Source organism: Franzmannia qiaohouensis (assembly GCF_031451695.1).
In the GTDB taxonomy this organism is placed as follows: Bacteria; Pseudomonadota; Gammaproteobacteria; order Pseudomonadales; family Halomonadaceae; genus Franzmannia; species Franzmannia qiaohouensis.
Genome location: NZ_JARWAM010000003.1, coordinates 55,344 through 113,014 on the forward strand (window position 1 = coordinate 55,344; position 57,671 = coordinate 113,014).

At 65.1% G+C, this 57,671-nt stretch carries 48 protein-coding genes (2 of these 48 cut by a window edge); 23 read left to right on the top strand and 25 right to left on the bottom strand.

Going from position 1 to position 57,671, the window contains the following annotated elements; genetic code table 11:
• The 6 genes from QC821_RS04460 to QC821_RS04485 form a co-directional block, all read right to left on the bottom strand.
• Positions 1 to 844, bottom strand: the start of a protein-coding gene (locus QC821_RS04460; protein WP_309717561.1) for an ABC transporter ATP-binding protein. Its footprint begins 974 nt before the window's first position; the window shows 844 of its 1,818 coding nt (coding positions 1-844); it begins with the start codon at positions 842 to 844; its stop codon lies off the left edge, out of view.
• Between the two features lie 57 nt (positions 845 to 901).
• Entirely contained in the window at positions 902 to 1,894 is a 993-nt protein-coding gene (gene nrdF, locus QC821_RS04465) for a class 1b ribonucleoside-diphosphate reductase subunit beta (protein WP_309717564.1), read from the bottom strand.
• Between the two features lie 98 nt (positions 1,895 to 1,992).
• Positions 1,993 to 4,146: a class 1b ribonucleoside-diphosphate reductase subunit alpha gene (nrdE, locus tag QC821_RS04470; RefSeq protein WP_309717567.1), complete on the bottom strand. Its 2,154-nt coding sequence runs from the start codon at positions 4,144 to 4,146 to the stop codon at positions 1,993 to 1,995.
• Entirely contained in the window at positions 4,143 to 4,592 is a 450-nt protein-coding gene (gene nrdI / locus QC821_RS04475) for a class Ib ribonucleoside-diphosphate reductase assembly flavoprotein NrdI (protein WP_309717570.1), read from the bottom strand. Before nrdI ends, nrdE begins: the two co-directional genes overlap by 4 nt.
• A 31-nt stretch (positions 4,593 to 4,623) precedes the next feature.
• Positions 4,624 to 4,845, bottom strand: a complete 222-nt coding sequence (gene nrdH, locus QC821_RS04480) for a glutaredoxin-like protein NrdH (RefSeq protein ID WP_076746613.1) — start codon at positions 4,843 to 4,845, stop codon at positions 4,624 to 4,626.
• Positions 4,846 to 5,153: 308 nt separating this feature from the next.
• Positions 5,154 to 5,765, bottom strand: a complete 612-nt coding sequence (locus QC821_RS04485) for a superoxide dismutase (RefSeq protein ID WP_309717575.1) — start codon at positions 5,763 to 5,765, stop codon at positions 5,154 to 5,156.
• Positions 5,766 to 6,262: 497 nt separating this feature from the next.
• Between QC821_RS04485 and QC821_RS04490 the strand changes: the two genes are divergently transcribed.
• Positions 6,263 to 8,386 carry a TonB-dependent receptor gene (locus tag QC821_RS04490; RefSeq protein ID WP_309717578.1) on the top strand — a complete coding sequence of 708 codons (2,124 nt, stop codon included), beginning with the start codon at positions 6,263 to 6,265 and terminating at the stop codon, positions 8,384 to 8,386.
• A gap of 76 nt (positions 8,387 to 8,462) precedes the next feature.
• Here the strand turns inward: QC821_RS04490 and QC821_RS04495 are convergent, their stop codons facing one another.
• The 3 genes from QC821_RS04495 to QC821_RS04505 are packed head-to-tail and all read right to left on the bottom strand — an operon-like array spanning position 8,463 to position 11,415.
• Positions 8,463 to 9,494, bottom strand: a complete 1,032-nt coding sequence (locus tag QC821_RS04495; RefSeq protein ID WP_309717581.1) for a FecCD family ABC transporter permease — start codon at positions 9,492 to 9,494, stop codon at positions 8,463 to 8,465.
• A complete protein-coding gene (locus QC821_RS04500; protein WP_309717583.1) occupies positions 9,491 to 10,495 on the bottom strand; it encodes a FecCD family ABC transporter permease in 1,005 nt (334 codons plus the stop codon). The genes QC821_RS04495 and QC821_RS04500 overlap by 4 nt, the downstream gene beginning before the upstream one ends.
• Complete coding sequence (locus QC821_RS04505) at positions 10,489 to 11,415, bottom strand: ABC transporter substrate-binding protein (RefSeq protein WP_309717586.1); 927 nt, start codon at positions 11,413 to 11,415, stop codon at positions 10,489 to 10,491. Before QC821_RS04505 ends, QC821_RS04500 begins: the two co-directional genes overlap by 7 nt.
• Positions 11,416 to 11,512: 97 nt before the next feature.
• Between QC821_RS04505 and QC821_RS04510 the strand changes: the two genes are divergently transcribed.
• From QC821_RS04510 to QC821_RS04560, 11 genes are all read left to right on the top strand, one after another.
• A complete protein-coding gene (locus QC821_RS04510) occupies positions 11,513 to 12,340 on the top strand; it encodes an ABC transporter ATP-binding protein (protein WP_309717589.1) in 828 nt (275 codons plus the stop codon).
• Positions 12,337 to 13,275, top strand: a complete 939-nt coding sequence (locus QC821_RS04515; RefSeq protein ID WP_309717594.1) for a sucrase ferredoxin — start codon at positions 12,337 to 12,339, stop codon at positions 13,273 to 13,275. Before QC821_RS04510 ends, QC821_RS04515 begins: the two co-directional genes overlap by 4 nt.
• 19 nt (positions 13,276 to 13,294) lie before the next feature.
• A complete protein-coding gene (locus QC821_RS04520) occupies positions 13,295 to 14,191 on the top strand; it encodes an ABC transporter substrate-binding protein (RefSeq protein ID WP_309717597.1) in 897 nt (298 codons plus the stop codon).
• Positions 14,192 to 14,396: 205 nt separating this feature from the next.
• Positions 14,397 to 16,493, top strand: coding sequence for a TonB-dependent receptor (locus QC821_RS04525; RefSeq protein WP_309717600.1), 2,097 nt, complete (start codon positions 14,397 to 14,399; stop codon positions 16,491 to 16,493).
• A gap of 167 nt (positions 16,494 to 16,660) precedes the next feature.
• A complete protein-coding gene (locus QC821_RS04530; protein WP_309717602.1) occupies positions 16,661 to 17,587 on the top strand; it encodes an MFS transporter in 927 nt (308 codons plus the stop codon).
• Complete coding sequence (locus QC821_RS04535) at positions 17,524 to 17,853, top strand: hypothetical protein (RefSeq protein ID WP_309717605.1); 330 nt, start codon at positions 17,524 to 17,526, stop codon at positions 17,851 to 17,853. The genes QC821_RS04530 and QC821_RS04535 overlap by 64 nt, the downstream gene beginning before the upstream one ends.
• A 95-nt stretch (positions 17,854 to 17,948) precedes the next feature.
• Positions 17,949 to 19,700 carry an IucA/IucC family protein gene (locus tag QC821_RS04540; RefSeq protein ID WP_309717608.1) on the top strand — a complete coding sequence of 584 codons (1,752 nt, stop codon included), beginning with the start codon at positions 17,949 to 17,951 and terminating at the stop codon, positions 19,698 to 19,700.
• Positions 19,697 to 20,602: a GNAT family N-acetyltransferase gene (locus QC821_RS04545; protein ID WP_309717611.1), complete on the top strand. Its 906-nt coding sequence runs from the start codon at positions 19,697 to 19,699 to the stop codon at positions 20,600 to 20,602. Before QC821_RS04540 ends, QC821_RS04545 begins: the two co-directional genes overlap by 4 nt.
• Entirely contained in the window at positions 20,602 to 20,796 is a 195-nt protein-coding gene (locus QC821_RS04550; protein WP_309717612.1) for a hypothetical protein, read from the top strand. The genes QC821_RS04545 and QC821_RS04550 overlap by 1 nt, the downstream gene beginning before the upstream one ends.
• Before the next feature lie 18 nt (positions 20,797 to 20,814).
• Complete coding sequence (locus QC821_RS04555) at positions 20,815 to 22,413, top strand: IucA/IucC family protein (RefSeq protein ID WP_309717615.1); 1,599 nt, start codon at positions 20,815 to 20,817, stop codon at positions 22,411 to 22,413.
• The gene (locus QC821_RS04560) at positions 22,406 to 23,713 is read left to right on the top strand and encodes a lysine N(6)-hydroxylase/L-ornithine N(5)-oxygenase family protein (RefSeq protein WP_309717619.1); all 1,308 of its coding nucleotides are present in this window, start codon (positions 22,406 to 22,408) and stop codon (positions 23,711 to 23,713) included. Before QC821_RS04555 ends, QC821_RS04560 begins: the two co-directional genes overlap by 8 nt.
• 91 nt (positions 23,714 to 23,804) lie before the next feature.
• On the opposite strand, the gene fhuB is transcribed toward QC821_RS04560, so the two are convergent.
• Positions 23,805 to 25,805 (bottom strand): Fe(3+)-hydroxamate ABC transporter permease FhuB, encoded by a 2,001-nt coding sequence (gene fhuB / locus QC821_RS04565; protein ID WP_309717621.1) that lies wholly within the window; start codon positions 25,803 to 25,805, stop codon positions 23,805 to 23,807.
• 190 nt (positions 25,806 to 25,995) lie between these two features.
• Between fhuB and QC821_RS04570 the strand changes: the two genes are divergently transcribed.
• The 3 genes from QC821_RS04570 to QC821_RS04580 all read left to right on the top strand — a co-directional run bounded on the left by QC821_RS04570 (position 25,996) and on the right by QC821_RS04580 (position 28,344).
• The gene (locus QC821_RS04570; protein WP_309717624.1) at positions 25,996 to 26,922 is read left to right on the top strand and encodes a siderophore-interacting protein; all 927 of its coding nucleotides are present in this window, start codon (positions 25,996 to 25,998) and stop codon (positions 26,920 to 26,922) included.
• Positions 26,923 to 27,059: 137 nt separating this feature from the next.
• Entirely contained in the window at positions 27,060 to 27,464 is a 405-nt protein-coding gene (locus tag QC821_RS04575) for a hypothetical protein (RefSeq protein WP_309717627.1), read from the top strand.
• Between the two features lie 112 nt (positions 27,465 to 27,576).
• Entirely contained in the window at positions 27,577 to 28,344 is a 768-nt protein-coding gene (locus QC821_RS04580) for an ABC transporter ATP-binding protein (protein ID WP_309717630.1), read from the top strand.
• A gap of 46 nt (positions 28,345 to 28,390) precedes the next feature.
• Here QC821_RS04580 and QC821_RS04585 read toward each other — a convergent pair whose 3' ends face one another.
• The 9 genes from QC821_RS04585 to dctP all read right to left on the bottom strand — a co-directional run bounded on the left by QC821_RS04585 (position 28,391) and on the right by dctP (position 40,330).
• Positions 28,391 to 30,421: a TonB-dependent siderophore receptor gene (locus QC821_RS04585; RefSeq protein ID WP_309717633.1), complete on the bottom strand. Its 2,031-nt coding sequence runs from the start codon at positions 30,419 to 30,421 to the stop codon at positions 28,391 to 28,393.
• A gap of 164 nt (positions 30,422 to 30,585) precedes the next feature.
• Complete coding sequence (gene purU, locus QC821_RS04590; protein WP_309717636.1) at positions 30,586 to 31,452, bottom strand: formyltetrahydrofolate deformylase; 867 nt, start codon at positions 31,450 to 31,452, stop codon at positions 30,586 to 30,588.
• Positions 31,453 to 31,669: 217 nt separating this feature from the next.
• On the bottom strand, positions 31,670 to 32,323 hold the full coding sequence (locus QC821_RS04595) for a sarcosine oxidase subunit gamma (protein ID WP_309717638.1): 654 nt from the start codon (positions 32,321 to 32,323) through the stop codon (positions 31,670 to 31,672).
• A complete protein-coding gene (locus tag QC821_RS04600) occupies positions 32,316 to 35,360 on the bottom strand; it encodes a sarcosine oxidase subunit alpha family protein (protein WP_309717642.1) in 3,045 nt (1,014 codons plus the stop codon). Before QC821_RS04600 ends, QC821_RS04595 begins: the two co-directional genes overlap by 8 nt.
• A complete protein-coding gene (locus QC821_RS04605) occupies positions 35,357 to 35,698 on the bottom strand; it encodes a sarcosine oxidase subunit delta (protein WP_076746608.1) in 342 nt (113 codons plus the stop codon). The genes QC821_RS04600 and QC821_RS04605 overlap by 4 nt, the downstream gene beginning before the upstream one ends.
• A 299-nt stretch (positions 35,699 to 35,997) precedes the next feature.
• Entirely contained in the window at positions 35,998 to 37,248 is a 1,251-nt protein-coding gene (locus QC821_RS04610; RefSeq protein ID WP_076746607.1) for a sarcosine oxidase subunit beta family protein, read from the bottom strand.
• Between the two features lie 207 nt (positions 37,249 to 37,455).
• Positions 37,456 to 38,739 (bottom strand): TRAP transporter large permease, encoded by a 1,284-nt coding sequence (locus QC821_RS04615; protein ID WP_309717649.1) that lies wholly within the window; start codon positions 38,737 to 38,739, stop codon positions 37,456 to 37,458.
• Positions 38,736 to 39,245: a TRAP transporter small permease gene (locus QC821_RS04620; protein WP_309717652.1), complete on the bottom strand. Its 510-nt coding sequence runs from the start codon at positions 39,243 to 39,245 to the stop codon at positions 38,736 to 38,738. The genes QC821_RS04615 and QC821_RS04620 overlap by 4 nt, the downstream gene beginning before the upstream one ends.
• Before the next feature lie 62 nt (positions 39,246 to 39,307).
• Positions 39,308 to 40,330 carry a TRAP transporter substrate-binding protein DctP gene (gene dctP / locus QC821_RS04625; protein WP_309717655.1) on the bottom strand — a complete coding sequence of 341 codons (1,023 nt, stop codon included), beginning with the start codon at positions 40,328 to 40,330 and terminating at the stop codon, positions 39,308 to 39,310.
• A 190-nt stretch (positions 40,331 to 40,520) separates the two neighbouring features.
• Here dctP and QC821_RS04630 point away from each other — a divergent pair, with 190 nt between their 5' ends.
• Positions 40,521 to 41,573, top strand: a complete 1,053-nt coding sequence (locus tag QC821_RS04630; protein WP_309717657.1) for a GlxA family transcriptional regulator — start codon at positions 40,521 to 40,523, stop codon at positions 41,571 to 41,573.
• 65 nt (positions 41,574 to 41,638) lie between these two features.
• Here QC821_RS04630 and glyA read toward each other — a convergent pair whose 3' ends face one another.
• Positions 41,639 to 42,964 (bottom strand): serine hydroxymethyltransferase, encoded by a 1,326-nt coding sequence (glyA, locus tag QC821_RS04635; RefSeq protein ID WP_309717660.1) that lies wholly within the window; start codon positions 42,962 to 42,964, stop codon positions 41,639 to 41,641.
• 244 nt (positions 42,965 to 43,208) lie between these two features.
• Here glyA and QC821_RS04640 point away from each other — a divergent pair, with 244 nt between their 5' ends.
• From QC821_RS04640 to QC821_RS04655, 4 genes are all read left to right on the top strand, one after another.
• Positions 43,209 to 44,087, top strand: coding sequence for an AEC family transporter (locus tag QC821_RS04640; RefSeq protein WP_309717663.1), 879 nt, complete (start codon positions 43,209 to 43,211; stop codon positions 44,085 to 44,087).
• A gap of 84 nt (positions 44,088 to 44,171) precedes the next feature.
• Positions 44,172 to 45,326, top strand: coding sequence for a PQQ-dependent sugar dehydrogenase (locus QC821_RS04645; RefSeq protein WP_309717666.1), 1,155 nt, complete (start codon positions 44,172 to 44,174; stop codon positions 45,324 to 45,326).
• An 88-nt stretch (positions 45,327 to 45,414) separates the two neighbouring features.
• The gene (locus QC821_RS04650; protein WP_309717668.1) at positions 45,415 to 46,050 is read left to right on the top strand and encodes a TetR/AcrR family transcriptional regulator; all 636 of its coding nucleotides are present in this window, start codon (positions 45,415 to 45,417) and stop codon (positions 46,048 to 46,050) included.
• Between the two features lie 191 nt (positions 46,051 to 46,241).
• Positions 46,242 to 48,293: an oxidoreductase gene (locus QC821_RS04655; RefSeq protein ID WP_309717671.1), complete on the top strand. Its 2,052-nt coding sequence runs from the start codon at positions 46,242 to 46,244 to the stop codon at positions 48,291 to 48,293.
• Between the two features lie 54 nt (positions 48,294 to 48,347).
• Here the strand turns inward: QC821_RS04655 and QC821_RS04660 are convergent, their stop codons facing one another.
• Positions 48,348 to 49,454 carry an FAD-binding oxidoreductase gene (locus QC821_RS04660; RefSeq protein WP_309717674.1) on the bottom strand — a complete coding sequence of 369 codons (1,107 nt, stop codon included), beginning with the start codon at positions 49,452 to 49,454 and terminating at the stop codon, positions 48,348 to 48,350.
• A 314-nt stretch (positions 49,455 to 49,768) separates the two neighbouring features.
• On the opposite strand from QC821_RS04660, the gene QC821_RS04665 reads away from it, so the two are divergent.
• From QC821_RS04665 to QC821_RS04675, 3 genes are all read left to right on the top strand, one after another.
• The gene (locus QC821_RS04665) at positions 49,769 to 51,055 is read left to right on the top strand and encodes an aromatic ring-hydroxylating oxygenase subunit alpha (RefSeq protein ID WP_309717676.1); all 1,287 of its coding nucleotides are present in this window, start codon (positions 49,769 to 49,771) and stop codon (positions 51,053 to 51,055) included.
• 355 nt (positions 51,056 to 51,410) lie between these two features.
• Positions 51,411 to 52,874, top strand: coding sequence for a sensor histidine kinase (locus tag QC821_RS04670; protein ID WP_309717680.1), 1,464 nt, complete (start codon positions 51,411 to 51,413; stop codon positions 52,872 to 52,874).
• Between the two features lie 13 nt (positions 52,875 to 52,887).
• A complete protein-coding gene (locus tag QC821_RS04675) occupies positions 52,888 to 54,261 on the top strand; it encodes a sigma-54-dependent transcriptional regulator (RefSeq protein WP_309717682.1) in 1,374 nt (457 codons plus the stop codon).
• 106 nt (positions 54,262 to 54,367) lie between these two features.
• Here the strand turns inward: QC821_RS04675 and QC821_RS04680 are convergent, their stop codons facing one another.
• The 4 genes from QC821_RS04680 to fdhF all read right to left on the bottom strand — a co-directional run.
• A complete protein-coding gene (locus tag QC821_RS04680) occupies positions 54,368 to 54,730 on the bottom strand; it encodes a hypothetical protein (protein WP_309717685.1) in 363 nt (120 codons plus the stop codon).
• Between the two features lie 134 nt (positions 54,731 to 54,864).
• Complete coding sequence (locus QC821_RS04685) at positions 54,865 to 55,140, bottom strand: hypothetical protein (RefSeq protein WP_309717686.1); 276 nt, start codon at positions 55,138 to 55,140, stop codon at positions 54,865 to 54,867.
• 192 nt (positions 55,141 to 55,332) lie between these two features.
• Positions 55,333 to 55,566, bottom strand: coding sequence for a hypothetical protein (locus tag QC821_RS04690; RefSeq protein WP_309717689.1), 234 nt, complete (start codon positions 55,564 to 55,566; stop codon positions 55,333 to 55,335).
• A 31-nt stretch (positions 55,567 to 55,597) separates the two neighbouring features.
• Positions 55,598 to 57,671, bottom strand: partial view of a formate dehydrogenase subunit alpha gene (gene fdhF / locus QC821_RS04695; protein ID WP_309717692.1) — the 3' portion only. The gene runs 767 nt beyond the window's last position; the window shows 2,074 of its 2,841 coding nt (coding positions 768-2,841); the start codon falls outside the window, past its right edge; it ends in the stop codon at positions 55,598 to 55,600.

Sequence of the window (57,671 nt, forward strand, 5' to 3'; positions counted from 1 at the left end):
TGAAGGTGGCAAGGAAGCCGGCCAGGATCGCCATGCGGATCACCGGAATAAAGGCCGAGCTGACCCGAATCGCACGGCGGTTGGCCTGCACGTAGGCCTCGCTGGCCACGCGCAGGCGTTCGGCCTCACGGGCCTCGCTGGTGAAGCTCTTGATGGTGGCGATGCCGGCGAGGTTGTTGGAGAGCCGGCTGGAAAGGTCGCCGACCTTCTCGCGCACATCGCTGTAGAGCGGCCCAGCCTTGCGCTGGAAGTAGAACGCCCCCCACACGATCAGCGGAATCGGGGTGAAGGCCAGCAGCGCGATCAGCGGTGATATGACGAAGAACACCGCCCCCACTGCCACCACCGTGACCCCGACCTGCACCAGGGCGTTGGCGCCGCCGTCGAGGAAGCGCTCGAGCTGGTTGACGTCGTCGTTCATGGTCGCCACCAGTTGCCCCGAACTGCGTGCCTCGAAGAACGCCATATCCAATCGCTGGGCGTGCTCGTAGGTGTCCTGACGAAGGTCGGCCTGCAGCCGCTGGGCCAGGTTGCGCCACAGGATCTGGTAGAGGTATTCGAAGATCGACTCGCCGGCCCAGATGAAGAAGGTCAGCACCGCCAGGATCATGATCTGCTCCTGGGGCGTGGTGAAGCCGAGCCGGGCGACGAAGCTGCGCTCCTGGTTGACCACCACGTCGATGGCCACGCCGATCAGGATCTCGGGAGCGATATCGAAGATCTTGTTGATGATCGAGCAGCTGGTGGCGGCGATGATCCGCCGCCGGTAGCCGCGGGCATAGCGCAGCAGACGCACCAGGGCATGGAAGCTACTGCTGCTGCGGGAAGGCTGTGCAGGACTCACAGGGGTTCTCTTGGCGGATTGGAGGGAAGGCCGCCGTGCGGCGGCCTGGGGGCGCGGTCAGAACGCCCAGTCTTCGTCCTCGGTGGCCACCGCCTTGCCGATCACGTAGGAGGAGCCGGAGCCGGAGAAGAAGTCGTGGTTCTCGTCGGCGTTGGGCGAGAGCGCGGCGAGGATGGTCGGGTCGACGTCGGTGACGCTACTCGGGAACAGCGCCTCGAAGCCGAGGTTCATCAGCGCCTTGTTGGCGTTGTAGTGGAGGAACTTCTTGACGTCCTCGCTCAGCCCCACCTCGTCGTAGAGCGACTCGGTGTACTTGACCTCGTTGTCGTAGAGCTCCAGCAGCAGCTCGTAGGCATACTCCTTGACCGCCGCCTGGCGCTCCGGCGTGGCCTCGGCCAGGGCCTGCTGGAACTTGTAGCCGATGTAGTAGCCGTGCACCGCCTCGTCGCGAATGATCAGGCGGATCAGGTCGGCGGTGTTGGTCAGCTTGGCGTGGCTCGACCAGTACATCGGCAGGTAGAAGCCCGAGTAGAACAGGAACGACTCGAGGAACACGCTGGCGACCTTGCGCATCAGCGGGTCATCGGCGCGGTAGCGCTCGAGGATCAGGTCCGACTTGGCCTGCAGGGTCGGGTTCTCTTCGCTCCAGCGGAAGGCGTCGTCCACGTCCCGCGTGGTGCACAGCGTCGAGAAGATCGAGCTGTAGGAGCGCGCGTGCACCGCTTCCATGAAGGCGATGTTGGCGTAGACCGCTTCTTCGTGGGGCGTGCGCGCATCCGGCATCAGCGTCGGGGCGCCGACGCTGCTCTGGATGGTGTCGAGCAGCGTCAGGCCGGTGAAGACGCGGATGGTCAGCTGCTGTTCCTGGTGCGTGAGGGTGTTCCACGACTGGATGTCGTTGGATAGCGGCACCTTCTCCGGCAGCCAGAAGTTGCTGGTCAGCCGGTTCCATACCTCCAGGTCCTTGTCGTCCTGGAGGCGGTTCCAGTTGATGGCATCGACCCGCGATAGGCGCGGCGCCGTGCCCTGTGCTGCATGTGCGTTAGTCATATCTCAATCTCGTGTTAAACAAGCAAGGCTAGGAAGTATGGACGCCGGTAGACGATGAGCTGTCCCGGCGCTCATCTCGCCGCAGGCTAGCCATGCCGCTAGAGGCTGCAGGAGACGCAGCCCTCGACTTCCGTTCCTTCCAAGGCGCTCTGGCGCAGGCGCACGTAGTAGAGCGTCTTGATGCCCTTGCGCCAGGCGTAGATCTGCGCCTTGTTGATGTCCCGCGTGGTGGCCGTATCGGGGAAGAACAGCGTCAGCGACAGGCCCTGGTCGACGTGCTGCGACGCCTCGGCGTAGGTGTCGATGATCTTCTCCGGGCCGATCTCGTAGGCATCCTGGTAGTAGGCCAGGTTGTCATCATTTAGGTAGGGCGCCGGGTAGTAGACACGGCCCAGCTTGCCCTCCTTGCGAATCTCGATCTTGGCTGCCACCGGGTGAATGCTCGAGGTGGAGTGGTTGATATAGGAGATCGAGCCGGTCGGCGGCACCGCCTGCAGGTTGCGGTTATAGAGGCCGTGCTCCATCACCGAGGCCTTGAGCGACTGCCACTCTGCCTGGCTAGGAATGGCGATGCCGGCACGCTCGAACAGTCCACGGACCTTCTCGGTACGTGGCTGCCACTCACGCTCGGTGTACTTGTCGAAGAACACGCCGCTGGCGTAGTCGGAGTCGGCGAAGCCGGCGAAGGCCGTGCCGTGCTCGATGGCCAGGCGGTTGGAGGCGCGCAGGGCGTGGTAGGCCACGCAGCAGAAGTAGAGGTTGGTGAAATCCAGCCCCTCTTCCGAGCCGTAGTAGATGTGCTCGCGAGCCAGGAAGCCGTGCAGGTTCATCTGCCCCAGGCCGATGGCGCGGGAGTGGGCGTTGCCTTCGGCGATCGACGGCACCGAGGAGAGGTGGCTCATCTCCGATACCGCGGTGAGGCCGCGCACGGCGATCTCGACGCTGGTGCCGATATCGCCGGCATCCATCACCTTGGCGATGTTCATCGAGCCCAGGTTGCAGGAAATATCCTCGCCGGTATGGCGATAGCCGAGGTCGTCGTCGTAGAGGCTCGGCGTATTGACCTGGAGGATCTCCGAGCAGAGGTTGCTCATGTTGATGCGCCCGGCGATGGGGTTGGCGCGGTTGACGTTGTCCTCGAACATCACATAGGGATAGCCCGACTCGAACTGCACCTCAGCCAGTATCTGGAAGAACTCCCGGGCGTTGATCTTGGACTTGCGGATGCGCGAGTCGTCGACCATCTCGTGGTACTTCTCGGTGACGCTGATATCGCCGAACGGCACGCCGTAGACGCGCTCGACATCGTAGGGCGAGAACAGGTACATCGCCTCGTTGCGCTTGGCCAGCTCGAAGGTGATGTCGGGGATGGTCACGCCCAGCGACAGCGTCTTGATGCGGATCTTCTCGTCGGCGTTCTCGCGCTTGGTGTCGAGGAAACGCAGGATATCCGGGTGGTGGGCGTTGAGATAGACCGCCCCGGCGCCCTGTCGCGCGCCCAGCTGGTTGGCGTAGGAGAAGGCGTCCTCGAGCAGTTTCATGATCGGGATGATGCCCGACGACTGGTTCTCGATGCGCTTGATCGGCGCGCCGAACTCGCGGATGTTGCTGAGCAGGAAGGCCACCCCGCCGCCGCGCTTGGAGAGCTGCAGCGCCGAGTTGATGGCGCGGCCGATGGACTCCATGTTGTCCTCGATGCGCAGCAGGAAGCACGACACCAGTTCGCCGCGCTGACGCTTGCCGCAGTTGAGGAAGGTCGGCGTGGCGGGCTGGAAACGGCCGCTGATGATCTCGTCGACCAGCGCCCGGGCCAGGGTCTCGTCGCCGCGGGCCAGGCTCAGCGCCACCATGCACACGCGATCCTCGTAGCGCTCCAGGTAGCGCTTGCCGTCGAAGGTCTTCAGCGTATAGCTGGTGTAGTACTTGAAGGCGCCGAGGAAGCTCGGGAAGCGAAACTTGTAGGCGTAGGCCTGCTCGAACAGCGACTTGATGAAGGCGCGCTCGTACTGCTCGAGCACCTGGGGCTCGTAGTAGCTCTCCTCGATGAGGTAGTCGAGCTTCTCTTCCAGCGAGTGGAAGAACACGGTGTTCTGGTTGACGTGCTGCAGGAAGTACTGGCGCGCCGCTTCACGGTCGCGGTCCAGCTGCAGCTCGCCCGACGGCCCATACAGATTGAGCATGGCGTTGAGGGCGTGGTAGTCGAGCGTGCGTCCACCCTCGCTTTGGCCGGCGGGCCGGTGAATCTCGCTCATGGCTGTCGTTTCCAAAACGCATCTACTCCCTGTTGAACCCTGGCCACGTCGTCCGGCGTGCCCAGCAGTTCGAATCGATATAGCAGCGGCACGCCGCATTTGTCGGCAACGATGCGCCCGGCCAGGCCGAAGGCGGCGCCGAAGTTGGTGTTGCCGGCCGCAATCACGCCGCGAATCAGGCCGCGGTTGTGCGCATCGTTGAGAAAGTGGATCACCTGCTTGGGCACCGCGCCGTCGGCGCTGCCGCCACCGTAGGTGGGGGTGATCAGGATGTAGGGCTGGGTCACGCGCAGCGGCGGCTCATCGCGGCTCAGCGGGATGCGCCGCGCCGGCAGACCGAGCTTCTCGACGAAGCGCTGGGTATTACCCGACTTGGTCGAGAAATAGACCAGCTCGCCTCGAGCGTGCTCAGCGCTCGGCTGTTGGTGCCTCTGCTCAGCCAGCATGATGATCTCCTGCCGTGACCTCGAGCCCGATTTACGCCAGCGCCTGAATGCGATCCGGACGGAAACCCGACCAGTGGTCGTCACCGGCCACAACAACCGGCAGCTGACGGTAGCCAAGGCCTTCCACGGTTTCGCGGGCACTGGGGTCCTGGCTCAGATCGATGACCTCATAGTCGAGCCCCTGCTTGTCCATCGCGCGGTAGGTGGCGGTGCACTGAACGCAGGCGGGCTTGCTGTAAATCTCAATCTTCATGGTTATCGTTCCCTTACAAATCAAGGCAAGTATGGCTTGGCCGACGACCCATAGGATACACCATATCTGGTGAATCCTGCCATGAGGAAATCAATATATAGTGCCTATTGGCCAAACACACCCCCGCATGCGGTAGCCAGGCGACGAGGCGCGAGGCGCCCTGATAGCGGGCGGTACGCGGGCAAGGCCAGTCTAGCCGGCTGCGCCGACGAGACCTTAACGGAGATCAAGAAAGGTGGCGAGAAACACACAACAGAACGCCGCGGCCAGATGGCCGCGGCGCTCAGTATTACGCTGTCAGTCGAGAATCAGGCGATTGCCGCTTGGTAGCGACGCTCGACCTCATCCCAGTTGACCACGTTGAAGAACGCCTCGATGTAGTCCGGGCGCTTGTTCTGGAACTTCAGGTAGTACGCATGCTCCCAGACGTCCAGACCGAGCACCGGCGTGTTGCCGTGCATCAGCGGGCTGTCCTGGTTAAGCGTGTTCTCAACCACCAGCTTTTTCTCCGGGGTCACGCTGAGCCAGGCCCAGCCGCTACCGAAGCGGCCCAAGGCAGCCTTCTTGAAGGCATCCTTGAAGTCATCGAAGCCGCCCAGCTGCTCGTCGATGGCGGCTGCCACCTGGCCCTTGGGCTGGCCACCGCCCTGGGGAGACATCATTTCCCAGAACTTGGAGTGGTTGGAGTGGCCGCCGCCGTTGTTGATCACCGGCTGGCGCTTGTCGTCGGGAAGCTTGTCGAGATTGGAGATCAGCTCATCGACCGGCGTCTCCTCGAAGCCAGTGCCCTCCAGGGCGGCATTGAGGTTGTTGACGTAGGTCTGGTGGTGACGCGAATGGTGAATTTCCATGGTCATCGCGTCGATGTGCGGTTCCAGCGCGTCGTAAGCGTAAGGCAAATCGGGCAGTGAATGAGGCATGACTCTAGCTCCTCCCTTTGCTGAAAGATAAGACACGGCGCTTGGCCGCAACCTCCTATGTTAGCTCAGAATGGCAGAGCAACGCGAACAGCGCGAATGAATTGCATCGCCAACGCGCGAATGCGAATAAACGTCAGTGACGACCTCTCCGCCTACCGGCAATGCTTCGGGATCGCCTATCGCTTCGCCCACCAGGGCCGCCTACCGGTGGCGCAGGGCCAGGCGCCCGTGATTGAAAACGCCAGGCCAGATCCCCGTCGACGCTCGAACCCACATGGCATATGCCAGCGCCCAACTACCAGGGTGTTCCCCTCCAGGCCTCCTCGGCGCCATTCTTATGATAATGAATGTCGAAAGGCACAGAAACGCATGCGCATTTGCTTATCGTTTGAAAAGTCAAATGATAAACATTATTATTAACAAGCTTAAGCATGGCTCTGCATGATCTTCGCCAAGACGACTCGACAACCCAATACCAAGCAAGGGAAAGACCTTCCATGCCCCACAAGACGCATGCTGCCTGGCTGGCCCCAGTGATTTTTGGCTCTGCCCTGCCGGGATTTGCCTTCGCCCAGGCCAATGACGAGACCACCGCCTCGCCCGATCTATCGCCGGTAGTGGTCACCGCAACCCGTAACCGTAGCCAAGCCGGTGAAACGCCTCAGAAGGTCACTGTCATCACTCGCGAGCAGATCGAGCAGCAGTTGGCCATTACCCAGGACCCGGGCCAGGTGCTCAGCAACCTGATACCTTCCTACTCGCCCAGCCGTCAGAAACTCTCCAATGCCGGCGAAACCTTCCGTGGCCGCTCACCGCTATTCCTGGTCGACGGTGTCCCGCAGTCCAACCCGCTGCGCGATAGTGCGCGGGACAGCTACACCATCGACCTGTCGATGGTCGAACGTATCGAGGTGATTCACGGCGCCAGCGCTGAGCACGGCCTGGGCGCCACGGGCGGCCTGATCAACTTCGTCACACGGCGCGGCAGCGGCGCAGGGATCAACCAGCACGCCGGGGTCAGCCTGACCAGCGATGACGACTTCGAGTCCGAGGGTTTCGGCTACAAGCTGGACTACCGTCTCAGCGGTCAGAGCGGCGACTGGGATTACCTGGGTGCCATCAGCCGTCAGCAGCGCGGCGTCTTTTTCGATGGCAACGACGAGATCGTGGGTATTGCCTACCCGGGGGAACTGCAGAACTCCATCAGCCATGACCTGTTCGGCAAGCTCGGCTACTGGATCGACGACGATCAGAATATCGAAGTATCTCTCAAGCATTTCGACCTTGAGGAAGGCGATGATTACGTGCCGGTGATCGGAGACCGCGCCGCGGGAATCCCCACCTCGGCACGCCGGGGCAATCCCGATGGCGATCCCGGCTTCAACCAGGTCAGCATGGCACGCCTCTCCTACTCGCATGCGGACTGGCTTGGCAATGCGCTGGATGCGCAGATCTATCGGCAACGTTTTCGCGCCCAGTTCGCCACTACGCCCTTCTTCCCCTACCTGGATGCATCGGGCGATACCCGCTACGACCAGACCCGTAACGAGTCGGACAAGCTGGGTGGCAAGTTCACCATCAGCCGTGACGGCCTGCTGGACGACCGCCTGAAACTGACCACCGGTATTGATGTACTACAGGACGAGACGCGGCAAGTGCTGGCCCACACCGACCGCACCTATGTACCGGAAACCCAGTTCCGTAACTACGCCGCCTTTGTGCAGGGCGACGTCAGCCTGACCGAATCGCTGAGCCTGCACTCCGGGGTGCGCTACGAGTACGCCGAACTGGACGTCGATACCTTCTCGACCATCGATCGCAGCAATGTCACCCAGGACAACGTTAGCGTTGAGGGCGGCACCCCCACCTTCAATGAAACCCTCTACAACCTGGGTCTGGTCTACCAGGCCACCGACTGGGCGCAGCTGTATGCCAATTACTCCCAGGGTTTCGGCATGCCCGATGTGGGCCGGGTACTGCGCGGCATCGACACGCCCGGGCAGGATATCGACTCGCTGCTGCAGCTCCAGCCTATCGTCACCGATAATCGCGAGATCGGAGCACGCTTCAACTGGGAGCGTTACGGTCTCGAAATTAGCTACTACGAGTCCAACTCCGACTACGGCGAACGCCTCACGGAACAGAACGGCACCTTCGCTGGCAGCCGCGAGCGGACCGAAATCCAGGGGGTAGAGGTCACCGGCGAGATGCAACTCGGCGACGCTCACGACCTGCGCCTCTCTTATGCCCATGCCCAGGGCAAGTCGGATACCACCGGCGATGGCCGCGTCGATACCAAACTGACCGGGATCAATATCGCACCGGACACGCTGCGTCTTGGCTGGAGCGCGGCATGGAGCGACCGACTCTCTTCGCACCTGCAGGCCAGCTACTACTTCGACCGCAGCGTCGATAATCCAGAACTCGAGTTCGACGGCTACGGCCTGATCGATGCCTCGCTGGGATACCGCCTACCCGCGGGTAAGCTCTCCTTCGGTATCGAGAACCTGACCGACAAGGAGTACATAACCTACTACTCCCAGTCGGCGCGGGTCAGCGACGAATACTATTTCACCGGTCGTGGACGCACCCTGACTCTCGGCTATCAGCTGGATTTCTGACGCCTCGCCCGTGTCCGGGGCTTGGCTTACTGCTTGACGGCGCCTTCGGGCGCCGCTTTTTTTGCGGACAAGACCTTCAGCGCCAGCGATACAGCAGGTAGACGAAGAACGGCGCGCCGATGCCGGCGACGAAGATACCCGCTGGCAGGTCTCGGGGCAGGAAAGCGACCCGACCGAGCAGATCGGCATGCAGCACGATCAGCGCACCGATAAGGGCTGACACCGGCACCAGCCCGGTATGCCCGCGTACGCCCAGCCTTCGAGCGATATGCGGCGCGAGCAGGCCGACGAAGCTCAGCCCGCCGGCAAACGCCACCGCGGCACCGGCCAGCGCCACGGCCAGCAACAGCAGGGCCAGGCGACTGCCCTGCAGCGCCGCGCCCAGCCCAACCGCCAGTTCATCACCGAGCGCCATGACATCCAGGCGTCGCGCCAATACCAGCGCCAGGGGCAAGCCCACCAGCGCCCAGGGGGCAAGCCCTGCCACCTCTCGCCACTGGGCGGCGTAGAGGCTGCCGGTTAGCCATACGTAGGCGCGCATGGCCGTGGTATCGGTGCTGAGCACCAACAGCAGCGTGGTGCCCGCACCGAGTGCTGCGGCGATGCCAACGCCGATCAACACCAAGCGTGCCGGGGTCACACCGCGCCCGGTGAGGGCGACGATGGCCAGTGCCACCAGCAGTGCACCGCACAGTGCCGCCAGGGGCAGCCAGGCTTCGCCCAGTGCCGTACCGCCCAGCGCCAGGAAGCTGACCGCCGCCAGCGAAGCGCCGCCGGTAATGCCGATCACATCCGGCGAGGCCAGGGGGTTGCGCACCAGCCCCTGTAGCAGCAGCCCGGCCACCCCCAGGCAGGCACCGATGAGGATCGCCAGTACCACCCGGGGCAGGCGGATCTCGTGAATAATCAGGGCGATATCGCTGCGCCGGGGAACCACCAGCGCCTCCAGCACCGCGCCAGGCGATGTCGCCTGACTACCCAGACTCAGCGAAGCCAGGGCACTGGCAGCGAGCGCCAGGGTCAGCAGCAGCGTCACCACCAGGGTGCGGCGCTCCAGGCGCAGGGAGACTCTTCCATCGGCAGTGCGCACGAGCACGGGGTGGCTCATGGGACCAGGCTCCGGCGGCGGGCGAGATAGAGGAAGAACGGCGTGCCGAGCAGTGCCGTCATCACCCCGACCGGTACCTCCTGGGGCGGCATGACAAAGCGCGCCAGGGTATCGGCTCCCAGCAGCAGGCCGGCACCGAGCAAGGCACAGCCGGGCAGCACCCAGCGATGGTCGCGGCCGAACAGCGCACGCACCATGTGCGGCACGATCAGCCCGACGAAGCCGATCATGCCGGCCAGCGCCACCGAGCTTCCCGCCAACACGATGACCACCGCCCCCGCCAGTAGCCTGACCCGGCCGGTGCGCTGGCCAAGCCCCTTGACCACCTCGTCGTCCAGCACCAGCAGGTTGAGCTGGCGGACCAGCAGCAGGCAGATAGCGGCGGCGACCAGGAAGAACGGCAGCAGCGGCAGCAGCATGTCCAGGCCGCGCCCCGCCACCGAGCCCGCCAGCCACAGCAGCAGGCTCTCGAAGCCCTCCTGGTCGACGATCAAGAGTCCCTGGGCCAGCGAAACGAACAAGGCCGTGACCGCCACACCGCCCAGCACCACCCGCACCGGCGAAAAGCCGCCATCGCGGCCACGCCCCAACAGCGTGACCAGCAGTGCCGCTACCAGGGCGCCGAGGAAGGCTACCCAGGCCAGCGCCATGGGCGAACGCAGGGCGAAGACACTGCTTGCCACCACCACGAAGCACATGGCGCCAGCATTGATGCCGAGAATGCTCGGTGCCGCCAGAGCGTTGCGCGTCAGGGTCTGCATCAGTGCGCCAGCCACCGCCAGGCTGGCCCCCACCAAGGCGGCGATCAGCGCGCGGGGCAGGCGTTCGGTACGCAGGATCAGGTGGTGCACCGACCCCGGGTCGGGCGCAAGAAAGGCCTCCACCAGGGTGGCCGGCGCAATCGCAGTGGCACCCAGTGCCAGGCTGGCAAGGCCGGCGGCAAGCGCCAACAGCGCCCCTGCCATCAATCCCAGCAGCCTGGCCGAGGAAGTGGTCAGCATTGTCCACTCTCCCCTTGGCGCACGGCATCGTGCAGCTCGTAGTGGTCGTAGAGCTCGTCCAGCAGCCGATGGGCGGCCAGGATGCCGGCGCCCATGCTCCAGATCACCGGGTCGACGTAATAGACCCGCTCCCGCTCGACCGCCTCCAGGCGTCGCCACAGAGGATGCGCCGTCCACTCGCGATGCAGCTCGGCCACCGCCGCATCGTCGCGCATGAAGACGAAGATCGCATCGGCATCCAGGGCCGGCAGGGTTTCACGGCTGACCAACTTGATGCCCCAACCGCTGCCCTGCTGCCCTGACGGTCGCTGGAACCCCAGTTGATCAAGAACATGGCGAGCGAAGCCGTCGTAGTAGAGACGCACATGGTCGCCGCGAAAGCTCACCACCGAGACCCGCTGAGGCCAGGCATCGCCCAATCGGGCCTCGGCGCGGCAGCGAAAGTCGGCCACCCGTGACCGCCAGTCGGCGAGCCATTCACGGGCCTCGGTCTCGCGCCCGGATGCCTCGCCCATCAGCTCGAGCATGGCCTCGAAGTCATGGGCGCTGTCGGCCAGTAGCGTGGGCGCGATACGCGACAGCAGCGGGTAGACCCCGGCATGGCGATATCGGGCACCTACGATCAGATCGGGCGCGAGCCCCGCCACCGCCTCCAGGTCCGGCTGGGTCTCAAGCCCCAGGTAACGCACATCGGCAGGCAGCTCGTCGCGCAGGTAACGATACATGGGGCGCTCAAGCCACGACTCGACCACCCCGACCGGTTCGAGTCCCAGCGCCAGCGCGCTGTCCGTGGCGCCCTGGTAGAGCGTCACGATGCGCTGGGGCCGCTCATCAGGCAGCGGCACCTGGGCACTGGCACCCGCAACAGGCTGAAGGCTCAATGCAGCAAGCAGCAGCAAGGCATTGGCAGATGGCCGCATGGGATAGCACTCGACACTGGATGGACACAAAGGCGGCGAAGGTGACACACTTACGCCAATTAATGCAAACCATTATCATAAGGGATGCGATTCCTTCATGCCCACCCACCGCCTGTGCAGCGAAGGCCTAACCGCCGGCTACGAGGACCGCCGCGTCCTCGAGAACGTCGATTTCCGTGTTGCCGAAGGGCGTCTCACGGTGCTGCTGGGCCCCAACGGCAGCGGCAAGTCCACGCTGCTCAAGACCCTGGCCCGTACGCTGACGCCCCACAGAGGCCGTGTGTTGCTCGACGGCCAGGAGATACACCGTTACCGCACCCGCGATGTCGCCCACCGCCTGGGCATCCTGCCCCAGAGCCCCACGGCACCGGAGGGCATGACGGTACGCGAGCTGGTCGGCATGGGACGTTTTCCCCATCAGCGGCTGTGGCGGCAATGGTCGAGGCAGGACGAAGCGGCGGTAGCGGAAGCCATGGCGGTGGCACGGGTCGCAGACCTTGCCGAGCGCTCGGTGGACGCCCTTTCCGGCGGCCAGCGCCAACGCTGCTGGATCGCCATGGTGCTGGCCCAGAACACCGATCTCATCCTGCTCGACGAGCCGACCACCTTTCTCGACCTCAAGGTTCAGGTCGATCTGCTGGAGCTGCTGGTACGGCTGGCCCACGAACGTGGCCGTACCCTGCTGGTGGTGCTGCACGATCTCAACCTGGCCGCCGCCCATGCCGACGTGCTGGTGATGATGCGCAACGGTCGCATCGAACATAGCGGCCCCCCGGAGTCGGTCTTTACCGCGGCAAACCTGAAGCGTGTCTTCGACCTCGAGGCCGAGGTGATCAATGCCCCCAGTACCGGCCGACCGGTCTGCATCCCAGCCTTGGGCAGTGCCGTCTCTCCCGTCAAACGCAAGGAGGAGCTTTCTGCATGAGCACCACCCAGCATTTCTGTGCGCGGGAGAGCCTTGCGCTAGGGGACCCACTGGCGGGCAGTGCCGCACACGCCGAGCGCAACCTGCTGCTCAGCTGGCCGCGCCCTAAATGGCAGCGCAGCCTGCGCCAGGCCAGCGACATGTGTGGCGAAGTGTCGGCAAAACTCGAGGCCATTGCCGAGGCGGGGCGGCGGGTCAACCTGATTCATCGGCGTGACCAACCCAGTGCACGTCACTGCCTCTACCTGATGCCGGAGAATCGCCGTTTCGAAGTGACACGCGACGAACTGTCGGCTTTCCTGGCCGCGCTGGAGCGGAACGAGCCGCTCGCGCACTGGGAGGTCTCCCCGCCCGACGGGGCGCTGCTGCTGTGCTGCACCCATGGCAAGAAGGACAAGTGTTGCGCCAAGTTTGGCTATGCCGCCTACAAGGCCCTGAACACAGCAGTAGCGGAGAGTGGCCTGCCGTTCGAGGTATGGGAGAGCACCCACCTGGGCGGCTGCCGCTTGGCAGCCAGTGCCGTGGTTTTTCCCGCCCTGCGCAAGTACGGCCGCATCGGCAACGAAGACGCACTGCTGCTACTCGAAAGCGAGATGGCGGACCGCCCCTACCTGCCCTGCTACCGCGGCGATTCCCGGCTCAGCCCGGTGCAGCAGTGCGCCCAGGTCGCGGCACTGGAGTGGCTGGCCTCACGAAGCATTCATGCTGACGTGTCGGTGGCCCAACCAAGCAATGAGCAGGCATCGAACCAAGGATGGATAACGATAGATTGGCGTTGCGCAAGCGACACGGGGCGACTCACAGTGCGCTGCGAGTCCAGGACGATCCAGCGCTACGACACCTGTGCCGACCTTGCCGCGGGCTCGTCCTCAGCGAGCCAAGTGTGGATGGCCACCCAGGTCATGGTCACCGGAAGTGGCGTACTGCACTCTTGACCCCTATCCGAGTCACTTCATGCCCGTAATGCTTCCTGGATCTCGCTACTCGTCCCCCTCTCGGCGCCTGGCCGGGATACTCGGCTGGCTATGGCTGGCAGCCACCCCGGCCGTGGCCAGTAGTGGTGCAGGCCTGGCCACGCTCGACTGGACCCTGGCCGAGACCCTGGTGGCCCTTGAGGCGCCGCCCCGCGGCGTGGCCCAGGTCGGCGCCTATCACGAGTGGGTCGGCGCGCCCCGCCTAACCAACCAGGTAATCGACCTGGGCCTGCGCTCCCAGCCCAATACCGAGCTGCTGGCGCATCTAGCCCCCGCGCATATCGCCATCTCGCCGATGTTCGCCAACCTGACCCCGCGCTTGAGCAAAATCGGGCAGGTCGCCACCTTCAGCCTCTACACAGGGAAACAGGAGGCCTGGGATGAGGCGGTGGCCCTGACACACGCACTTGGAGAGGTAACCGGGCGCCCCGCTGCTGCCGAATCGCTGGTCGAGGAGACCGCAGCGCATATTGAGTCGCTGCGCCAAGGGTTGCCCCAGGGCATCCCCCCACTATTGATCATCCAGTTCATGGACGACCGGCACGTGCGCGTCTTTGGCGAGCACTCGCTATACCAGGCGGTACTGGAACGGCTTGAACTGGAGAATGCTTGGCAGGAGCAGACCAACGCCTGGGGCTTCAGTCTCGTCGGCCTCGAGCGCCTGATCACCCTCGATGCTCAGCTGGTGGTGATAGAGCCCTACCCGACCGGCATCGCAGAGAAGCTCCCCCGTAGTGCGCTATGGCAGCACCTGCCCAGCGTCCGCGACGGCACCTGGCTTACCCTGCCGCCGGCGTGGAGCTTCGGCGCCCTGCCCTCGGCCCGCCGTTTCGCCGAGCTTCTGGCAGCCGCCCTGGCTGTCGCCCCCGAGGCCTGAGGCTATGCTGATTCTCTTGTAACGCCGACCGACCGTCGCATCGAGCCTATGCCGGCACTGGCACCCCACCGCATCACGATCGGCGGAATGTAATCCTTCCCGCTCCCATTAATACGAATGAGTATCATTGATATTATATTTAGCAATGCTATGCTTGCCTACTCCCAGCAATAACCATTCACATCTTCCAGGCAAGGGAACCCCCATGAAGAAGCGAGTGACCCTCGGTATTGCCATGGTCGCCGGCTCGGCGACCATGATCCTTCACGCTCAGGAACCGCAGGACACCATGGTCGTGGTGGGGTCACGCACCCCCACCCAGATCAGCCAGATACCCGGTGCGGCATGGATGCTCGAGAAGGAGGAGCTGCAGCAGCAGATTGAAGCCGGCGCCGATCTCAAGACCGCTCTGGGCAGGCTCGTCCCTGGGCTCGACATGGCGCCCGAGGGGCGCACCAACTATGGCCAGAACCTGCGCGGACGCAGCGTGCAGGTGCTGATCGACGGCGTGTCGATGAACAGCTCCCGGGGCCTGTCCCGCCAGTTCGACGCCATCGATCCCTTCAACATCGAGCGCATCGAGGTGCTCTCGGGTGCCAGCAGCCTCTATGGCGGCGGCGCCACCGGCGGCATCATCAACATCATCACCCGCAAGGGCCGGGCCGGCGGCCCGGACTGGCGCACCGAGGCCGGCATCACCACTGGCTTCAATGACAGCGACGACCTCGACAAGCGCATCGCGCAGTCGGTCAGCGGCGGCAACGAGCGGGTTCAGGCTTACCTGGGCACCGCCTTCCAGGACAACGGCCGCCAGTTCGACGGCCGCGGCGACGAGATCTTCCCCGATATCGCCCAGACCGACCTGCAGGACAACCGCAGCATCGACCTGCTCGGCAACCTGACCTTCAGCCTGGATGACAATCAGACCCTGGAACTTAGCGCCCAGCTCTACCGGTCGGGCTACGAGGGCGACCGTGGTGTCTACTTCCCGCACCTCGCCGCCGACAGTCCCAGCCTGGAGGATGCCCAGATCCGCGACGGCTATCGCTCCGACCGCGACCCGGCCACCGACCGCAAGATGCTCAACCTGCAGTACCATCACAGCGACCTGCTGGGCCAGAACTTCTACCTGCAGGCCTTCCATCGCCAGGAAGAGGCCAGCTTCCAGGCCTTCCCCTACCCCGTCAGCGGAGGCTCCGAATTCCGCGCCTCCCAACAAAATACCGACCTCAGTGGCCTCAAGGCGCTGTTCGACGCTCGCTTGACCGACCGAGTCGACCTTACCTATGGCCTGGATCTCGACCGCGAGAGCTTCGATGCCAGCCAGATGACCTTCGACAAGGCCGTGTCCGACGCGACCGGCGGCCTGGTACAGGAGCAGGCCAGCATCGCACCGCGCTATCCCGGTTACCGAGTCGATAGCCTCGCCGCCTTCGCCCAGGCGAACTGGCAGGCGACCGACGCCCTCAAGCTCTCGGCCGGCGTCCGTCGCCAGCACTCCGACGTCGAGGTCGACGACTTCAACGGCATCCCCGGCGGCGAGAACGACTACGACGCCACCCTGCTCAACGCCAGCGTGCTCTACGACTACGGTAACGGCCATCAGAACTGGCTGCGCTACAGCCAGGGGTTCGAGCTCCCCGACCCGGCCAAGTACTATGGTCGGCCGGGCATCAGCGTCGACGAGAACCCGCTCTCTGCCATCGAGACCGACCAGGTCGAGCTCGGCTGGCGCTACCGGGGCGGGGACTGGGTGGCCCAGGCAGCGGCCTACTACTCCTGGTCCGACAAGGCGCTGGAGGTTAACAGCGGAGACCTCAGCGTCGACGTGATCGACGACAGGAAGCGCGACTACGGCCTCGAGGGCGCCCTGACCCGCTACTTCGACAGTGGCTTCGAAGCCGGCGGCACCCTGCACCTGGTGCGCTCCGAGCAGGAGAACGACGCGGGCAAGTGGGAGAAGCGCGACGCCCGCGACTCTTCGCTCTCCTCGGCCACCGCCTTCATCGGCTGGTCGGATCGGGTTCATTCAGCGCGCCTGCAGGCCAACCACACCTTCGATCTAAAGGATGACGCCGATCGCGAGATCGACGGCAATACCACCCTGGACCTGGCGCTCAGCCGGCAGACCGACGTCGGCAGGTTCAGCCTCGGCGTGCAGAACCTGCTCGACGAGAGCTACTCCACCGTCTGGGGCCAGCGCGCGGCGATGTTCTATTCGCCCTACTACGGCCCGGAGTACCTCTACGACTACCAGGGCCGCGGGCGTACCTACAGCCTGACCTGGTCGATGGACTACTGATCCCCGCCTTCATCGCGATGCCACGCGTTCGCCTAACGCCCACCCTCGTGGTGGGCGTTTTTTGTGCCCGCCCCCCCTCTCTCTTTCACATGCCGAAACATTTCCCACCTTGACGGCAGCCTCTTAAATACTAACAATTCTCAATTGTATTTACTAAGGAGCCGGCCATGCCTCTTCCTCCCCTGTGGCGAATCAGCGCCTGCGCGGCGCTGCTCGGCCTCGGCCAGAACGGCCTGCTGGTCGCACTGCCGGTGCTGGTGGAAGGCTTCGGCCTGTCACTCTCGCAGTGGGCCGGATTGATCTTGCTGGGATCGATGCTGTTCCTGCTGGGCAGCCCCTTCTGGGGGCGGGTCGCCGACCGCCACGGCGCACGAGGCGTGGTGATCCAGGCCCTGCTGGGCTACGTGATCAGTTTCGCCCTGATCGGCCTTGCCCTGTGGGGAGCGGCTCGTGGCTGGCTGAGCGACGGTGCCCTGCTGGTCGTGGTGGCCCTGGCACGGGTGCTATATGGCCTGACTGTCTCGGGCATGGTGCCGGCCTGCCAGCAGTGGTCGCTGGCCCTGCATGGCGGAGAAGAGCGGGTCAAGGCGCTGGCCGCCATCAGCGCCGGGCTCAGCAGCGGTCGGCTGCTGGGGCCACTAGTCGCTGCCGCCAGCCTGAGCCTCTCCGCCCATGCTCCCTTCATGGTGATGCTGCTGTGCGGCGCGCTGGCCCTGCTGCTGCTCCAGGGGGTACCGGCCCCCCGCGTCCCGCCATCCGCCGGCCGGACCGTTCAACGGTCACCACGGGCCCTCGAGCTGCTGCCCTGCCTGGCCATCGCGCTGCTGCTGGCGATGTCAGTATCGCTGATGCAGCTGGGCCTGCCCGGGGCCCTCCAGGGCCGGCTCGCCATCGATGCCACCCGGGCCGGCCACCTGATGGGGATCCTGCTGTCGCTCGGCGCCCTGGGCGCACTGGCCACGCAACTGGGGATCACGCGCCACTACCGGCTGTCGGGTTACGCCCTGCTGGCCCTGGGGCGCTGGGGCTGGTGGCCGGCTACGGCCTGCTGGCGACGACCGCCGGCCTGGCCGGGTTCGGCCTGGGCGTGGTGATCGCCAGCGTCGGCGCCGCCCTGGCCGTACCCGGCTATACCGACGCCGCCACGCGTCACCAGGCCCCAGGCGCCAGTGCCGGCCTGCTGGCCATGGCCCATACCCTGGGCTACGGCGCCGCGACGCTGGCGGTGAGCCTGGTCGCCGCCTCCCGGTTGCTGCCGCTGTCCCTCGCCGCCGCTTGCATCCTGTTGCTGCTCGTCCCCATGACCCGGGGCCGCTTCCAGGCCACGCCAGCAACCTCAAGCGTCACCACCCACGACTGAATCAGGCCCGCATGCCGGGCCAGGAGGAACCCAACCGACTCACAAAGTTAAGAATTCTCATTAGCTTTATTATTACCAACAAGGAGGTTGCCGCCATGGCAATAGCTAGCGATGCTCCCCACCTGCCCGAGGTCGACCCGGCCGCGTGCTGCTTCTTCAATGCCCTGCTGCGCGAGACTCGCGGTTGGCGGCTCGACAATACGGCTCATGGAGAGATAGCCCGCCTGCCCGTCGACGACGGCGAACTGCAGCTGCGACTGCGCCACCGCAGCGCCAGCGGTGAATGCCGCTTCCAGTGGCCCATCCTGTGGCACAAGGAGGGCGCTCCCAGAGCGGTCGACTTCGCCACCGCCTTGGAACGCATCCTGGCGACGCCGGCCCTGGTGGGCACACTCGATGCCGACACCCGTGACGCCTTCCGCGAGCGTGTGCTGGAGAGCCGGGCCAATACCCAGGCCAGCCTCGACGACCGGGAGGATCTCGCCCACCTGCAATGCGGCCCGCTGACCTTCGCCGAGGCGGAGCAGGGCCTGCTGGCCGGCCACGCCTTCCATCCGGCCCCCAAGTCCCGCGCCCCGTTCAGCGAAGCCGAGGCCCGCGCCTACTGCCCCGAGCACCGCGCCCGCTTCGGACTCGCCTGGTGGGCGGTGGCTCCGGAGCTCGCGGCCGGCGACTCCAGTCGCGGCACCAGCGCCACCGGCCTCGCCCTGGACCTGCTGCCTGCGAACCTCGCTGCACGTCTGCCGGCCGGCTTCACCGCCCTGCCCATGCACCCCTGGCAGGCACGGCAGCTGCGCCGCCTGCCCTGGGTCCAGGCCCAGGAGCGGCGCGGCGGGCTGCAGTGGCTGGGCAGCAGCGCCGCGAAGTGGTGGCCGACCTCATCGCACCGCTCGCTCTACACGCCCCGGGCCCCCTGGATGGTCAAGGGCTCGCTGTCGGCACGCCTGACCAACTCGCTGCGCCTGCTCAGCGTCAAGGAGGTCCGGCGCGGCCTGCACCTGGACCGCTGGATGCGGGAACTCGACGTCACCCGGCGATTTCCCGGCTTCGCCGTGATGCAGGAGCCGGCCTGGCTGGGCTGGCGCGATGCCGCCGGCGACATCGATCCCGCCAGCCTGGTGGTGCTGCGCGAGAACCTGCTGCTCGGTGCGGAAGATGCCGAGGCGGTGGTACTGGCCACCCTGACACAGCAGCCTCTCGGCCCCGGCCACCAGACCCTGCTCGCGTCGCGCCTACGTGCCAGGGCCCAGGGCCTGGGCGAGCCGCTGCCCCGGGTGGCGCGTGTCTGGTTCGCCGCCTTCTGCGAGCGCGTGCTGACGCCCCTGTTCGGCCTGGCCGTGGAGGACGGCATCGTGCTGCTGGCCCATCAGCAGAACATCGTGCTGCGGCTCGACGATGGCTGGCCGGTGGGCATGTTCTACCGCGACTGCCAGGGCAGCGGCGTGGGTGACCGCTTCCTCGAACGGCATCCGCAGCTCGAGCGTCCGCCGGAGAACCACTGGCCGCGAGCCACCCTGCATCGCTATTTCCTCTACTACCTGCTGATCAACTCCACCTTCGCCGTCACCAGCGCCCTGGCGGCCGACGGCCTGATCGACGAAGCCACCCTGCTGTTCGACCTGCGCGCTCACCTCGAGGGATTGCGCGAACGACTCGACGGTGACCTCGACTGCCTGGACCACGCCCTGCTTGCCACCCGGCTGGAGGCCAAAGGCAACTTCTTCTGCTACCTGAGCGGCATCAACGAAGCCACCCTCGCCGAGCCGGCGCGCCTCTACCTGCCGCTGGACAACCCCCTGACGGCCGCTGCCGCCACCACCAACCGCCACCAAGGAGTCCCGGCATGAGCATCACCCTGGACGCCCGGCCGCGTGCCGATATCGCCCTCGCCCCGCTGCAGGACGAAGCGGCCCGACTGGACCGCGACGAGACGACGGGCTCGCTGATCGAGCGCATCGATGCCGTCTTCGCCCACCATCCCGGCCTGGCACTGCTGGCCCTGGAGCCGGCCGACTGGCAGGACCATGCTGATTGGCCTCGACTGATCGAGGCGCTCGGCGGCGGCCGCATCCTGCGCGGCGACTTCTACCAGCAACCCTGGCACTGGCTGCGGCATCCGCCCGCCCGACCTGAGCAGACCCCCTTCGAGGTCGCGAGCGGGCACCCCAGGCGTCCCGCCAAGCCGAGCGGTCTCGTCTATCGGCGCGCCGATCCACGCCTCGGGCGCACCTTCTCGCTGCGCCTGATCGAGCCCGAACGCGACCTCGAGCGCTTCGTGCACTGGATGCACCTGCCGCGGGTCGCCGAGTTCTGGGAACAGGCCTGGCCCGCGGACGAGCTCGCCGACTTCGTCGCGCAGCGCCTTGCCGATCCGCACACCCTGCCGCTGATCGGTGAGTTCGACGGCCGCCCCTTCGGCTACTTCGAGCTCTACTGGGCCGCCGAGGACCGCCTCGCCCCCTACTACCCCTGGGCCTCCTTCGACCGCGGCCTGCACCTGCTGGTGGGCGAAGAGGACGTCCGCGGGGCGCATTTCGTTGATGCCTGGCTGGGCGGGCTGTCCCACTATGCCTATCTCGCCGAGTCGCGCACCCGTCGCCTGGTGCTGGAGCCGCGCCACGACAACCGCCGCCTGTTCCGCCACCTCGAGCGGCTGGGCCTGTCGCGGCTGCGCGACTTCGACTTCCCCCACAAGCGCGCCAGCCTGGTGATGGGGCAGCGCGAGCGCTTCTTCCGGGAGGTGCTGTGATGGAACCGCTCGACACCTGCCTGGCGCCCTACTGGGAGGCGTCCAATCGCGACCTGATCGCCAAGATGATCGGCGAGCTGGCCTATGAACAGGTCATCGCCCTGACGCGCGACGGCGACGGCCATCGGCTCGACCTGGGCGAGGCCGGGGCCTGGCGCTTCCGGGCCAGCGTCAACCTCTGGCGGCAACCCTAGGTCGACCCCGCGAGCCTGTTGCCCCCCGCCGACGCCTCCCTCGAGGCCGCCGATTTCCTCCTCGCCCTGGCGCCGGCGCTCGGCATGAACGACACCCAGGTCGCCGAACACCTGGAAGACCTGTTCGCCACCCTGCGCGCCGACTGCCGGCTGCGCGAGGCCCGCCGAGGACTGGGCGCCGATGCGGCCATCCGGCTGCCCGAACCGCAGCGCCAGCGTCTGCTCGACGGCCATCCCAAGTTCCTGTTCAACAAGGGACGCCGCGGCTGGGGGCTGGAGGCCCTGGCGCGCTTCGCCCCGGAACACGGCAACGCCTTCCGCCTCGGCTGGGTGGCCATCGCCGCCGATGCCCTGGCATGCGGCGGCGGCCCCATCGACGCCGCTCCCCTGCTCGACTCGGCGCTGGACGAGAACGAGAAGGCCCGCCTGCACCGGGCGCTGGCCGAGCGGGTGGTGGACCCCGGCGCCTATCGGCTGCTGCCGGTCCACCCCTGGCAGTGGCAGCAGTGGCTCGGCCCCCTGCACGTCGCCGACATCGCCCATCGTCGCCTGGTCCATCTCGGCGAATTCGGCGATGCCTACGTGCCGCAGCAGTCGCTGCGCACCCTGACCAACGTCAGCCGGCCGTCGGCCTACGACATCAAGCTGCCGTTGACCATCATGAACACCTCCTGCTACCGCGGCATTCCCGGGCGCTTCCTGCTCGCCGGCCCCGCCGCCTCGGCCTGGCTGAAGGCCCGGGCAGGCGACGACGAGGAGTTCGCCCGCGTGCACCTGGAGGTCCTCGCCGAACCCGCGGGGGCCGTACTGCCCCATGCCCAGTATGGCCGCCTGCCGCAGTCGCCCTATCGCTACCGCGAGCTGTTCGGGGTGATCTGGCGCGAGGCCCTGGCACCGCGCCTGGCGGCCAACGAGCAGGCATTGCTGATGGCCGAGCTGATGCAGGTCGACGAGGATGGGCGGCCCTGGCTCGCCGCCTACCTCGCGGCCGCCGGCGCCCACGACACCCACAGGGCGCAGGCCTGGCTCACGCGGATGTTCGAGGTCACCCTGGTGCCTCTCTGGCACCTGATGTGCCGCTACGGCGTGTCACTGATCGCCCACGGCCAGAATCTGACCCTGATCCTGCGCGACGGCTTGCCCCATCGCCTGGCCCTCAAGGACTTCCAGGGCGACCTGAGGCTGGTCGACGAGGACTTCCCGGAGGCCCACGGCCTGCCCGCCGAGCTCAAGGACGTCACGGTGCGCCTGCCGCCGGAAAAGCTGATTCATGACCTGCAGACCGGCCACTTCGTCACCACCCTGCGCTTCATCGCCCCCCTGGCCGAGGCCTGCGGGATCTCGGAGGCGCGCTTCTATCGCCTGTGTGGCGACGTGCTCGCGGCCTACCGTGCTCGGCATCCCGAGCTGGCCGGGCGCTTCGCCCGCTTCGAGCTGTTCGCCCCGCGCATCCTGCGCCTGACCCTCAACCGCGCCAAGTTCCTGCACGCCACCGATGCCGCTGCCGAGCGCATGCTCGCGGAGATGGAACTGCGCGTCGACAACCCGCTGCACTTCGTCCGACAGCCGGCCGTCACCGCCGGCACAGCCACGACACAGGAGGTGTCCGATGTCTGATGCAGATATTCTCGACCTGGCCGGCCTTGGGGCCGGGCCCTTCAACCTGAGCATCGCCGCGCTGGCCGACTCGCACATGCCACGGCTCGCCACGCGCTTCTTCGAGCGCCGACACGACCCGGTCTGGCACCCGGGGCTGATGCTCCCCGACACCCACCTGCAGACCGGTTTCCTCAAGGACCTGGTTACCGCCGTGGCCCCGGACAGCCGCCACTCCTTCCTCAGCTACCTGGTCGAGCACCATCGTTTCTACCGCTTCCTCAACGCCGAGCTGGGCACCGTCAGCCGTGCCGAATTCTCCGACTATCTGGGCTGGGCCGCCCGGCGCCTGGACAACGTCGCCCTCGGCGAGGCGGTGCGGGAGGTCCAGCTCGACGGCCGCGGCTTCCGGCTGCGCACCGACGACGGCGACTACCGCGCCCGCCACCTCAGCCTGGGCACCGGCAAGCGCCCCTGGCTGCCGGACTTCGCCGAGGCGCTGCGTGGCCCCCACTGCCTGCACGCCGCTGAGATCGCCAGGACCCGGCGTGACTTCGGCGGGCGACGGGTGGTGGTGGTCGGCGGCGGCCAGAGCGGCGCCGACATCTTCCTCAATGCCCTGCGCGGGCACTGGGGCCAGCCGCGGGAGCTGCACTGGGTCTCGCGGCGGCGCAACTTCGAACCCCTCGACGAGACCGCCTTCACCAACGAGTACTTCACGCCCGACTACACCCGCCGCTTCCACGGCCTGCCCCGTGAGGTCCGCGAGCGTGAAGTGGCGGCCCAGAAGCTGGCCAGCGACGGCATCACTCCCGCCGCCCTGCAGTCGCTCTACCGCGAGCTCTACCACCGGTTCGACGTGCTCGGCGAGCCCCGCTGGGCACGGCTCTTTCCACACCGCGAGGCCACCGCCCTGGACCGCAACGGCCTCGGCTTCACCCTGACCACCGAACATGGGCTCACCGGCGGCCGGGAACGCTTCAACGCCGACGTCGTGGTCTTCGCCACCGGCTTCTGTTCGCACCTTCCTGACTGCCTGGGAGACCTGACGCCGCGCCTGGAACGCAATGCTCATGGCGAGCTGGTGCTGGGCCCCCACTTCGAAGCGAGCTGGGACGGGCCCTCGGCACACCGCATCTATGCGGTCAACGCCGGCCGCCACAGCCACGGCATCGCCGAGCCGCAGCTGTCGCTGATGGCCTGGCGCTCGGCGACCATCCTCAATCATGTCGCCGGCCACCAGGCCTTCGACCTGCGCGAAGACGATGGCCCCATCGACTGGCAGCCCACAGCCGAGCAGCGCTGGGTCCAGGCCATCTGACCCCTGCCCCCGCTGGGCGATACGCCCTCGTGGCCCCTTGTCGCGGCCTGCTGCTCCTTGAGCAGGCAGGTCGCGACGCTGGAGCGGCCTCTCACAGCCTCCGCAGCCCCCACATGAAATAGGCGCCGCCGATCAGCGAGGCGACCAGCCCAGCCGGCATGTCATAGGGAAAGATCACCTGGCGACCCAGCCAGTCGGCCAGCACCATCAGCAGCATGCCCACTAGCGCCGCACCCAACAGGTGATGGTGGGCGCGCGACAGCCCCAGCAGCCTAGCCATATGCGGCGCCAGCAGCCCGACGAAGGAGAACGGCCCCACCACCAAGGTGGCGCAGGCCGTGAGCAGGGCCACCAGCAGCAGCAGCACCAGGCGCGCACGACTGAGGGCAATGCCCAGCGCCAGCGTGGTGGGCGAGCCTAGCGGCAGGATGTCCAACCAGCGGGTCAGCGGTAGCGTGCACAGCGTCAGCAGTGCGGCCAGCGTTCCCACCACCAGGGCACTGGTGAGATCGACGTAATAGGTGGAGCCCGCCAGCCAGGCGATCACCTGCTGCCCGCGCGGATCGCCACCCGCCAGCATCACGCTGCGCACCGCATCGAATAGTGCCGTGACCGCCACCCCGGTGAGCAGCAGCCGCTCGGGCACGAAACCGCTGCGGCGATTGAGCACAACCAGTATCAGCAAGGTGGCAAGGGCGCCCAGGGTACCGACGCCCACCAGCATGCCGCTGGTCGGCGCCGGCAGCAGGAAGATCCCCAGGATTAAGGCGATGGCACAGCCGCCGCTAATCCCCAACACCTCGGGGCTGGCCATGGGATTGGCGGAGAGGCGCTGCAGCAGCGTGCCGGCCACGGCCAGCATCAAGCCACTGGCTGCCGCCGCCACCACCCGTGGCAGCCGCCACTGCATGACGTTCCAGTTGTCCGGTGACAGCCAGTACCAGCCATTCACCCCCTGCCCCAACAGCAACCCCAGCCCCGCCGCCAACAGCAGCCCAATGGCCAGGCGAGTGGCCAGGCACCCCGGGGCGGGATGACGGTTGGCCAGCACGGCAGCCGGCTGGGGGGCACGGTTACCCTGCAGCTTCAGGCGCGGGATCAGCCACATCAATAGCGGCGCCCCCAGGGCACCGGTCACCGCGCCGGTAGGAATCAGCATCGGCACCAGGCCGGTGAAGTTCTGTAGCAGCAGATCCGTGGTGGCCAGCAGCACGGCGCCCAGCAGGGTGCCCCACAGCAGGCGCTCGCCGAGGCGACGCGCCCCGGCCATGCGCACGATATTGGGCGCCGCCAGGCCGATGAAGCCGATGATCCCCACCACGCTGACAATGCTGCCGGTGATGAACACCGCCAGCCCCATACCGGCAAAGCGCAGATAGGTGAGCGATACGCCCAGGCTCTTGGCGCTGGCGTCGTCCAGTTCCAGTACCGCCAGCGGACGCAGCAGGAACCAGGCCGCCACGCAGCTGATGGCCATCCGTGGCCAGAGGATCGCCACGCCATCCCAGCCGTTTTGGGCCAGCGATCCGGCCCCCCAGATCAGCAGCCCCGACAGTGCCTCGTGGTTGAACAGCAGCAGCGCCGTGGCCAGTGCCCCCAGGTAGAGGTTGACCACCAGTCCCGCAAGCACCACCACGATCGGCGCCAACCCCCGCCGCCAGGCCAACAAGAACACCAGCCCCACCGCCAGACCACCGCCAGCCAGCGCCACCCACTCGCGGCCAACGGCCAACAGTCCCGGCGCCAGCAGGGTCGCCGTCATCAGCACCAGGTTGGCCCCCGAGGCCACACCCAGCGTAGTAGGCGACGCCAGCGGGTTGCGCAGTACCTGCTGCATCAGCACCCCGGCCAGCGCCAGGCCCCCGCCGGCCAGCAGGGCGATGGAGAGCCTCGGCCACCACGCATAGTGCAGCAGCAGTTGATCGACATCCTCGAACGAGGGTGACAACAGCGCCTGCATACCCAGCGCCATGCCGCCCTGGGCCTCCAAGCCAAGCCAGAAAAGCACCACCAGCGGCAGGCTCAGCAGCCAGCAGGTCAGCGCTGGCGTGCCTCCGCGCTTTTTCTGCCCCATTGCCGTCGCACCTAGCATGCCAAGTTGTCCTGTCTAACCGCCGCGCACGGGGCAGTGCGCAGTGCCGTCATCCACGGGGTTACTCGCAAAGCCATCTTCAAAGGCATTTTCTTAGCCTTTCCTGAACGTTAGGGTTGAATGACAGGAAGTAATTCTAAATGATATACATTTGCACTACAATTGGCGTTTTCCCCTGGAGTCACACACCATGGCGGCACAGCAGCGTTACCGACTCTTCGACATCACGCTTGCCCGGCGCACCCAAATCAGTCCGTCTTTGGTCAGATTCACTTTCTGCGGTCCGCAGGTCGCGCGGATGGCGACCTATGCACCAGATCAGCGCATCAAGCTGTTCTTCACCCAAGGAGAAGGCAGCCTCGAGGCCTTGTTCGATATCGCCAAGCGGGAAGAGCAAGACTGGTACAGCGCCTACCGCGCCCTGCCGGATGCACAGCGCCCCGCAATGCGCACCTACACCATCCGCGCTTTACGTCCTGAGCGTTCCGAGGTCGATGTGGAGTTCGTGCTTCACGGCGACAATGGCCCCGCCTCGCGCTGGGCGATGCACGCCCGCCCAGGTGACCGACTGGCGATGACGGCCCCGGCAGCCAACGCAGAGGGCCCAACGCTTGGCTATGAGTGGAAGCCGCCGCGGGGTGTGCGCCGCATTCTTATCATCGCCGACGAAACCGCGCTGCCCGCGGCGGCGGGTATTCTGGAAACCCTCGATGTCCTGCCATTTACCCCCGAGGTCGAAGCGCTAATCGAAGTCCCATGCAGCGACGATGTTCAGCCGCTCCCCCAGGCAGCCAAGCTGCGCTGGCTGACCCGCGATACCGAGCCGGCCTGCCACCATGGCGAGCTGCTGTTACAGGCGGTACGTGACGTTGACTTGCGCCACGAGGTTCTCGCGCTGGGGGGTGGCCCATCGCCTGCCAGCGATGACAGGGATGACGATGACGCGCCGCTATGGGAGCCTGCCACCCTTGATGACAACGCGCCCTTCTACGCCTGGATCGCCGCTGAAACCAAGGTCGCCATGCAGCTGCGGCGCTACTTGCTCAACGAGTGCGGCCTGCCCAAACAGTACGTGACCAGCATGGGCTACTGGCGGCTGGGCAAGGCCAACGGCTAAGGGAACATCGACACAACAGATAGCCCCCTCCATGGGTTTTTCTACTGTGGCTGACTGCCTTCTGCCAGGTATTTGACATACCCGCCCACGCCATACAAAATGCAAATCAATCTCATTGGGATTATTCATGGTGCCCTATGAACACGGAACGCTCCCAGCTTTACTACACATGCGTTTTTCTGCACGTCTCCTTCCAGGCGATCCAGAACTCGGTGGCTACCTCCCCCAGAAGAGACGACACACCCTGCTGGCTGGATGCGCAAACGCTGCGCATGCTCCTCAATGAGCTGCAGCGTTGCCGCCAGGAGGCTGCGCCCTTCAAGGCGGTCAGCCAGCCGCTGGACACCGCGATCTACCACTGCGGCCTGCTGATGGCGCAATGCCCCGCCGCCCTCAACCGCCAGCTCTGCCAACACCATCTCGCAGCCGTTATGGCGCCGCTCAAGGAAGCCACGGCGCAGCTCTCGGGCAGCGCCAGCCGCACTTCTGACAGTCATGTGCCATCACCCAGCCAGCGCTTGCGCAGCTGGCTGGGAGGCTAGAGGCCGCTAGAACGCGGTCTTGGCAAGCTCTTCGGCGACGCACTCACGGCAAATAAAAGCAACGATCCTTGTCTGCCCCATGAGGATCGACTTCCCGCTCGAGGAAACCAGCATGTTCGAGATCAAGGGCGCTACCTTCGAGGTCAACGGTACCTGTCTGCTCCATCCCGTGGAGCACCGTTTCGAGGAGGGCAAGATCTACGCGTTGATCGGCCATAACGGTTCGGGAAAATCGACGTTGATCAAGCTGCTCGCCCAGCAGCAGACCGTCAGTCGCGGCGAAATCCGGCTCGACAAACGCCCCCTGAACGACTGGGGCCAGCGCGAGTTCGCCCGCCGGGTGGCCTATCTGCCCCAGCACCTGCCCAGCGCCGAGAATCTTATCGGGCGCGAGCTGATCAGCTTCGGGCGCTATCCCTGGCATGGGCTGCTGGGCCGCCACACCCAAGAGGACAAGGCCGCCGTCGAGCGCGCCATCGAGCTCAGCCATACCGAGGACTTCGCCGACCGACTGGTGGACACCCTCTCAGGCGGCGAGCGCCAGCGCGTGTGGCTGGCCATGCTGCTGGCCCAGGAGAGCCGCTTCCTGCTGCTCGACGAACCGCTGGCCGCGCTGGATATCTCCCATCAGATGGAAGTGCTGGCACTGATCCGCAAGCTGTGCGACGAGCTGAAGCTGTGCGTGATCATCGTGCTGCACGACATCAACATGGCCTCACGCTACTGCGACGAACTGCTCGCCCTGCACAGCGGCCGAGTACTGGCCCACGGCTCCCCCGAGGAGATGATGACCGACGCCACCCTGGAAGCGATCTACGGCCTGCCGATGCAGGTGATGCCACATCCCAACGGGGAGCATCGCATCGCCGTGGCCTGCTAGGCAGGATGCTTGGCCAGGGACGGCCAAGATCCTGTCTTTTTCGTGCCTACCAGCGATAGCGCAGGCTGCCGATGACGCTGCGCGACTCGCCGTAGTAGCACCAGAAATCGCAACTGGCGACATACGTTTCGTCAGTGATGTTGTTGACGTTGAGTTGGGCGGTCCAGTTGCGGTTGAAGTCGTAACTCGCCATGGCATCTCCCACCGTGTAGTCGGCCACGGTGATATCGCCATCCACTGTCTCACCTGCATGACGAACCCCCACCCCGACACTCAAGCCATCCAGCGCCGTCCCCTGGAAGTCATAGTTCAGCCAGGCAGAGGCCATATGACGCGGGATGAGTGCCGCCCGATTGTCGTCGGCATCACGCGCATCGGTGTAGGTATAGGCCGCTGTCAGCCTGAGAGCGTCCGTGAGATAGCCCACCCCCTCGAGTTCGAATCCACGTGAGGTTCGCTCGCCCTCCTGCGTCTGATAACCACCGGGAGCCGAGGCAAAGGAGTTCGACTCCTTGATATCGAAGATCGCCGCTGTCACATAGCCGTCCCAATTGAACGGCGCGTACTTGACGCCCAGCTCCCACTGTTCACCTTCGATTTCCTCGAAGATGGCACCGTCGGGGGTGGTCTGCGCTGCCGGGCGGAAGGATTCCGTATAGCTGATATAGGGATTCAGGCCGTTATCGCCAAGGTACATGACGCCACCGGACCAGGAGGTCGCGGACTGGGTTTCATCCACCGTGTTGTTATCGAGTTCGGACTCGTTGCGTACATCGGCACTGTCGTGGCGAACGGCGCCAAGCAGTACCCAGCGATCGTCGATACGCAACTGGTTCTGTGCATATAGCCCCAGCTGCTCCTTGTCGATCTTGCGGCGGGCCAGCTGATCGCTGGGTACTGGGGCAATGCCACCCTGAGGGTTGAAGATATCGACACTGTCGTAGAAGTAGTTGTCGAATTCCCTGCCATCCAGTGTCAGGTCCTGGTAGTCCACCCCGAGTAATAGCGTGTTTTCCGTGCGGTCGCTATACCATTTGCCGACCATGCGGTTGTCGACGGTGATGCTATCGATCTCGCCATCGCGCTGCAGATGACCGCGAAATGCCGTCTGGCCATCACCGGTTCCCATCATCATATAGGTACTGCGCAGATCCAGATCGAGATGGCTGTAGCGGAAATTCTGCTCGAATCTCCACGTGTCGTTGAAGGCATGCTCGAACTCGTATCCAACCGCCGTCTGGGTACGCTCGTCCTTGTCGTAACCGGGGGCTCCATAGTTGGTCTGAGGATCCACCCTGCCAAACGGCGTATCCTGAACCGTGCCATAGGCCAGCTTGAAGGGATTGACGGGAATCCCGTCATCCTTCTGGACGCTGGCAAGCACGGTCAATCGCGTGTCATCGGTGATATCCCATTCAAGACTGGGCGCAAAGTAGTAGCGCTCATTCTCGGTATCATTCAGGTCTCCGTCACGTTCCTTGTATAGACCGACGAAGCGATAGCGCACATCGCCGCCTGCGGTAAGTGGGCCCGAGGTATCGATACCCACCTGACGATGATGCCTGTTGCCTGCCTGGATGTTGATCTCGCCTCGCGGCTCGTCGGTTGGCCGCTTGCTGACCGCATTGATCAGGCCACCGGACGGCGCCTCGCCGTAGAGAATCGACGAGGGCCCTTTGAAGAGTTCGACACGATCTAGCCCATAGGGCTCTGGCAACCATTGATAAAATCCCTCGCGGTAAATCCGCAGGCCGTCCTGATAGGTTGCTTGATCGAAGCCGCGGACCTTGAACCAGTCGGTATTGTTATCCGAGCCGTAGTGGCCTGCCAAAACGCCGGAGCGGTAGCGGAAGGTCTCGTCGAGCTGCTGCACGTTGCGCTCTTCGAGCTCATCACGCTCGACAATGGAGACCGGACGCGGCGTCTCGACCAGCGGTGTCGCCACCTTCAAGGCGGTTCCCGTCACCACCATGGTGTCTTGGGTCTCGATATCGTCTTGCGCCTGGAGGCCCAGAGAAGTGGCGGCGAAGAGGCCGGAAAGCGACAACGTAGCGGCGCGCCGAATCGCCACGCTCATGGGCGCTGGCGTAGGGCAAGCAGGGCTATGGGACATGGGAGCGTCTCGATCAGGGAGCGGGATGTCGCCGGCGGGGACACCGGCCAAGCTAAATTATAAGAATTATCATTTAGCTTATCAATAACATCCGGCGCCCACGTACGCGGCCGCCCCCTGCAGAGCCACTATCGCGCGAATACCACCGTACGCTTGTCGTTCAGAAACACCCGGCGCTCGAGGTGGTAGGCCACCGCCCGGGCCAGGGTCAGGCACTCGATGTCGCGGCCCTTGGCGACCAGGTCCTCAGGGGTGTCGGCGTGGGTCACCGGCTCCACCCCCTGAGTGATGATCGGCCCCTCGTCGAGGTCGTCGTTGATGTAGTGGGCGGTGGCACCGACCAGCTTGACGCCCTTGGCATGGGCCTGGTGGTATGGCTTGGCGCCCTTGAAGCCGGGCAGTAGCGAGTGGTGGATATTGATCGCCTTGCCCGCCAGTTTCTCGCTCATCTCGCTGGAGAGCACCTGCATGTAGCGCGCCAGGATCACCAGCTCGGCGCCGCTCTCCTCGATCACCTGCCACACCTGGGCTTCCTGCTCGGGCTTGGTCTCCGGGGTGATCGGGAAGTGGTGGTAGGGCAGCCCGTGCCAGGCGGCCAGCGGCTCGAGGTCCGGGTGGTTGGAGACCACCGCGCGGATCTCGATCGGCAGCTGGCCGGTGCGATAGCGATAGAGCAGGTCGTTGAGGCAGTGGTCGGCCTTGGAGACCATGATAACCACCGGGGTAAGCTGGCCCGGCGCGGTCAGCTCGAAGGTCATGCCGAACTCGGCGGCGCGGGCGGCGAAAGCCGCCTGGAAGGCGTCGGCGTCGAGCGCCCCGCCCTCGGGGTGAAAGGCGGTGCGAATGAAGAAGCGCTGGCTGAGGCGATCATCGAAGGACTGCTGCTCGGTGATGTAGCAGCGCCACTCCTTGAGCAGGCGGGTGACCACGTCCACGGTGCCCAGCCGGCTGGGGCACTGGGCGGCGAGAATCCAGGTATCTGAAGAGTGATTCATTGAGGCTCCTAATGGCATCCCTGCCGTCGACGGTTTGTAAATAGCAACGCTCAGGTCTGATCCGTCGACAGGCCTGCGAGGAGGCGCTGTAAATCGTCCCTGAGCGCTACCTACGCCATCCATGGCGTAGAACCTCCTCTTCGGCCTGTCCCCGGCGTCCTTCGCTTAGAGACAACTGTGATCACCCTGGACCATCCAGGCGTTGGCGTTGTGTAACCTACCGCTCCACACCTATTGCATACTCCTCGCCGGCATCCAGCAACCAGCGGTAGCAGTAGTCGGCGAAGCTTCTACGCACCACCAGCTCCCAGCGGGTCTCGCCGCTGCGGCGCACGATGACGGTGGCCTTGGCGAACACCGTGTTGACCCCCTTGCCCACCGCGAAGTGGCTCGGGTCGACGTCGTAGACCACCGACTTCATCAGCAGCTCGGGCACCGCCTCGCCCTCCAGCGTCAGCAGCGTCTGGCCACCGCTGACGTCGACGATGGCGAAACTGGCATCGGCGAGGCGCTCGCGCAGCCGCCGCTCCACCGTAAAGGCCTCGCCGCCGGGGACGATCAGCAGCCACTCATCCGGCGACAGCCACTGGATCGAGCGCTCACCGCTGGCGTCCCAGCTCAGGGTATTGGGGCGGCCCGGCAAGCCGATATCCAGCACCTCGCGCAGCGCCTCGTCGAGGACGATGGCCCCGCCGCGCAGGATCAGGTGGCCAAGGAAGGCCTGCTCGCGCAGAACCACCCGGCTGGCGGCGCTGGGGGCCGGTGCGCCGCTGCGCTGCAGGGAATAGGCCAGCGGCGACTCGACTGCCACGCTGGCGTGGTCGGCGCGGGAATCAAACAGGTTCACTCGGCTCAGCGCTGAATCAGACATGCTGACGCTCTCCCTTGGGATCGATGAAGATCGTGCTGGTGATCTCGGCTTCATGGACGCTGCCGTCGGCCATCGGCAGGTAGACGCTCTCGCCCATGCGCTGCTGGCCGCCCTTGACCACCGCCAGCGCAAAGCCGCTGTCGAGGGTCGGGCTGTAGTAGCTCGAGGTGACGTGACCGACCATCGGCATGGGGATGGCGTGGTTGGGATCGAAGACGATCTGCGCGCCCTCCTCCAGCACCACCTTGGGGTCCTTGGGCCGCAGGCCGACCAGCTGCTTGCGGTCGCTACGGGCGGTATCGCTGCGCGTCAGCGCGCGCTTGCCGATCCACGAGAACGGCTTGTCGTAGCCTACGCACCACTGCATGCCGAGGTCTTCCGGGGTCACCGAGCCGTCGGTGTCCTGGCCGACGATGATGAAGCCCTTCTCGGCGCGCAGCACGTGCATGGTCTCGGTGCCGTAGGGCGTCAGGTCGTACTTCTTGCCGTGCTCGAACAGCGCCTTCCAGACGTGCATGGCGTAGTGGGCCTGGACGTTGATCTCGAAGGTCAGCTCGCCGGTGAAGGAGATGCGGAACACCCGCGCCGGCACTCCGGCTACCGTGCCTTCGCGCCAGTCCATGAACTTGAAGCTGTCGCGCTCCAGGTCGATATCGGTGAGCTCGGCGAGCAGCGCCCGCGACTTGGGCCCGGTCACGGTCATGGTCGCCCAGTGGTCGGTCACCGAAGTAAAGGTGACGTCGAGCTCCGGCCACTCGGTCTGGTGCCACAGCTCCAGCCACTCGAGGATCGCCGCGGCGCCGCCGGTGGTGGTGGTCATCACGAAGTGATTGTCGGCCAGGCAGCTGGTCACGCCGTCGTCGGTGACCATGCCGTCGTCCTTGCACATCAGGCCGTAGCGGCACTTGCCGACCGCCAGCTTCTCCCACTTGTTCGTATAGATACGCGCCAGGAACTCACGGGCGTCGGGGCCCTGAATATCGATCTTGCCCAGCGTCGAGGCGTCGAGGATACCCACCCCTTCGCGCACCGCCCGGCACTCGCGGGCCACCGCCTCGTGCATGCTCTCCTGCTTGACGCCCTGCTTGCGCGGATAGTACCAGGGCCGCTTCCACTGGCCGACGTCCTCGAACTCGGCGCCATTCTCAACGTGCCACTGGTGCAGCGCGGTATAGCGCTCGGGGTCGAACAGTTCGCCGCAGTGGCGACCGACGATGGCGCCGAAGGTCACCGGCGTGTAGTTGGGCCGGAACACCGTGGTGCCCACTTCAGGGATGGTGCGCTCGAGGCAGCGCGCGGCGATGGCCATGCCGTTGATATTGCCGAGCTTGCCCTGGTCGGTGCCGAAGCCCATGGCGGTGTAGCGCTTGACGTGCTCGATGGACTCGAAGCCTTCGCGAGTAGCGAGCTCGATGGCCGCGGCGGTGACGTCGTTCTGCAGGTCGACGAACTGCTTGGGGGCGCGCAGCGTCGGTTTCTCATGGGGCACCTGGTAGAGCGCGCAGGCCGGCGATTCGTTGAGCGCCTGGCAAGCCGGCAGCGCTACCTCGGCGGCCTCGCCGCCGGTCGCCGCGGCGGCCCGCGAGCCTACCGCCACGCCATCGGCCAACACCTCGCCCAGGGCGTAGATGCCGTGGGCCGCGCCGCTGGCGAGTACGCCGTCGACCAGGGTCGGCACGAACCCGAGAATGCCGTCATTCCAGGTCGGCCGCGCGCCGGTGTGGGAAGCGAGGTGGATCACCGGGCTGTAGCCGCCGGAGCTGGCCACGCAGTCGCAGGCCAGGGTCTCGACCGGGCCGGCAACGCGAAAGCCGTCGATATCGATCCTGGCGACCCGCGCCGCCGAGACGCGGTTGGCGCCCTTGGCCTCGATCACTGCGCTGGCGGTGATCACCCGAATGCCGCGCTCGCGGGCCTGGTTGATCAGGTCACCGTCAGGCGCCTCACGGGCATCGACGATGGCCACCACCTCGCGCCCTGCGTCGTGCCAGTCGAGAGCCGCGCGGTAGGCGTAGTCGTTGCTGACGGAGAGCACCAGCTTGTTGCCCGGCACCACGCCGTAGCGGCGGATATAGCTAGAGACGGCGCCCGCCACCAGGTTGCCCGGCACGTCGTTGCCGGCATACACCAGCGGCCGCTCGTGGGCGCCGGTGGCCAGGATCACCTGACCGGCACGCACCCGATGCATCCGCGCCCGGCTCTGGCGTGCGCCCTGGGCAGTGCGCGGCGCGCTGTCGGCGAGGTGCTCGGTGCGCCGCTCGTGGAGGGTGACGAAGTTGTGGTCGTGATAACCGTTGGCGGTGGTGCGCGGCAGCAGGGTCACGTTGGCCAGCCCGCGCAGCGCGTCGAGGGTCTCGGCGACCCACTGCGCTGCCGGCTTGCCGTCGAGGGTCTCGCGGCTATCGAGCAGCGAGCCGCCCATCTCTTCCTGCTCGTCGGCGAGAATCACCCGCACGCCGCTGCGCGCCGCGGCCAGGGCGGCAGCGAGGCCCGCCGGGCCTGCACCGATCACCAGCACCTCGCAGTGGCGATTGAAGTGATCGTAGATATCCGGGTCGGCCTCGGCGGGGCTGCGCCCCAGCCCGGCGCTCTTGCGGATGTACTTTTCGTAGGTCATCCACATCGAGGCCGGGGCCATGAAGGTCTTGTAGTAGAAGCCCGGCGGCATCAGCTTGCCGCCGACCTTGCCGACCAGCCCCATGAGGTCCTTCTGCACGCTGGGCCAGCCGTTGGTGCTACGCGCCACCAGGCCGTCGTAGAGCGCCTGCTGGGTGGCGCGCACGTTGGGCACTTGGGCGCCCTCGCTGGCACCCAACTGGACCACGGCATTGGGCTCTTCGGCGCCGGCGGCGACGATGCCCCGTGGCCGCGAATACTTGAAGCTGCGGTTGACGATGTCGACGCCATTGGCGAGCAGCGCCGAGGCCAGGGTATCGCCGTGATAGCCCTGGTAGGTCTGGCCGTTGAAGGTGAAACCGAGTGGCCGGCTGCGGTCGATGCGCCCGCCCTGGGCGAGGCGCTGTACTTGCTGGTTCATGCGCGGACTCCTTGGCGGACATCAGCAGTGGAGGCGGCCGCTTCGCTGGCCGAAGGCTCAGCGGTGACGCTGGGCTGCTCGCCGATCTTGTAGGTCTCGAGGATCGCGTAGCTCACGGTGTGCCGGGTGACGTTGAAGAACTTGCGACAGCCGACGGCGTGCACCCACATTTCGTGGTGGATGCCGCGCGGGTTGTCACGGAAAAACAGGTAGTCGCCCCACTCTTCATCAGAGCAGGCCTCGGGTTCGGCGGGGCGCACGATGTGGGCCTGGCCCTTGGGGTGGAACTCCTCTTCTTCACGGAGCTCCTCGCAGTGGGGGCAGTAGATCTGAAACATGGTGGTTCTCCTGAAGCCGCGCATCAACGCTGCGCCGCATCTGTCATTGTCTTCTGGCTCGAGCCCGCCACCTCGCGAAGGGATGCGCGAACACGCCGTCAATCCATCCCTGAGGACTCGCAGGGCTATCGCAAATTGCAGCACCGCTCGGAACTGTTCCGTCGACAGGCCTGCGAGGAGGCGCTGTGAACCCATCCCTGGGCGCTACCTTGCGCCATCCATGGCGCAAACCTCCTCTTCGGCCTGTCCCCGGCGTTCCTCGCTCAGAGGACAACTGCGATCGTGCCGTGCAGGTTCGATTAGTGCGCCACCCCGGCGGCACCGTGCTCGTCCACCAGCGCTCCCGAATGGAAGCGGTCGATGGAGAACGGCGCGGCGATGGGGTGCATCTCGCCCTTGGCCAGGCTGGCGGCGAACACATGCCCCGACCCGGGCGTGGCCTTGAAGCCGCCGGTGCCCCAGCCGCAGTTGAAGAACAGCCCCTTGACCGGCGTCTTCGACAGAATCGGGCAGGCGTCCGGGCAGGTGTCGACGATGCCGCCCCACTGGCGGTTCATGCGCACCCGCGAGAAGATCGGGAACATCTCGACGATGGCCTGCAGGGTGTGCTCCACGGTGGGGAAGCTGCCGCGCTGGCCGTAGCCGTTGTAGCCGTCGATGCCGGCGCCGATCACCAGGTCGCCCTTGTCCGACTGGCTGATATAGCCGTGGACGTGGTTGGACATCACCACGGTGTCGAGGATCGGCTTGAGCGGCTCGGAGACCAGCGCCTGCAGCGGATGCGACTCCAGCGGCAGCCGGAAGCCGGCCATCTTGGCCAGCACACCGGAGTTGCCGGCGGTGACGCAGCCAATAGTCTTGGCCTCGATGTCGCCGCGGTTGGTATGCACGCCATAGACCTGGCCATCGCGGATCTTGAAGCCGGTGACCTCGGTGTTCTGCAGCAGGTCGACCCCCAGCGCATCGGCGGCACGAGCGTAGCCCCATGCCACCGCGTCGTGGCGCGCCACCCCGGCCCGCGGCTGCCACGAGGCGCCCATCACCGGATAGCGGGCGCGCTTGGAGCAGTCGAGGATCGGCACGATCTTCTGTACGCCGTCGGCGTCGAGCACTTCACTGTCGATGCCGTTGAGGCGGTTGGCGTTGACCCGGCGCTGGATGTCGCGCATGTCCTGCAGGGTGTGGCCGAGGTTAAGCACGCCGCGCTGGGAGAACATCACGTTGTAGTTGATGTCCTGGGAGAGCCCTTCCCACAGCTTCATGGAGTGTTCGTAGAGCGCCGCCGCCTCGTCCCACAGGTAGTTGGAGCGCACGATGGTGGTGTTGCGCGCCGTGTTGCCGCCGCCCAGCCAGCCCTTCTCGACCACGGCGACATTGGTGATGCCGTGCTCCTTGGCCAGGTAGTATGCGGTGGCCAGGCCGTGGCCGCCGCCGCCGACGATGATCACGTCGTACTGCTTCTTGGGCGTGGGATTGCGCCACTGGCGCTCCCAGTGCTCATGGTGGCTCAGCGCGTGCTTGACCAGGCCGAAGCCGGAATAGCGTTGCATGGACGACTCCTGGGAGTGGCTGCGCTAGGCGCAGTTTCATGGTTGTGAGCAACTGCATCACTGACGACGATGGTAGAAGCCGTTCAGCGAGGTGAACTACTCGCCAGCGTCATGCCGGGTCGCATTTGCGACAGGCAGGCCAGAGAAACGCGGCCTGCCCTGCAAAAACCCCATGGCAACATGGGCAGCATGAAGCTATCTAGCGCGCTACCAGCGTGTGACCCAGAGGATTAGCTCGGGAAACAGTGTGAATAGCCCCACCGCTCCCAGCAGTATCAGCCAATAGGGCAAGGAAGCCTTGGCAGCAGTGGTAAGGTCGACTTCGTTTTTGGAAATGGACGTCAAGACGAAAAGATTCAGCCCCATGGGAGGAGTTATCATTCCTATCTCAACCAGCAGGGTAACGACGATGCCAAACCAGATGGGATCAAACCCAAGGCCAATAATCATAGGGAATGTGATAGGCAGCGTCATCAACAGCAGTGAAATACCATCGAAGAAACAACCAAGCACAATATAGACGATGACGATTAACAGTAGAATACCGTAGGGACCCAGGCCAAAACCACTGATAGCATCTACCGCAGATCGGGGAATACCCAACAGACTGACGGCCTGAGATAGAATTACCGTGCCGAGCAAGATCATGCCAATTGCTGCGAACATCAGGGAGGCATTTTTAAATGCCTGCCACAGTTTGGGCAGGTTGAGATTCCCCCATGTCATGCCTAGCACAATACTAGCAACAACCCCCAGAGCGGCGGACTCCGTAGGCGTTGCTATACCCAAGTAAATTGTTCCTAAAACGAAGAAGATCAATATTGGCAGCGGCCAGATTTCCTTGAGCCCGCGGGCCACTGCTAGCCAGTCCATTCGCCCCTGTGACTCCGGCGCAACCGGCCCGCCAAACTTGGTACGCACTATGATCCATATGGAAAAGGCACAAGCAATCATCAGTCCAGGCAGCATACCCGCGATGAACAAGGTGCCGATGGACACATTCTGGGTGGCGCCGTAGATGATCAGCGCCAGGCTCGGCGGTATCAATAGGCCCAGGGTGCCGCCCGCCGCCAGGCTGCCTACCACCATACCCGGGTCATAGCCGCGCGACCTCAGCTCGGGATAACCTACCGAGCCGATGGCGGCGGCGGTCGAGGTGCTGGAGCCGCTGACAGCACCGAACAGTGTACATACTGCAATATTGGTATGAAGCAGCTGCCCCGGCACACGTGCAAAGAGTGGCGTCAGGCCATTATAAACTCGCTTGGATATGCCACTCGCCAGGAGAATTTCTCCCAGGAAAATGAACAGCGGCACCGCGCTCAGCGTAAAGTCGGTCAGCATATTCCAAGAGGCGGTGATCGCCAAAGGGGTAGCGCCATTAGCTTGAAAATACAGCAGCGCCATGCCAACCAACCCCAGCGCTGCACCCAGTATTGCCCCACTAGTAAGAAGTACGGCAAGTCCACCGCTAAGCAGTAACCAACTCATGGTGCCACCTCCCCAGGCGACACATTGTCGCTAGGTGCTTGACGTATGCCATGGCGACATTGCACCAGTATGCATAGCAGCATGGAAATAGGCATGAGCGTCATCCAGGGCCAAAGCAGAATGCCGCTAATATCCGTTCGAGATCGGATGGAGTGAGAGAACTCCATGAAGCTCCATGCCTCATAGGCGAACACGACACAGAAGGTCACCAAGGTAAGCGTGCCGATCGCATCCAGAATGCTGGCCGCTGGCTCAGGCACCATTCTTCGCACGATCTCTATGCGGATATGGCGTCCCTTGTCCAGCACGTAGGGCAGGCAAAGGAAGGTCATGGAAAGGAACAACAAGCCGGCCAGTTCGTCGGAAAAGCGCACTGGCCGACCGCCAATATAGCGCATTAGCGTACTGACGAAGATCAGCCCCGTCATCGTAATACCGCTGAGCACACCCAGCAGAAAGGCGCCATGAGCCGATCGCTCAATGATGGCGCTCATTTTCTTCAGCATCGATCAGTCCACCCTGAAATGAAAAAAACGGGAGCCAGCTACTGGCTCCCGATGGATAGACCTCACTCGGAGAGTGCTTCGGTCACTGTTTCGTAGTACCGCAGGCCATCCTCGCCAGCGTTCTCCGCCAGACTCTGCCAGTTGTTCCAGGCTGCTGTTACAAAGGTCTCGACATCCTCAGCGGAGAATGGCTCCAGCACGGTGATACCCAACTCCTCACGCTCTGCCCGTGCTTCGGCCTCTCGCTCTGGATCCACGGCCAGCTCACGAGTGATATCCCAGACTTCCTGGCCGGCCTCTTCCAGCGCTTGGCGCTGATTCTCGTTGAGTCGTCCCAAAGCCCGCTCACTGATGCCGAATATCCAAGGCGCCGCGGCCCATGGATGTAGATAGGCCTCGTACTCGGTGACTTCCTGTAGAGAAATCGTCTTGGCGACGGTAGAGAGATAGTAGGCGCAGTCCACGACACCGGTCTGGAGGGCCATGTACATATCGTTCTGAGGAATCACCTGAGCTGCAATACCCAGCTCATCGAAGGTCTCGACCAGGTGCCTAGACCAAACTCTTACCTTCTTACCCTGCAGGTCTTCCAAGGTGTTGACGGGGCTCTTGCAGTGCAACCCTACGTCGAATACTGGCGCTACCACACCACCCACGGTGTGAATATCCCACTGCGCGAAGCCATCGTCATACAGCTCCTTGATGACGGGCAGGATGTCGAGGTGCTGCTCGGGTTCGGTAATCGCACCTTGGGCATACACCGCCGAGAGAGCCGGAGCATCACGTGTATAATACTCACCGTACAGCAGTGCCATATCCACCATGCCGCGCTGCAGAGTACGCAGAATATCCGCTTCCTTGAGCCCCAGTGCACCAGCATGGTAGACGTCGATCTTCAGTTCGCCTGCGGATTTTTCCTCTACCAGTCGTGCAAACTCCTCGATATGTTCCGCCTCGGGGCGAGATTGCGCCAGACCGCTATGGAAATTCAGTGTGATCTCGCTCGCCTGGGCATCGGATGCTACCAAGGCGAAGCCCAGCAGCGGCAAGAAAATCTTTAATTTGTTGATTTTGTTGTCTTTCATCGATTCACAACCTTCGAATGAGGAGGAGAATTTCATTCTCCCCGCGCCCCCCATTCAGTAGCGGACCGCATGCGACACCTTGATGCCGCAGAGCGACGACTTTGATTTTGGCACCACTTTGCGTATCTTGGACTTTGGTCTACCCGGGACAGTCCCTATCCTAGACCCAACATCAGGAGCCCATTCTCACATGGCCGCTCATTTCGAAAGCTTGCTCAAGAACAAGAACAGGGCTTACTTACCTCCCGGCTCTCACCCCATCGGGCCGCCCCAGACGCGCAAGGTTGCTTTCGTACTGCTGGAGCACTTTTCCATGATGGCCTTCACCGGTGCAGTGGATGCCTTGGTGACTGCCAACCTGATGCGCCCCTCTACACCTTACGAGGTAATAGTGGCTAGCATTTCAGGGAAGCACGTATTGAGCGACTTACATATCGAGACGCCCGTCAGCTGTCAACTCGAGGAACTCGATGAAAGACAGCTAGATATGTTGATCATCTGCGGCGGGTTGCGCGTTCAACTGCAGCAAGCCCAAGGTATACGCAATAAACTCAAAGCGGCCAGCAAGGTAGGAGTCACACTAGGTGGCTTGTGGAATGGCGCTTGGTTCCTTGCCGATGCCGGGCTGCTACATGGGTACGAATGTGCCTACCACCCCGACGGGCGTACTGCCCTGCGAGAGATGTTTCCCGAGGTCACGGTCTCCAAGCACCACCATGTCCTGGATAGAGAACGATTGACTTGTGCGGGAGCCAACAGCTCGCTGGACATGATGCTGCAGATGGTGCGGCGTGATTGCGGAGAAGAGTTCACCAACGCCATTGAGGAGATCCTCAGTTGCGACAAGCGACAAGAAATAGCCGATATATCCGTCATCAGCATCGACCATGACCCGACCTTGCCTCAGCCATTAAAAATTGCGCTAGAACTCATGCAGAATAATATAGAAGAACCGCTCTCCATCCACGAAATCGCCGACTGCATCGATATTTCCCGACGGCAGTTGGAACGTCTGTTTCAACGACATGTAGATGCCTGCCCGTCACGCTACTATCTCGAACTTCGCTTGACTCATGCTCGCCGCTTACTGCAACAGACAAACAAGTCCATCACCGACATCGCCGTAGCCACTGGGTTTATCAGTATTTCCCACTTCCGACGTAGCTTCCACCAGCTATTCGATATTCCACCTGGCCGCTTTCGAAAGACACAGGCTAGCCAAGAGCACAATCTTCAAGGCTAGCCTGCCTGGGCATCCGGAGACGCGACTCTCGCAAGCTTGCTTATGACATATAGCCCGCGCCTAACTCAGGCGATGGCGCCGTGCCGCTCGGCGTCGGTGTGCCGGCTATCAGCGTAGACGGGGTAGCGGGCACACAGCGCCTCGACCTGGGCGCGCACCTCGGCTTCCACCGCAGTGCTGTCGTCGCCTGCGGCCAGGACGTCGAGGATGTCGCAGATCCAGCCGGCCAAGGCTTCGCAGTCGTCGACGCTGAAGCCGCGGGTGGTGACCGCCGGGGTGCCGATGCGCAGGCCGGAGGTGACGAAGGGGCTCTGCGGGTCGTTGGGTACGGCGTTCTTGTTGACGGTGATATGCGCCCGGCCCAGGGCGGCGTCGGCGTCCTTGCCGGTGACGCCCTGCTCGATCAGCGAGACCAGGAACAGGTGGTCGTCGGTGCCGCCGGAGACCACGTCGAAACCGCGGGCCATGAACACGCCGGCCATGGCCCGGGCGTTGTCGATCACGCGCTGCTGGTACTGTACGAACGCCTGGCTCATGGCCTCCTTGAAGGCCACCGCCTTGGCGGCGATGACGTGCATCAGCGGCCCGCCCTGCTGGCCGGGGAACACCGCGCCGTTGAGCTTCTTGTAGAGGTCGGCATCGCCGCTGGCGGAGAGGATCAGGCCACCGCGAGGGCCGCGCAGGGTCTTGTGGGTGGTGGTGGTCACCACGTGGGCGTGGGGCAGCGGGCTGGGGTAGAGGCCGGCGGCTACCAGCCCCGCCACGTGGGCCATGTCGACCAGCAGCCAGGCGCCGACGGCATCGGCGATGGCGCGGAAACGCCGCCAGTCAACCACCCGCGAGTAGGCCGAGAAGCCGGCGACGATCAGCTTGGGGTTATGCTCATGGGCCAGCCGCTCGACCTCGGCGTAGTCGATCTCGCCGGTGGCCGGGTCGAGGCCGTACTGCACGGCGTGGTAGTGCTTGCCGGAGAAGTTGGGCGCGGCGCCGTGGGTCAGGTGGCCGCCGTGGGCCAGGCTCATGCCCAGCACGGTGTCGCCGGGGCGGATCAACGCCATGAAGGCGGCGGCATTGGCCTGGGCCCCGGAGTGCGGCTGAACGTTGGCGTAGTCGGCGCTGAACAGGTCGCAGGCGCGCTCGATGGCCAGCGACTCGACCACGTCGACGTGCTCGCAGCCGCCGTAGTAGCGCTTGCCGGGATAACCCTCGGCATACTTGTTGGTCAGCTGCGTGCCCTGGGCCTGCATGACGTGCACGCTGGCATAGTTCTCTGAGGCGATCAGTTCGACATGCGCCTCCTGACGCGCTGTCTCCTCGGCGATGGCCGCGGCCAGCGGGGCATCGAATGCCGCCAGGGTGTCGGTATAGGCAAAGCCGTCGCGATGTGGCATCAGGGCCTCCAGAAGCACGGTGATGAGCGGTGATTGATTTCACTTGCGGCGATGGTATCCCCCGCCCCGCCAACCAAGATGCTTGGCGACGTCACGACCCGATGCGTTTGCGACAGAGCTGTCGGGTTGCGACATCGCCCCAGCCTTTGCAGCGCAGCATGAATCGACGACAATAGCGCATCATCTTAGACCTTCGTCGCTAGCGGCGGCGTCGACCGCACCGCAGCACAACCAAGGACAGCGCATGTTCGTCGAACTCTTTGCCGTGATGGCCCCGGTCTTCGTCGGCGCCAGCCTGGGCTTCACCTGGATTCGCCTCGGCCACGCCTACCCGGTGGAGTTCGTCACCAAGCTGGTCTTCAACATCGGCACCCCGGCACTGATCCTGGCCTCGCTGAGCGGTGCCGAGATTGATGCCGGCAGCTTCGGCCGCACCATGCTCGGCACCCTGCTGGTGATCGTCGCCATGGGCCTTTTGACCTTCGCCGTGGCGCCGCTGCTGCGCAAGGACTGGCGGGTACTGCTGTCGCCGATGATGTATCCCAATACCGGTAACATGGGCCTGGCGGTGGCGCTATATGCCTTTGGCAGCAGCGGCTTCGCCTTCGCCATCGCCTCGATGGTCACCGTATCGCTGGTGCAGTTCACCTTCGGCACCGCCATGCACAGCAGGAGCGGCCGCCCACTGCGCACCCTGGCCCGCACCCCCACCGTCTACGCCATCGGCATCGCCTTGGCGCTACTGCTCACCGACACCGCCCTGCCGCGCTGGCTGGACAACACCGTGGACCTGATCTCGGGGTTCACGGTGCCGCTGATGCTGATCACCCTCGGCGTGTCGCTGGCCAGCATTCAGGCCCGCAACCTCTCCTCGGGGATTGGCTTCAGCGTGGTCCGCACCCTGGCCGCGGCGCTGCTGGCGTGGGGCATCGGTACCGTCATCGGCCTGCCGCCCCTGGCCCACAGCATTCTGGTACTGCAGATGAGCATGCCGGTGGCGGTGTTCAACTACCTGTTCGCCCAGCGCTCCGGCCGCGAGCCGAAGTACGTCGCCGGGCTGGTGTTCTGCTCCACCCTGCTGTCGTTCATCTACCTGCCAATCCTGCTGGCGATCATGATGTAGTGGAGAAAATCGCCCCCGCCGGGGTCTCTGCTAGGGTGAAGGTCATCCATCCATGTCAGTGAGTTCGACACAGGGAGCGAGATCATGAGCAAGTTGGGCAAGACATCGCAAGGTGCCATGCTGGGCAGCGCGCTGATCGCCGGCGGCCTGCTGGGCTTGAGTAGCGCCCATGCCGAGGAGCTGGTCGCCGAGGGCATCGACAGCGAAGAGACGGCGCTGCGCATCGTGCAGCTGGCCGGCGGCCTGGAGCACCCCTGGGGCATCGCCGAGCTGCCCGACGGGCGTTTCCTGGTCACCGAGCGCGCCGGGCGCATGGCGCTGATCGACGGCGGCGAGATCACCCACCTCGACGGCGTGCCGGAGGTGGCCGCCAACGGCCAGGGCGGCCTGCTCGACGTGACCCTGCACCACGCCTACGCCGACGGCGAGGAGTGGATCTACTTCAGCTACTCCAAGCCCGGCGACGGCGGCACCGTCAGCGCCCTGGCCAGGGCACGCCTGGACGGCGAGGCGCTGGTCGACGTCGAGGAGCTGTTCGAGCAGGACCGCTACTCTCAGCCCGGTCGCCACTACGGTTCGCGACTGGCGTGGCTGCCCGACGGCAGCCTGCTGATGACCGTCGGCGACCGCGGCGTCGAGCCCGAGCGCTCCCAGGATGCCGGTGACCACGCCGGCAGCGTGCTGCGCCTGACCGAGACCGGCGGCGTGCCCGACGACAACCCCTTCGTCGACGACGACGCGGCGCTGGACGAGATCTACTCCATCGGCAATCGCAACATCCAAGGCTTCGCGGTGGATGCCGACGGCACCATCTGGGCCAGCGAGCACGGCCCGCTGGGCGGCGACGAGCTCAACCTGATCGAGGCCGGCGAGAACTACGGCTGGCCGACGGTGAGCCGCGGCGTCGACTACGGCACCCGCGAGCCGATCGGCGAGGACTCCCACCCGGATATGCAGGACGCGCGCTATATCTACGAGGACCGCTTTGCACCCTCGGGCCTGGCCCAGGTCGACAGCGAGGCATTCTCCGCCTGGCAGGGCAACCTGCTCGCCGGCGGGCTGCGCAGCGAGCAGCTCAAGCGGCTGGTCATGGAAGACGGAGAGGTCGCCCACCGCGAGATCGTGCTCGACGGCGAGATCGGCCGCATTCGCGAAGTGCATCAGGGCAGCGACGGCTACATCTACCTGCTCACCGATTCGGGCGACGATGGCCTCTACAGGCTCGAGCCGGACAACTAGGCGCGGGCGACGGCCAGCCTAGAGGCAACGTGTACATGAACATGACACCTATGTACACTTTGCCTCGACGATGTCAGAGACCGCCACCATGCCACCCACCGCTTCGCCCCCTGCCAAGGGATCACGCGACGTCTGGCTCGATGCGGCATTCGACCTGCTGATCGAGTCGGGCGTCGATAGCGTACGTATCCTCCCGTTGGCCAAGCGCCTCAAACTCTCCCGCACCAGCTTCTACTGGTTCTTCAAGGACCGCGAGGCGCTGCTCGATGCCCTGATCGCACGCTGGCGAGAGAAGAATACCCTGGGCCTGGTGCGCCAGACCGAGGCCTACGCCGAGAATATCGCCGAGGCGATGCTCAATGTCTTCGACTGCTGGCTGAATCCTCAACTGTTCGACTCCCCGCTGGAATTTGCCATGCGCAGCTGGGCGTTGCAGTCGGCGCCAGTGGAGCGTGAAATCGAGGCTGCCGACGCCGAGCGTATCGACGCACTGACTCGCATGTTCGAACGCTACGGCGTCGAGCCGCTGGCGGCCAACGTACGCGGGCGCACCATCTACCTGACCCAGATCGGCTATATCTCGATGAAAACCCAGGAGCCGCTCGAGGTGCGCATGCAGCGCATCCCTGACTATGTGGAAATCTTCACCGGCCAACCCCCGGGGCCTCGCGACCTGAAGCGCTTCCATGCCCGGCACGGGCACTCTCCAACACCCCCTCGCTAGGCCGTCCTTGGCTCCGCTGCCAAGCCGCTAGGCATGCCGTAGGCCACGGTGAGCAGCAATGGCTCACGTGCTGGTGTGTCCTGCTTGCGCCGCCAATGTACATCAATGTACATTTCAATGACCCTGGTGTACATACGCCGCTAGCGCCGTAAACGAGACAACAAGAAAGCCCCCACAAGAGAGCCCCGACCATGGCTAACGATCCGCTGCTGCAGCCCTTTCAGCTCAAGCACTTGACCTTGAAAAACCGGCTGATGATGACGTCCCACGAGCCCGCCTACCCCGAAGATGGCATGCCCAAGGCGCTCTACCGCGAATATCACGCCGAGCGGGCCCGCGCCGGCCTTGGCCTGACCATGACCGCCGGGTCGGCGGCAGTGGCCAAGGATAGCCCGCCGGTGTTCAACAACATCCTGGCCTACAAGGACGAAGTGGTGCCGTGGATGAAGGAGCTCACCGACGCCTGTCACGAGCACGGCACCGCGGTGATGATCCAGCTGACGCATCTGGGCCGGCGTACCCGCTGGGACAAGGGCGACTGGCTACCGGCGGTATCCGCCTCGCACCGCCGTGAAGCCTCCCACCGCGCCTTTCCCAAGCAGGTCGAGGAGTGGGACATCGAGCGACTGATCCGTGACTACGCCGATGCCGCCGAGCGCATGCACGCCGCCGGCCTCGACGGCATCGAACTGCAGGCCTATGGCCACCTGATGGACCAGTTCTGGTCGCCGCTGACCAACACGCTGGACGCCCCCTACGGCGGCGATCTCGACAACCGGCTGCGCTTTACCTTCGAGGTGCTGCGCGCCATTCGCCAGCGGGTCGGCGAGGCGTTCATCGTCGGCGTGCGCTACACCGGCGACGAGATGCTGCCCGGCGGGCTCACTGCCGAGGAGGGCATGACGATCTCCCACCGCCTGAAGCAGAGCGGCCTGGTCGACTTCCTCAACGTGGTCCGCGGGCATATCGACACAGACGCGGGGCTCACCGACGTGATCCCCATCCAGGGCATGCCCAGCGCCCCGCACCTCGACTTCGCCGGCGAGATCAAACGCCAGGTGGACTTCCCTACCTTCCATGGCGCCAAGATCCAGGACGTCGCCACCGCGCGCCATGCCATCGCCTCGGGCAAGGTCGACATGATCGGCATGACCCGCGCCCACATGGCCGACCCGCACATCGTGCGCAAGATCATGCAAGGCCGCGAGGAGGAGATCCGCCCCTGCGTGGGCGCCAACTACTGCCTCGACCGCATCTACCAGGGCGGCGCCGCCTACTGCATCCACAACGCCGCCACCGGGCGCGAAACCAGCATGCCCCACACCATCCCCAAGGCCGCGCAGCGGCGCCGGGTGGTGATCATCGGCGCCGGGCCCGCAGGCCTGGAAGCCGCCCGGGTCGCCGGCGAGCGGGGCCATTCAGTGGTGGTGCTGGAAGCCGCCAGCGATGCCGGCGGCCAGGTGCGCCTCACCGCGCAGAGCGAGCGTCGCCGCGAGATGCTGGGCATCATCGATTGGCGCCTGGCACAGTGCGACGCGCTCGGCGTCGAGATCCGCTACAACGTCTGGGCCGAGGCCGAGGAGGTGCTCGCCGAGCAGCCAGACGCGGTGATCGTGGCCACCGGCGGCTACCCCATGGAAGACCAGCCCGAGGTCGGGCACGACCTGGTAGTCAACACCTGGGATATCCTTTCCGGGCACGTAGCGCCGGGAAACCGGGTACTGCTGTTCGATGACGCCGGCGATCATGCCGCCATGCAGGCGGCGGAGATCATCGCCGCCAGCGGGGCCGAACTCGAGATCATGACGCCGGACCGCACCTTCTCGGCGGAGATCATGGCCATGAACCTGGTGCCCTACATGCGCGCCCTGCAGCGCCCCAACGTCACCTTCACGCCCACCTACCGGCTGAAGTCCGTGCAGCGCGATGGCGGTGAGCTGCTGGCTACTATTACCAGCGACTATGCGTCACCAGGGCAGTTGGACCTGAACCAGGCGCGGCGCATCGACCAGGTAGTGGTCAACTACGGCATCACGCCGATGGCCGACATCTACTTCGCGCTCAAGCCACACTCCCGCAACGCCGGCGAGGTAGACTACGACGACCTGATCGCCGGCAGGGCCCAGGCCGTCATTCGTAACGCGAACGGTGGCTTCCAGCTGTTCCGCATCGGCGATGCCGTCGAGTCACGCAATACCCATGCGGCGATCTATGACGCCCTGAGGCTGGTCAAGGACCTGTAACGCGAGAGCCCCATGCCGCAGCGCGACACGGGGCTCTCAGCACGCCCTCTCGCCTCAGTACTCCACCACCACATTGCCGGTGGGCATGCTGCAGCAGGAGAGGATATAACCCTCGGCGATATCCTCGTCGGTGATACCGCCGTTGTGCTCCATGTTGACCTGCCCCGAGCTCAGCGGCACGCGGCAGGTACCGCAGATGCCCATCCCGCACGCCTTGGGAATGTGCAGGCCAAGCTTGGCCGCGGCGGCATGCACCGTCTCGCCGGGCTGGATGCGCACGCTCTTGCCGGTGGCGGAAAACTCGACGCTGAGCATGTCCGCCGTATCGAGCTCCTCGGCTTCGGCTTCGGCCTGCTCGACCAGCTCCAGCACGTCCTCCTGCACCGCCAGCGGCGTGGCGCCGAACGACTCCTCATGGTAGTGGGCCATGTCGAAGCCGTTGTCGCGCAGGATGCGCTTGACCGCGTTCATGTAGGCGGGCGGGCCGCAGCAGAAGATTTCACGCTCCATGAAATCCGGCGCCATCAGCTCGAGCATCGCCTGGCTGAGATAGCCGCGGAAGCCGGCCCAGGTCTCGCCCAGATCGTCGCTGCGCTCGCAGACGATATGCAGCTTGAACTCGGGGATTCGCGTGAAGATATGCTCCAGCTCGCGCTGGAAGAGAATGTCGCGCGGCGTACGTGCGCTGTGCACGAACTCCAGGTCCACGGCGGCGTTGGTGTCGAAGAACCAGCGCGCCATCGACATCAGCGGCGTGATGCCCACCCCGCCGGAGAGCATCAGGATCTTCTCGGCGGGGTAGTCGATGGCATTGAAGTTGCCCACCGGGCCGTGTACCGCCAGCTCATCGCCGATGCGCAGATGATCGTGCAGCCAGTTGGAGACCCTGCCACCGGGCAGCCGCTTGACGCTGATCGAGAAGCTGTAGGGGATCGAGGGCGAACTGGAGATAGTGTAGGAGCGCATCATCGGCTCGCCGTCGATCTCCAGCTCCAGGGTCACGAACTGTCCAGGCTTGAAGAAGAACAGCACCGGCTGCTCGGCCATGAAGCAGAAAGTGCGTACGTCCCAGGTCTCCTGGATCACCTTGACACAGCGCACCAGGTGGCGGCCATTGGTCCAGGTCTGGGTGGTGACCGGGTTGAGGAAGTTCATGGACATGGGAACACTCGCCTGGGCTGCGGTCATGAAATGGACACCGCTCTCACATGGCGGTACCGGTTGCTGCGAATTCTGCGCACAGTGCGGCCATTCCACATGCCTGTCTGCGACATCGGCATGCCCACCCGTCCCAGCCCCAGGCAGGATTCTTGCCCCATGCGTCGCCGCTGCATCACGCCTTGTCGTCGCCAGACAACCGTGCAGCGAGCGACTGATCCAAACTCGCCACCAAGTATCCCCGATCGCGCCGGTCACACCCACCGACAACCGTCCCGTGCCGCTGCATGCGGCCCCGTTACAGAGGAAGCGTTTTCATGGACTCGATGTCACACGAGCGTCTCGACGATCCGTTGGCCGGCGCCCGCGAGGCCACCAGCACCATGCTCGCCCAGCGCACCCCGCAATTCTCGCTGCCCCAGCCGTTCTACAATGACGCACGGCTGTTCGCCCTGGACATGCAGGAGATCTTCGAGAAGGAGTGGCTGTTCGCCGGCATGGCCTGTGAAATACCCGCCAAGGGCAATTTCATGACCCTCGAGGTCGGCGACAATCCGCTGATCCTGGTGCGCGGCGCCGAGGGCGCCATCCACGGTTTCCACAACGTCTGCCGTCACCGCGGCTCGCGGCTTTGCGTCAAGGACAAGGGCAAGGTCGCCAAGCTGGTCTGCCCCTACCATCAGTGGACCTACGAACTCGATGGCCGGCTGCTGTTCGCCGGCAGCGACATGGGCGACAACTTCGACCTGAACCAGTACGGCCTCAAGCCGATCCAGGTGCGCACCGCCGGTGGCTTCATCTTCGTCAGCCTCGCCGAGCAGCCGCCGGCCATCGACGACTTGCTGGCCACCCTCGAGCACTACCTCGAGCCCTACGACATGGCCAACACCAAGGTCGCGGTGGAGTCGTCGATCGTCGAGCAGGCCAACTGGAAACTGGTGATCGAGAACAACCGCGAGTGCTACCACTGCAACGGCGCCCACCCGGAGCTGCTCAACACCCTGCTCGAGTTCGATGACACCGACGACCCACGGGCCACCCCGGCCTACAAGGCCCAGGTGGCGCGCAAGCAGGCCGACTGGGACGCCGAGCAGGTGCCCTGGCAGCTCAAGCGCTTCGGCAAGCGCAACCGCCTGACCCGCACCCCGCTGCTGGAAGGCACCGTGTCGATGACCATGGACGGCAAGCCGGGCTGTCGCAAGCTGATGGGCCGCCTGCAGAGCCCCGATATGGGCTCGCTGCGCATCCTTCACCTGCCCAACTCCTGGAACCACTTCATGGGCGACCACGCCGTGGTATTCCGGGTACTGCCACTCGGCCCGCAGCAGACGCTGGTGACCACCAAGTGGCTGGTGCATGCCGATGCCGTGGCCGGCGTCGACTACGACCCCGAGCAGCTGCGCAAGGTGTGGGACGCCACCAACGATCAGGATCGCCGCCTCGCCGAAGAGAACCAGCGCGGCATCAACTCCCGGGCCTATCAGCCAGGCCCCTACTCGACGACCTACGAGTTCGGCGTGATCGACTTCATCGACTGGTACAGCGAGCGCATGCAGGAGAATATCGGCCACACCGCGCCCCACCTGCACATGGTTAAGGGCTGACATTCGCCCCTTGGCCACCGGCTGAAAGGACGGGTGATCGCAGTTGCCCTTAAGCGTAGGACGCCGGGGACAGGTCGAAGAGGAGGTTTGCGCCTTGGGTGAGGAGGATTCCTCCGAACGGGCTGGCCATGGATGGCCAGCACTGGTCCTGCAAGCGGAGCAGGATGCGAGAGCGCAGCAGGGCGCAAGGTAGCGCCCAGGGACGGGTTCACAGCGCCTCCTCGCAGGCCTGTCGACGGATCAGTCCGAGCGGTACTGTTAACTGCGATAGCCCTGGGCTGAACGGTCGGTGGCTGGATTTCCGCGCCGCGGCGTGTTGGGATAGTCGCTGATCCGAACGTCGCGGTAAGCCTGCATGCGCCTACGCAACATCATTATCGTCACGGTTCTGGTGCCGCTGTTCCTGATCCTGCTGGTATTCAGCCTGGTGGCGATCAAGTCACTGGAAGACAACGTGCGCACCAAGCTGCAAAGCGAGGTGCAGATCATCAGCCACGCCATCGGCACCTCGTTGGGCTACGCCCTGGAGCGTGATACCCCCGACGCCCTGCAGGAGTCGCTGCACTCGGCGTTCTCCTTCCACCGCATCTACGGCGCCTACGTCTTCGACCCCCAGGGCGACAAGATCTATGGCCTGGGGCTCGGCGAGGAGCTGTTCGATGCCGACGACATCCGCGCCGTGGTCGAGGCCGGCGAACCGACCGGCGACTACCGTCAGCACGAGCGCTGGAACTACTACTCGGCGCTGGTACCGCTGACCACGCCTGGCGGCGAGATCCGCGGGGTGCTGCAGGTCAACCGGCTCAATACCGGCATCGAGAACTATACTGGTTTTATCAGCATCGTCGCCGTCGTCGTCTTCGCGGTGGGCGCTGCGGGTATCGTGCTGATGATCTGGTGGGGCTTTCGCCACTATATCGAAAGACCGCTCAATCGCCTGCTGGGGGTCATGGAGCGGGTCGAGAAGGGCGACCGCAGCCAGCGCGCAGCGATCGACGGCCCCGCCGAATATCGCAAGCTGTCGCTGGCCCTCAACGGCATGCTCGACGCCATGGCCGAGAAGGACGCCGATATCGAGGCCCGCCAGCGCAAGGAGATCGAGCTCGAGAAGCGCCTGCGCAAATCGAAGAAGCTCGCCGAACTCGGCGTGCTGGCCGCCGGCGTCGCACACGAGATCGGCGCGCCGCTGACGGTGATCAACGGCCAGGCCCAGCGGCTGGCACGCCGCGAGGTGATCGGCGACGACGAGCGCGCCAAGCTGGGCCGTATCCGCAGCGAGGTCGAGCGCATCGTGGTGATCGTGCGCCAGCTGATGGAGCTGGGCCGCCAGCACAACGTCGAGAAGGAGAGCTGCCGGCTCGACGAGCTGATCGCCGCGGCGATCGAGCTGCTCGAGGATGAACTCGAACGCTGCGGCAGCCATGTCGAGGTTGCCCTACCTAGCCCCGCACCGGAGCTCACCGTCAACGGCCAGCAGCTCACGCAGGTGTTCACCAATCTGATGCACAACGCCCTGCAGGCCAACCCCGGCGGACATATCCGGGTCAGCGCTGAAACACTCAACGGTGAGCTGCATATCAAGGTCGAGGACGACGGCCCAGGTATCGGCGAAGCCGACAAGAACCGTGTCTTCGACCCCTTCTTCACCACCAAGCCGGTCGGCCAGGGAAGTGGCTTGGGCCTGTCGATGGTTCACCGTATCATCAACGACCACGGCGGCACCGTGGGGGTCTTCGACAGCGCCCTGGGTGGCGCCGGATTCGAACTGAACTTCCCCACCGAAGATCCGCCACCCGCGCAAGGAGCGCAACCCGCATGACAAGGAGGCTTTCGTGACGCCGCCGATTCTGATCGTCGAAGACGACCCGGCGATTCTCGAGCTGCTCGAGGAAGAGCTCCAGGATGCCGGCTATACCACCCTCGGAGTCGCCAGCGCCGAGGACGCCATCGCCACCCTCAGCCACGAGAGCGTCGAGCTGATCATCAGCGACGTGCGGCTGCCCGGTATCAGCGGCATGCAGCTGCTCGAGCGGCTGCGCCACGACGGCAGCACGGTCGGCTTCATCGTGATCACCGCCTTCGGCACCATCGAGCAAGCGGTGGAGGCACTGAAGATCGGCGCCGATGACTTCCTGACCAAGCCGCTGGACCTCGAGGGCGTGCGCGATGCGGTCTACCGGGTGCTCGAGAATCATCGCCTGGCGGCGCGCCTGGAGAGCGCCGGCGGTGCCCGCCCGCACTTCCACGGCATTGTCGGCGAGAGCGAGGCGATGCAGTCGCTGTTTCACGACGCGGCGCGGCTGGCCAGGAGCAGTGCGCCGATTCTGATCCTCGGCGAGAGCGGTACCGGCAAGGAGCTACTGGCCCGCGCCATCCACGCCGAGAGCCCACGCCACGACGCCCCCTTCATCGCCGTCAACTGTGCCAGCATCCCCATGGAGCTGATGGAGAGCGAGTTCTTCGGCCATGTGAAAGGCGCCTTCACCGGCGCCAACGAGGCGCGCCAGGGGCTGTTCCACGCCGCCAACGGCGGCAGCCTGTTCCTCGACGAGATCGGCGAGATGCCGCCCTCGCTGCAGGCCAAGCTGCTGCGCGCCCTGCAGGAGAGGTCCGTGCGTGCGGTTGGTGCCGAAAAGGAGGAGCAGGTCGATGTGCGCATCATCGCGGCCACCCACCGCGACCTCGAGAAGGAGATCGAGGGTGACAACTTCAGGAGCGACCTGTTCTATCGCCTCGAGACCTTTTCGCTGCGCATTCCACCGCTTCGCGAGCGCGAGGGCGATATCGAGAGGCTGACCGCCGCACTGATCGACAAGCACGCCGAGCAGCAGGGCAAGCACATCGAACAGGTCGAGCCGCTGGCCCTCCAGGCGCTGCTCAACTACCCCTACCCGGGCAACGTCCGCGAGCTGGAAAACGCCATCATGCGCGCGGTCACGCTGGCCGAGGACGGCATCCTGTGCCACCACGACCTGCCAGAGCGCCTGCGCGGCCACGCCGATGAGCAGCGCATCGCCCTCGGCAACGAGGTGACACCCGCCGCGGCCCAGGGCGCCAGCTGGCCGAGTCTAGAGGACGTCGAGAAGCGCTATATCCAGAAGGTGCTGGAGGCAACTGGCGGCAACAAGCGGCGCACCGCCGATATCCTCGGCATCGCCCGCAAGACCCTCTATCGCCGCCTCGAGGACCACGACGACGCCACCTAAGCGTTCTCTGTTCGGCGCCCTGCACACGCCAACGGCGCCTACTGGGGCGCCGTTGATGTATGCGATCGAGGCTCGTCAGCCGTGCTGCTGACGATAGTCGCTGCGATCAGTTAGCCTCTTCTTCCGGCAGCGGCTCGCCGGAGTGCTCGGCGGGCGGGTCCGCTTCGCCGGGCATGGCCTCGCCGCCATCACCGAAGCCGGCTTCCTCCTCTTCCGGCATGCCGGCGCTAGGCTCGTCGCCGGTCCCCGGCTCGCCGGTGGTCGGATCGGCGGTGCCCTGCTCGGCATCGGCGGGGTCAGTCCCCGGGGTCGCCGGATCCTGGGTGCCCGGTGAGGCCGGATCCGAGGTTCCCGCGGGATCGGCGGGCGCACCACCGTCGTGCATATCGGCGATCACCAGCGGACTGGCAGTAAGCCCCAGCGATACACCAACAATACCCAGCGTCTTCAAGAATGTCTTGGACATCATCGCGAACAACCTCCTGATCCATTGTGGCCACATCCCTGTGTGGCCTGCCGGCGAACGTGTCGCCGGTCGACAAGCGAGGCCTCCGTGCCCCGCCATCATGCAATCGAACTACCAATTCCGGATGGGCTGGACGATCAGAACTCTTCGTCCTGCTCCTCCATCATCGGGTCTTCTTCCATCATGCCGTCGTCATCCATGGCGGGGTCGTCGCCCATGCCCTGATCCATTCCCGGATCCTCGTCCATGGGCTGGTCCATTGCCGGATCTTCCTCCATCGGCGCTGGCTCCTCCTCCATCGGCGGCATATCGTCGTCATTACCGCAGCCTGCGAGTGCCAGGCTGCCCAGTAGCATGGCGGCAATCGAGGTGGCGGCCATGAATTTGCGGCTTGCTTTGGTGCTTATGTTCATCCTTGCCTCCTGACGATTGCTTGGGTGTCACCACAGACCAAGCAGAAACCGCGCCACTTCGCCAGAAGCAAGGAATAAAGCTCATAAAAACAGATAGATACAATTATTACGCACACACCCAAGACGCCACCACCTGGCCCGCATGACGGGCCAGGAGTGGCGAAAAATGACACATGGGTCGCAATGGCCAGGCTAACGCGCCTGGAGGATATCCTCGATGGCACGCCGCACCGAGGGCAGCATGATCTCGCGCTGCTGCATCAGTGCGGCGATCTCCGCCTCCAGCCCCGGCACGCCGACCTCGTGCTGCTTACGCCTGGCGAGCCGGGCGCAAGTCTCGGGACAGGCGCCCTCGGGGAGCTGTACGCCCAGCGCCACCAGGCGCTGGCGAAAGTCATCCCCGTCGATCAGTTCGGCGATCATCATGGTACAGCCCTCCTCCAATAAAGGCCTCGCACTACGCTGGCGTCGCCGCGGCGGCGGTCAGCCGGCAGGCGGCATACTTGAACTCAGGGATCTTGCCGTAGGGGTCCAGCGCCGGGTTGGTCAGCACGTTGGCCGCCGCCTCGGCGTAGCAGAACGGCACGAACACCATGCCGTCCGGCATCAGCATGTCGGCCCGCGCGCCCAGGGTGATCGAGCCGCGCCGGGTGGTAATGGTCAAGGCGTCGCCGGGCTGCAGGCCCAGGCGGCGCAGTTCACCCGGCGACAGGCTGGCCACCGCCTCGGGCTCGAGGTCGTCGAGCACCTTGGCGCGCCGCGTCATCGAGCCGGTGTGCCAGTGCTCCAGCTGGCGACCGGTGGTCAGCACCGTGGGATAGTCGCCGTCGATGGGCTCGTCCGGCGGCAGCGGCACGGTGGGACTGAAGCGGGCACGGCCGCTGGCGGTGGGGAAGGCGTCGCTGAACACCACGTCGGCGCCGGGGGCGTCGTCTGCCGGGCACGGGTAGGTCACAGAGTCCTCGCGCTCGAGGCGCTCCCAGCTGATGTGGTCCAGCGACGGCATGCCGCGCTGCATCTCGGCGAACACCTCGCGGGGGTGGCCGTAGTCCCAGGCCAGGCCGAAGCGCCGGGCGATCTCCTGGATGATCCACCAGTCGGGCTTGGCGTCGCCGGGCAGCGGCATGGCGGCGCGGCCCATCTGCACCTGGCGATTGGTGTTGGTGACACTGCCGTCCTTCTCCGGCCACGCCGAGGCGGGCAGGATGACATCGGCGAATTGAGCGGTCTCGGTGACAAACAGGTCCTGCACCACCAGGTGCTCGAGCTTGGCCAGGGCCGCCCGCGCGTGGTCGAGGTCGGGGTCGGACATGGCCGGATTCTCGCCCTGGATATACATGCCGCGAATGGTGCCGGCATGTACGGCGTCCATGATCTCGACCACGGTGAGACCGGGCTCGGGATCGAGCTCGGTGTTCCACAGCTCCTCGAAGGCGCTGCGCACCTGGGCGTCGGAGACCGGCTGGTAGTCGGGCATCACCATCGGGATCAGGCCCGCGTCGGAGGCCCCCTGGACGTTGTTCTGGCCGCGCAGCGGGTGCAGGCCGGTGCCCGGGCGGCCGGTATGGCCGCAGGCCAGCGCCAGCGAGATCAGGCAGCGCGCGTTGTCGGTGCCGTGGGTGTGCTGGGAAATGCCCATGCCCCAGAAGATCATCGCCCGCTCGGCAGTGGCGTATTCCCGCGCCACCTGGCGGATCTCCTCGGCGCTGACGCCGCAGGCCGGTGCCATGGCCTCGGGGGTCATCTCGGCGACGTGGGCCTTGAGCGCCTCGAAGCCCTCGGTGTGAGCGTCGATATAGGACTGGTCGTAGAGCCCCTCGCTGACGATGACGTTGAGCATGGCATTGAACAGCGAAACGTCGCTGCCCGGCGTGAAGCGCAGGGTCTGGTGAGCGTAGGCGCCCAGCGCCTGGCCGCGGGGATCGATGACGATCAGCTTGGTGCCGCGCTTGGCGGCCTGCTTGAAGAAGGTCGCCGCCACCGGGTGGTTCACGGTGGGGTTGCAGCCGGTGAGGATCACCACATCGGCCTGCTCGGCCTGCATGAAGGAGGCGGTGACCGCGCCGGAGCCGATGCACTCCATCAGCGCCGCCACCGAGCTGGCGTGACACAGCCGGGTGCAGTGGTCGACGTTGTTGGAGCCGAAGCCGGTACGCACCAGCTTCTGGAACAGCCAGGCTTCCTCGTTGGAGCACTTGGCGCTGCCGAAGCCGGCCAGCGCCGCCGGGCCACGCTCGGCCTTGAGCGCGGTGAGACCGCCGGCGGCGGCGTCCAGCGCCTCCTCCCAGCTCGCCTCGCGGAAGTGACTCAGCGGCTGGGCCGGATCGAAGTCCGGGTCGAGCCCCTTGGCCACCCCGGCCCGGCGGATCAGCGGCGTGGTCAGCCGCGCCGCATGGCGCGGATAGTCGAAGCCGAAGCGCCCCTTGACGCATAGCCGGTTGTGGTTGGAGGGCCCGTCGCGGCCCTCGACGAACAGGATCTCGTCATCCTTGATGTGGTAGGTGAGCTGGCAGCCCACCCCACAGTAGGGG

Bases quoted from the DNA above. Each gene is read 5' to 3' on its own strand.
- QC821_RS04495 (WP_309717581.1), bottom strand. From the start codon at position 9,494: ATGAGCCACCCCGTGCTCGTGCGCACTGCCGATGGAAGAGTCTCCCTG.
- QC821_RS04685 (WP_309717686.1), bottom strand. From the start codon at position 55,140: ATGAACATAAGCACCAAAGCAAGCCGCAAATTCATGGCCGCCACCTCG.
- QC821_RS04640 (WP_309717663.1), top strand. From the start codon at position 43,209: ATGTTCGTCGAACTCTTTGCCGTGATGGCCCCGGTCTTCGTCGGCGCC.
- QC821_RS04680 (WP_309717685.1), bottom strand. From the start codon at position 54,730: ATGATGTCCAAGACATTCTTGAAGACGCTGGGTATTGTTGGTGTATCG.
- QC821_RS04500 (WP_309717583.1), bottom strand. From the start codon at position 10,495: ATGCTGACCACTTCCTCGGCCAGGCTGCTGGGATTGATGGCAGGGGCG.
- glyA (WP_309717660.1), bottom strand. From the start codon at position 42,964: ATGCCACATCGCGACGGCTTTGCCTATACCGACACCCTGGCGGCATTC.
- QC821_RS04520 (WP_309717597.1), top strand. From the start codon at position 13,295: ATGCCCGTAATGCTTCCTGGATCTCGCTACTCGTCCCCCTCTCGGCGC.
- nrdI (WP_309717570.1), bottom strand. From the start codon at position 4,592: ATGCTGGCTGAGCAGAGGCACCAACAGCCGAGCGCTGAGCACGCTCGA.
- QC821_RS04670 (WP_309717680.1), top strand. From the start codon at position 51,411: ATGCGCCTACGCAACATCATTATCGTCACGGTTCTGGTGCCGCTGTTC.
- QC821_RS04585 (WP_309717633.1), bottom strand. From the start codon at position 30,421: ATGAGCGTGGCGATTCGGCGCGCCGCTACGTTGTCGCTTTCCGGCCTC.
- QC821_RS04665 (WP_309717676.1), top strand. From the start codon at position 49,769: ATGGACTCGATGTCACACGAGCGTCTCGACGATCCGTTGGCCGGCGCC.
- QC821_RS04560 (WP_309717619.1), top strand. From the start codon at position 22,406: ATGTCTGATGCAGATATTCTCGACCTGGCCGGCCTTGGGGCCGGGCCC.
- QC821_RS04660 (WP_309717674.1), bottom strand. From the start codon at position 49,454: ATGTCCATGAACTTCCTCAACCCGGTCACCACCCAGACCTGGACCAAT.
- nrdE (WP_309717567.1), bottom strand. From the start codon at position 4,146: ATGAGCGAGATTCACCGGCCCGCCGGCCAAAGCGAGGGTGGACGCACG.
- fhuB (WP_309717621.1), bottom strand. From the start codon at position 25,805: ATGCTAGGTGCGACGGCAATGGGGCAGAAAAAGCGCGGAGGCACGCCA.
- nrdF (WP_309717564.1), bottom strand. From the start codon at position 1,894: ATGACTAACGCACATGCAGCACAGGGCACGGCGCCGCGCCTATCGCGG.
- QC821_RS04600 (WP_309717642.1), bottom strand. From the start codon at position 35,360: ATGAACCAGCAAGTACAGCGCCTCGCCCAGGGCGGGCGCATCGACCGC.
- QC821_RS04655 (WP_309717671.1), top strand. From the start codon at position 46,242: ATGGCTAACGATCCGCTGCTGCAGCCCTTTCAGCTCAAGCACTTGACC.
- QC821_RS04510 (WP_309717589.1), top strand. From the start codon at position 11,513: ATGCCCACCCACCGCCTGTGCAGCGAAGGCCTAACCGCCGGCTACGAG.
- QC821_RS04580 (WP_309717630.1), top strand. From the start codon at position 27,577: ATGTTCGAGATCAAGGGCGCTACCTTCGAGGTCAACGGTACCTGTCTG.
- QC821_RS04485 (WP_309717575.1), bottom strand. From the start codon at position 5,765: ATGCCTCATTCACTGCCCGATTTGCCTTACGCTTACGACGCGCTGGAA.
- QC821_RS04615 (WP_309717649.1), bottom strand. From the start codon at position 38,739: ATGAGTTGGTTACTGCTTAGCGGTGGACTTGCCGTACTTCTTACTAGT.
- QC821_RS04690 (WP_309717689.1), bottom strand. From the start codon at position 55,566: ATGATGATCGCCGAACTGATCGACGGGGATGACTTTCGCCAGCGCCTG.
- QC821_RS04620 (WP_309717652.1), bottom strand. From the start codon at position 39,245: ATGCTGAAGAAAATGAGCGCCATCATTGAGCGATCGGCTCATGGCGCC.
- QC821_RS04515 (WP_309717594.1), top strand. From the start codon at position 12,337: ATGAGCACCACCCAGCATTTCTGTGCGCGGGAGAGCCTTGCGCTAGGG.
- QC821_RS04630 (WP_309717657.1), top strand. From the start codon at position 40,521: ATGGCCGCTCATTTCGAAAGCTTGCTCAAGAACAAGAACAGGGCTTAC.
- QC821_RS04610 (WP_076746607.1), bottom strand. From the start codon at position 37,248: ATGCAACGCTATTCCGGCTTCGGCCTGGTCAAGCACGCGCTGAGCCAC.
- QC821_RS04595 (WP_309717638.1), bottom strand. From the start codon at position 32,323: ATGTCTGATTCAGCGCTGAGCCGAGTGAACCTGTTTGATTCCCGCGCC.
- QC821_RS04545 (WP_309717611.1), top strand. From the start codon at position 19,697: ATGAGCATCACCCTGGACGCCCGGCCGCGTGCCGATATCGCCCTCGCC.
- QC821_RS04650 (WP_309717668.1), top strand. From the start codon at position 45,415: ATGCCACCCACCGCTTCGCCCCCTGCCAAGGGATCACGCGACGTCTGG.
- QC821_RS04490 (WP_309717578.1), top strand. From the start codon at position 6,263: ATGCCCCACAAGACGCATGCTGCCTGGCTGGCCCCAGTGATTTTTGGC.
- QC821_RS04530 (WP_309717602.1), top strand. From the start codon at position 16,661: ATGCCTCTTCCTCCCCTGTGGCGAATCAGCGCCTGCGCGGCGCTGCTC.
- QC821_RS04550 (WP_309717612.1), top strand. From the start codon at position 20,602: ATGGAACCGCTCGACACCTGCCTGGCGCCCTACTGGGAGGCGTCCAAT.
- QC821_RS04525 (WP_309717600.1), top strand. From the start codon at position 14,397: ATGAAGAAGCGAGTGACCCTCGGTATTGCCATGGTCGCCGGCTCGGCG.
- purU (WP_309717636.1), bottom strand. From the start codon at position 31,452: ATGAATCACTCTTCAGATACCTGGATTCTCGCCGCCCAGTGCCCCAGC.
- QC821_RS04605 (WP_076746608.1), bottom strand. From the start codon at position 35,698: ATGTTTCAGATCTACTGCCCCCACTGCGAGGAGCTCCGTGAAGAAGAG.
- QC821_RS04575 (WP_309717627.1), top strand. From the start codon at position 27,060: ATGAACACGGAACGCTCCCAGCTTTACTACACATGCGTTTTTCTGCAC.
- QC821_RS04540 (WP_309717608.1), top strand. From the start codon at position 17,949: ATGGCAATAGCTAGCGATGCTCCCCACCTGCCCGAGGTCGACCCGGCC.
- nrdH (WP_076746613.1), bottom strand. From the start codon at position 4,845: ATGAAGATTGAGATTTACAGCAAGCCCGCCTGCGTTCAGTGCACCGCC.
- QC821_RS04505 (WP_309717586.1), bottom strand. From the start codon at position 11,415: ATGCGGCCATCTGCCAATGCCTTGCTGCTGCTTGCTGCATTGAGCCTT.
- QC821_RS04570 (WP_309717624.1), top strand. From the start codon at position 25,996: ATGGCGGCACAGCAGCGTTACCGACTCTTCGACATCACGCTTGCCCGG.
- dctP (WP_309717655.1), bottom strand. From the start codon at position 40,330: ATGAAAGACAACAAAATCAACAAATTAAAGATTTTCTTGCCGCTGCTG.
- QC821_RS04645 (WP_309717666.1), top strand. From the start codon at position 44,172: ATGAGCAAGTTGGGCAAGACATCGCAAGGTGCCATGCTGGGCAGCGCG.